The sequence below is a fragment of the Sphingobium indicum BiD32 genome (assembly GCF_000382885.1).
Lineage (GTDB): Bacteria > Pseudomonadota > Alphaproteobacteria > Sphingomonadales > Sphingomonadaceae > Sphingobium > Sphingobium japonicum_C.
Window position 1 is genome coordinate 1 of the sequence record NZ_CAVK010000146.1, and the last position, 48,107, is coordinate 48,107.

Below are 48,107 nucleotides of genomic sequence, written 5' to 3' on the forward strand. Positions count from 1 at the left end.
GTCGAGAAACGTCTCGCGCGCAGGTTTCTCGACTTCGCTCGAAACGAACGGAGGTGGGGCGTTAGACCTAGCGTTCGCGCGGGCGGTTGAGGTGGGAGAGGACGCCGCGCAGCGTCCGCACCTCCAGATGGTTCCAGCCCGGCTTGGTCAGCAGGTTGCGCAGCGTCAGCTTGGTTGCGGGCGCGCGGTCGGGCGGGAAGAAATAGCCCACCTTTTCCAATAATGTGGTGAACTGGTCGATCATCCCCTCCAACTCCTCCTGCGGCGCGGGTACGCCCAGGTCGGTGATGGTCGGTTGTTTCAGATCGGCCTGTTTCGACCATTCATAGGCGCACAGGATCACGGCCTGCGCGAGGTTCAGGGAGCCGAATTCGGGGTTGATCGGCACCGTCAGGATCTTGCGGGCGAGTGCGACATCCTCTGTCTCCAGCCCGGAGCGTTCCGGCCCGAATATATAGGCGCAGCGGCCCTGCGCCGCGTGGATTTCGCGGGCTGCTTCTTCCGGCGTCACGACCGGTTTGGTGACGCCCCGCTTGCGCACGGTGGTGGCGTAGACATGGGCGCAGTCGGACACGGCTTCGGCGAGGGTTTCGTAAACCTGCGCCTGATCCAGAATGAAGTCCGCGCCTGCGGCCGAAGGGCCGGCATCGGGGTTGGGCCAGCCGTCGCGGGGGGAGACCAGCCGCATTTCGGTCAGCCCGAAATTGAGCATGGCGCGCGCGGCCTTGCCGATATTCTCGCCGAGTTGCGGGCGGACGAGGACGATGACGGGGTGCGGGGGCATTTGGGTTTCCGATTGGTCAGCAGGATCAGTCTCATCCTCCGTTTGCCCTGAGCGAAGTCGAAGGGCATCACTGAGCGAAGGCGAAGTGTGTGAAACGGAAGCCTTTTTCAGCTTGTCCCAATTTTCAGCGATCAACGCTTCCTTCTTCTTGCGTGACCAGCCCTTGATTTGCAGTTCGCTGGCAAGCGCCTCTGCGCGCGTTCCAAACTCGGCAGACCAGACAAGCTCGACAGGGCGACGGTCGAATGTGTACCCTTTGACGACGCCTGACTGATGTTGGGCGATCCGCGTTTCAAAACTGTCCGTATGGCCGGTATAATAAGAGCCGTCCGAACAGCGCAGCATGTAAGCGTGGAAGGTCATTGCCGATCAGGACCTCGCTGCGCTCGGTCGAGCCCTTCGACTTCGCTCAGGGCGAACGGAGGTGGTGATTTGTCTCACCCGCCCACTTCCTTCACCGTGCTCGCAAATTCCTCGAAATCCTTGGCGTCTGTGAAGTCCTTATAGACGCTGGCGAAGCGGATATAGGCGACGCTGTCGAGGCGTTTGAGGCCTTCCATCACCATTTCGCCGATCGCGCGGGCGGGGACTTCGGTGTCGCCGCTGGTTTCGAGCTGGCGCTGGATGCCGGAGATGAGCTTTTCGATGCGGCTGGGGTCGATCGGGCGCTTGCGGCAGGCGATGCCGATCGAGCGAGCCAGCTTGTCGCGTTCAAAGGCTTCCTTGCGGCCCTCGCTCTTCACCACCCAGATGTCGCGCAACTGGATGCGTTCAAAGGTGGTGAAGCGCGCGGCGCAGGCTTCGCACTGGCGGCGGCGGCGGATGGCGTTGCCATCCTCCGTCGGCCGACTGTCCTTCACCTGGCTGTCCTCATGGGCGCAGAAGGGGCAGCGCATGATCAGTTAGTCTCCGTTCGCCCTGAGCGAAGTCGAAGGGCCAGGCTGAGCGTAGCGAAGCCCTCACTTTGTTCGGGCGAAGGCTTCGACTTCGCTCAGCCCGAACGGCTTTACTAAATTCAATAAATCGGGAAGCGGCTCGTGAGGGCCAGCACCTTTTCGCGGACATGGGCTTCGACCTGGCCGTCGCCTTCGTCGCCATTGCGCTTGAGGCCTTCCACGACTTGCGCGATCAACTGGCCGATCTCGCGGAATTCCGCTTCGCCGAACCCGCGGGTGGTGCCGGCGGGGGTGCCAAGGCGCACGCCCGATGTCACGAACGGGCTGGCGGTGTCGAACGGCACGTTATTCTTGTTGCAGGTGATGAAGGCGCGATCGAGCGCCTTTTCCGCCGCCTTGCCCGTCGTGTTCTTGGCGCGCAGATCGACCAGCATCAGGTGATTGTCGGTGCCGCCCGACACGATCGACAGGCCCGCGTCGGCCAGCGTAGCGCTCAGCGCACGGGCGTTGGCGACGATCTGATGGGCATAGGCCTTGAATTCAGGGCTGAGCGCTTCCTTGAAGGCCACTGCCTTGGCCGCGATGATGTGCATCAGCGGGCCGCCCTGCATACCGGGGAAGATGGCGCTGTTGATCTTCTTGGCGATCGCTTCGTCATTGCACAGGACGATGCCGGACCGCGGGCCACGCAGCGACTTGTGGGTGGTGGTGGTGGTGACATGGGCGTAAGGGACGGGCGAGGGATGCGCGCCGCCCGCGACCAGGCCGGAGAAATGCGACATGTCGGCGAGGAGGTAGGCGCCCACTTCATCGGCAATTTCGCGGAAGCGGGGGAAATCCCAGACACGCGAATAAGCGGTGCCGCCGCAGATGATGAGCTTGGGCTTGCACTCGCGGGCGATGCGGGCGACTTCGTCCATGTCGATCAGATGATCGTCGGCGCGCACGCCATAAGCGACGGGGTTGAACCATTTGCCGCTCATGTTGACCGGCGACCCGTGGGTCAGATGGCCGCCCGACGACAGGTCGAGACCCATGAAGGTGTCGCCCGGCTGGAGCAAGGCGAGGAACACCGCCTGGTTCATCTGGCTGCCGCTATTGGGCTGCACATTGGCAAAGTTGGCACCGAACAATTGCTTGGCGCGCTCGATCGCCAGCGTTTCCACGACGTCGGCATATTCGCAGCCGCCATAGTAACGCTTGCCCGGATAACCCTCGGCATATTTGTTGGTGAAGATGGAGCCTGCGGCTTCCAGCACCGCTTTCGACACGATATTTTCGGACGCGATCAATTCGATCTTGTCCTGCTGACGCTTCAGTTCGTTACCAATCGCGCCGAAGATTTCCGGGTCCGCGCTGGCGAGATTTTCGCTGAAGAAGCCGTCCTGGCGGATGGCGGGGGCGAGGGTGTCGGTGCTCATCGAAACTTCCTTTCAGAGCGCGGGCTGGGATAGTTTTTCGACGCGGCCAGTGTGTCGGCCTCCGCCAAAATCGGTGGTGAGGAAGGCGGTGACGCAGGCCTTGGCCATGTCCACGCCAGTGAGGCGCGCGCCCATGGCCAGGACATTGGCATCATTATGTTCGCGCGACAGGGCCGCCGACAATGGTTCGCCGACCAGCGCGCAGCGGCAGGCCGGGTTGCGATTGACGGCGATGGAGATGCCGATGCCCGAACCGCACAGCGCAATGCCGCGTTCCGCTGCACCGGACGCTATGGCTGTCGCCAGCTTGTAACCATAATCGGGATAATCGACCCTGTCGGTCGTCGCCGGGCCAAGGTCTGCTACCTCATGTCCTTCGTCGCGCAGCCATTGGGCCAGTTCCGCCTTCAGGTCGATGGCGGCATGATCGGATGCGAGTGCGATTTTCATATGGAATGCGTCCCTTCACCACGGGGGTGATTCGTTCCCGCGCCTCATAGGGGGTGAGGGCGGCAATTGCCACCGTGCACCGCCGCCCTTATGGGAAGGGGCATGACAGGCACGATTTTATCTATCCTTATGCTCGCCGGGCTGCTGCTGACTGGCGGCGGGCTGTATGTCCTTATCAAGCTGCGCGACCGGAAACGGGGCGCATTGATGATCGTCGCGGGGCTGGTGATGTTCGGCAATGTCGCGATCACGGCAATTCCGGGGCCGGATCTGCCGGGGCTGGAGCAGCGCTGACCCGTAGCGCCAACGCAGCCAGCAGATCGGTCTGGGTGACCAGTCCCTGTAACCGATAATCGGAATCAACAACCACGGCCTCATGCCGGACGCCGCTGCTCAACGGGCCGATCAGGCGCGCGATCGGCGTGTCGGGATGGACGAATAAAGCGCGGCCGGCAACGTCCCCTGCCTGTGCGCCATCGCGCGACAGGTCCAGCGCGCCGATCAATCCCTGGACCCGCCCCGCATCGTCCAGCACGGGTAGCGACAAAAGGCGGCGTGCCTGCATCAACGTCCGGACATGATCAACCGGCTGGTCCATGGTGACGTGCAGCACGTCGCGCGACATGATATCGCCACAGCGGATCGTCCCATGCGTGCGTTCGGCGGCACGCAATTGTGCATCCACCAGCAATTGCCGCAGATCGGCTTCGTCCACATCAAGCATGTCGCCATAGCCATGGAGCGCATCGGCCACATCCCGATCGGTCGGCGCGGATCGCAGCAGCGGTGCCGGATCGGTCGTGCCGTGTGGCGCTGGTGCCTTGGGCGGAACATGGGGATAGCTGTGCCCGGCGAGGCGATGGAACAGGATGGCGACGACGAGCAGCAGCAATGTGTTCAGACCGACCGGAACAAGCGCAAACATATAGTCGCCTGCCGGTCCGCCAGCCCCCAGCACGGCGGACAGGGCAACCGCGCCACCGGGCGGATGGAGGCAGCGGAGCAGCGACATGATGGCGATGGCCGCGCCAACGGCCAGTGCCGCCGCGATCGTGGGATTGGGCATGATATGGCTGACCGCGATGCCGACCAGCGCTGAAATGACGTTACCGCCCAGGACCGGCCATGGTTGCGCCAACGGGCTGGCAGGAACAGCGAACAGCAGCACAGCGGACGCACCCATGGGGGCAACGAGCAGGGGATGGGCCAGGCCGTTGCCCAGCATCAGCCCGCACAGCAGCCCGGTGATGGCAATGCCGCCAATTGCGCCGCTGGCTGCCTTCATCCGATCGAGGAAGCCGGGGCCGGGCGGGGCGGGGACGAAGGCGCTGTAATAGCGGCTCCAGATCAGGCGGGGTTTAGGCTCTGGCGATTGCGACATGGCGGCGGGCGTATCGCCCGGCTACCGATGGGCCAAGCGTGAAAAAGCTGGGATCGGAGAAGAAGGGATTGGGGCGGGCTGCCACCGCGCATCAAAGACGATCATGCCCCTTGCAAACCCGGCACCAAAATCCTCCCCTTGGGGAGGGGGAGGACATAGGTTTTGTTGGACGTGCCAATAATTGCATCATCGCCACACAAAAGGGGCCGCCTTGCGGCAGCCCCTCTTTCCTTTGCGCGACCATGATCCTCAGCGGATCGGCGAGTCCGGGGACAGGCGCATGTCGAGATAATTGTCGACCGACTTCATCAGCTGGTCGAGTTCATGCTCGAAGAAATGGTTGGCGCCACGAATTTCGTCGTGGTGGATGGTGATGCCCTTTTGCGTGCGCAGCTTGTCGACCAGTTTCTGCACGGCGCTGGCGGTCACGACTTCATCGCCGGTGCCCTGCACGATGATGCCCGACGAGGGGCAGGGCGCGAGGAAGGAGAAGTCGTACATGTTGGCGGGCGGCGCGACCGAGATGAAGCCGCGAATTTCCGGGCGGCGCATCAACAGTTGCATCCCGATCCATGCGCCGAAGGAGAAGCCCGCGATCCAGGTGGTCTGCGCTTCGGGGTGGAAGCTCTGTACCCAGTCGAGCGCCGCTGCGGCGTCGGACAATTCGCCGATGCCATTGTCGAACGTGCCCTGGCTGCGGCCGACACCCCGGAAGTTGAAGCGGAGCACGGCAAAACCGCGCTTCACGAAGGTCTTGTAAAGCGCCTGGGTGATGCGGTCGTTCATCGTGCCGCCGCCCTGGGGGTGCGGATGCAGGATCATGGCGACCGGCGCACGCGGGCGGGGCGGGGGGCTGAAGCGACCTTCGAGGCGACCTTCGGGTCCGGTAAAGATTACGTCGGGCATGGCACCTGTTATCGTTATGGCCACCGAACAGCTGAGTCAGGTCGGCGGGCGGTGGCAAAAGGACGCGCGCCGCGCCAGAAGCTGGCGCTGCGCGGCAGACCGCCTATATAGAAGCCGCCGCCATTTCCGCAATCAATGAGTAGCATCGCATCGTGGCTGCCGAACGCCTTTACCTGGACCATGCCGCAACCACGCCGATGCTGCCCGCAGCCAAGGCGGCGATGATCGATGCGCTGGACCGCTGGGCCAACCCGTCCAGCCCCCATGCCGATGGGCGCGCGGCGCGTGCGACGCTGGAGCGCGCGCGGGCGCGGATTGCAGAGGCGCTGGGGTGGCGGGGGCATGTGATCTTCACGTCGGGGGCGAGCGAGGCGATTGCGATTGGCCTTATGCGCGCGAAGGCGGCGCGGGTTGTTACGTCTCCGGTCGAGCATGATTCGGTGTTGCGGGTGACGCCGGGGGCGGAGCGGCTGGCGGTCGATGGGGATGGGATCATCTCCGTCCGTCATTCCCGCGCAGGCGGGGATGACGGTGTTATGTTTGCCATCCAGCATGTGAATAATGAGACCGGGGTGATCCAGCCGCTTGATGTGCTGGAGCGCGACGGCGCGTTGCTGTTCGCCGATTGCGCGCAGAGTGCGGGGAAGTTGGCGCTGCCCGACGCCGACATGATCGCGATCAGCGCACATAAATTTGGCGGGCCGCCGGGGATTGGTGCTTTGCTGGTGCGGGATTTGGGGCTGCTGCACGCCGGGGGCGGGCAGGAACAGGGTTATCGGGCGGGGACGGAGAATTTGCCCGCCATATTGGCCATGGCGGCAGCGCTGGAGGCGCGCGCGGATTGGTTGCCCAATGCGGCGAGGCTAAGGGCGCGGCTGGATGCGGGGGTCGAGGCGGCGGGGGGCCAGGTGGTTGCGCGAGATGCGCCGCGGATCCCGGCCATCGCCAGCTACCGGATGCCCGGCCTGTCGGCGCGGGCGCAGCTCATCCAGTTCGATCTGGCGGGGATTTCGGTGTCGGCGGGCAGCGCCTGTTCGTCGGGATCACTCAAGACCAGCCATGTGCTGCACGCGATGGGATGGGACGAGGCGGCGGCGAATAAAGTCGTGCGAGTGAGTTTCGGGCCGCAGACGGGCGCGGCAGATGTCGAGCGCTTTCTGGGGCAATGGACTGCCATGGCGACGCGGACATCCGTGCGATGATCTATCTCGATTATCAGGCGACCACGCCGCTGGCACCAGAGGCGTTCGATGCGATGGTGCCGTTGTTGCGCGACCAGTTCGCCAATCCGCACAGCGCGCACCGTCTGGGGCGGGCCGCCGCTGCGCAGGTCGAGGTGGCGCGGGAGGAGATAGGTCGGTTGCTGCCGGGCGGTGGGCGGCTATTGTTCACGTCCGGGGCGACCGAGGCGATCAATATCGCGATACAGGGCGCGTCGTCGGGCGACATTGTGACGATCGCGACCGAACATGCCGCCGTGCTCGATACGGTCGAGGCGTTGCGCCGGGCGGGGCGTAGCGTCACCATCCTGCCGGTCGGGGCCGACGGTCTGGTGGACATGGATGCCGCCGCGCAGGCGATCCGTCCCGGCGTAGCGCTGGTGGTGGCTATGCTGGTCAATAATGAGATTGGCGTGGTCCAGCCGGTCGCCACGCTGGCGGAACTGGCGCATGAGGCCAGTGCCTTGTTCCTGTGCGACGCGGTGCAGGGCTATGGCCGGGTGCCGATCCCCGACAGCTGCGACATGGTGGCGATCAGCGCCCACAAGATTCATGGCCCCAAGGGCGTGGGCGCGCTCTGGTTGCGCGACGGGGTTAAGCCTGCGCCGCTGATCCATGGCGGGGGGCAGGAGGGCGGCCTGCGTTCGGGTACGTTGTCGCCTGCCCTGTGTGCCGGATTCGGCGTGGCAGCGCGATTGATGCGCGAGCGGGCCGACGATGATCGCGCGCATGTCGAAAGGCTGTCGATGCTGGCACGCGACCTGTTTGCCGACTGGACGCTGAATGGCAGCGCAGAGGCGCGCTATCCCGGCAATCTGAACCTGCGGCGCGAAGGAATCGACGGCGCGCAATTATTATCATATTGCCGCAATATTGCTTTTTCGTTGGGAAGCGCTTGCGCAAGCGGGTCCGGGCGGCCTAGCCATGTGCTGCGCGCACTGGGCCTGACAGACGCACAGGCGCGTGGATCGGTGCGGATCGGCTTTGGCCGCTACACGACACCGGCCGAACTGGAGAGCGCTGCGGAGGTAATGAACAGGGCGGCAGCCGCACAAGCGGCGCCGTAGCAGGGAGCGTCGCGTCAATGACCAGGATCATATTCATCAGCGCCGATGGCGAGCGACGGCAGGAAGTCGACGCGCCGGTGGGATCGGTCCTGCTGGACGTGGCGCAGGCGGCGGGCCTGCCGCTGGAGGGAACCTGCGAAGGGCAAATGGCCTGTTCCACCTGCCACGTCATCATCGACGCGGCCGATTTTCCGCGCCTTGGCCGTGCGAGCGAGGATGAGGAGGATATGCTGGATCTGGCCGCTGCCGCCACCCGCACCAGCCGCCTGTCCTGCCAGATCATACTGACCGAAGCGCTGGAGAGCCTGACCGTCCGCATCCCGGCCGAATCCTATAATATGCAGGGCATGTGAGCATCATCATGAGTCCAACCCTTCGCGCCGTAACGCTGGCGGCTATCCTGTGCATCGCTGCGCCGACGCTGGCGGCGCCGAAGAAGGCGAAGGAGCCGGTGCCGACCGGGCGACTCGATTCGCTGCTGCCGCCACCGCCGCGCTATCTGGTGCCGCAATCGGCGCTGACGTCCGTGCGCAATCCCAAGACGATCGAGGAGGAAACCGGCGGGCGGCTGGGCGTCGCGCTGGTGGACAGCAAGGGCGCGCTGATACTGGGCTTTAACCGGGACGAGCGATTTGCGCTCTGTTCGACCTTCAAGGCGCCGCTGGCTGCCGCCGTGCTGATTGGCGCGGAGGGTGGCAAATTCGGGCTGGAGGGGGAAATCCCGTTCGGCAAGGACGATATTCTCGATTACGCGCCGGTGGTGAAAAAGAACAGGAAGCGCGGCCGGATGAGCATGGCCGAACTGGCGCAGGCGGCGGTCGAGGTGAGCGATAATAGCGCGGCCAACCTGCTGCTGCCGATGCTGGGCGGGCCGCAGGGGCTGACGGCGTTCATGCGGGCGCACGGCGACAGTGTCACCCGGCTGGATCGCAACGAACCGACGCTGAACGAGAATGCGCCGGGCGATCCGCGCGACACGACGACGCCAGCGGCGATGGCCGGGCTGATGGGGCGGCTGCTGTTCCGTGACATGCAGGGCGCGAGCGCTGATCAACTGCGCGCCTGGCTCAACGCCAGCAGCACCGGCGACAAAAGGATCAAGGCGGGCCTGCCCGAAGGCTGGACGTCGGGCAGCAAGACCGGAACGTGCGGCACCGCCTATAATGATGTCGCGCTGGTGAAGGCGCCGTCGGGCGAGGAATATATATTGGCGATCTATCTCGATCGGCCCGCGGTGGACGCCAAGGCGGCCGAAGCAGCGATTGCGCAGGCGGCGCAGGCGGCGCTCGATTTTCTGGCGAAGGCGCAGAAGAGCGGGTTGGAATAATCCAAAGTCCGTTCGCTTCGAGCGAAGTCGAGAAGCCGTTGCGCTACTTCGCTCGACACGGACGGGCTAGTGGACTACCCCTTGCCATCCCCATCCTTCTTCGCCATATGCCGCGCCGGGAGTCGGGCGGACGAGGTCGTCGCCAACCTGGTCAGGTCCTGACGGAAGCAGCCACAGTGATTTTGCCACGGGTCGTTCCGGCTCCCACCTTCCAGCCATCATCCCGCTTCGACAATAGCCATCTGAACGGCTAGACAAAGCCCATGTCCGATTCCCCCCAGCCCTATCGCGTCCTTGCGCGCAAATACCGGCCGCGCAATTTCCGCGAACTGATCGGCCAGGACGCGATGGTCCAGACGCTGGGCAATGCGATCAAGCGGGGGCGGCTGGCCCATGCCTTTCTGATGACCGGGGTGCGCGGGGTCGGCAAGACGTCGACCGCGCGGCTGATCGCCAAGGCGCTGAACTGCATTGGCGAGGACGGGCATGGCGGGCCGACGATCGACCCGTGCGGCGTGTGCGAGCCGTGCCGCGCGATTGCCGAGGGGCGGCATATTGACGTGGTCGAGATGGACGCGGCCAGCCATACCGGTGTCGATGATGTGCGCGAGATTATCGAGGCGGTGCGCTATGCCGCCGTGTCGGCGCGCTACAAGATCTACATCATCGACGAAGTGCATATGCTCTCCAAAAATGCGTTCAACGCGCTGTTGAAAACGCTGGAGGAGCCGCCCGCCCATGTGAAATTCCTGTTTGCGACGACCGAGGTGAACAAGGTGCCGGTGACGGTGCTGTCGCGCTGCCAGCGATTCGATCTGCGCCGGATTCCTGCCGAATTGCTGGCGGGGCATTTTGCCCATGTCGTGGAGGCGGAGGGCGTCGGGGCGGAGGCGGATGCGCTGTCGCTGATCGCGCAGGCGGCCGAAGGGTCGGCGCGCGACGGGCTGTCGATACTGGATCAGGCCATTGCCCATGCCGAAATGGGTGAAGGCGAACCGATGGTCACCGCCACCCAGGTACGCGACATGCTGGGCCTGTCGGATCGCGGATCGGTGCGCCGGTTGCTGGGGCTGCTGCTGGAGGGCGATACCGCTGCGTTGCTGAGCGGAGTGCGCGATCAATATGCGCTGGGGGTGGAGCCGCTGGCGCTGATGCGTGGACTGCTGGAACTGGTTCATGCGGTGACGCTGGTGAAGGCGGGGCGCGACGTTGTCAGCCCCGGCCAGTCGGCCGAGGAGCGCGAGGCGCTGGCCGACTGGGCGTCGCATCTCGGCTTCGCGCCATTGCATCGGTTGTGGCAATTGCTGCTGAAAGGGCATGACGAGGTGGCGGGGGCGATCCTGCCGATCGAAAGCTGCGAAATGGCGCTGTTGCGGATAATGCATGCGGCGACCATGCCCGATCCGGGCGAACTGGCGCGGTTGTTGCGCGAGGGCGGTCCTGCCGCCGCTGCGACGCCGGGGGCGGTTGCCGCTGCTCCATCGGCTGGCCCGGCGGCGAACCTGCCTGCCACGTTCGAGGATCTGATCGAAGCGCTGTGGCAAAAGGGCAAGGGGCAGCTGGCGCAGGAACTGCATGATTGTGTCGGGCTGGTGCGCTATGCGCCGCCCGAACTGGAGTATCGCGCGACGCCGCAACTGCCGTCCGATTTCGCGACGCGCCTGACACAGACATTGCGCGAGATGACGGGCAGCGGATGGCGCGTGACGGCAAGCGATGCGGCGGCCCAGCCGACCTTGCTGGAGCGGGAAGAAGCGGCAAAGGCCGAAGCCCGCGCCGACATATTGGAAATCCCGGTGGTCAAGGCGGCGATGGCCGCTTTCCCCGATGCTGCGCTGGTCGAGACCGACCAGCCGGAACAATGGAGTGCATGAGGCATGAAAGATCTGAACGAAATATTGGGCATGGCGACCCGCGTGCAGGAGGAACTGCAACGCGCGCAGGATAATCTGGACAAGCTGGAAGTCGAAGGCGCGGCTGGCGGTGGGCTGGTAAAGGTGCGCGCGTCGGCCAAGGGGCGGATCATCGGCGTATCGATCGACGACACGCTGCTCGCGCCGTCCGAAAAGCAGATATTGGAGGATCTGGTCACCGCCGCCTTCAACGATGCGCGCAAGAAGGCCGATGAGGTTAGCAATGCGGAAATGGGCAAGATGACATCCGGCCTGCAACTGCCGCCCGGCTTCAAGCTGCCATTCTGATGGGTGTAGGACCATTCCTGGCCCACCAAAACCTGATAACCCCCGGTTCATCGTTGCGGCATTATGACAAGTGACGATTGATTGGTGCGACGGGCATCCCCATAAAGGCGATGAACCGTAGGACAGGGCCGCGTCTTTTGGCCCCGGAGAGTGAATGACTGTGCAATATCCCCTTCTGCCGCTGCGTGACATTGTCGTCTTTCCGCAGATGATCGTCCCGCTCTTCGTTGGCCGTGACAAGAGCGTTGCCGCGCTGGAAGCGGCGATGGAAGGTTCCAAGGAAATCTTCCTCGTGTCGCAGCTTGATCCGGCCGAGGATGATCCGGGCCGTGATTCGCTTTACGACACGGGCGTCGTCGCCATCGTGTTGCAGCTGCTCAAGCTGCCCGATGGCACCGTGCGGGTGCTGGTGGAGGGCAAGCATCGCGCGCGTTTGCAGACTATGGACAGCAAGGATGGCTATCTGGTTTCGGACGTCGAGACCGTAGAGGATATTGTCGCCGAAGGCCCGGAAGCCGCCGCGCTGATGCGGTCGGTGGCGGAACAGTTTGAAAATTACGCCAAGCTCAACAAGAAGCTGCCCGCCGAAACCCCGGTGCAGCTGCGCGAGATTGAGGATGCCGGGCGGCTGGCCGACGCGGTGTCGGCCAATATCAACGTCAAGGTATCCGACAAGCAGTCGCTGCTGGTCGAGGCCGATCCGGTCAAGCGGCTGGAGATGGTGTTCGCCTTCATGGAGGGTGAACTGGGTGTGCTCCAGGTCGAAAAGAAGATCCGTGGTCGCGTGAAGCGCCAGATGGAAAAGACCCAGCGCGAATATTATCTCAACGAGCAGTTGAAGGCGATCCAGCGCGAACTGGGCAATGGCGAGGGTGAGGAAGGCGACGAGCTTGCCGAACTGACCGAGAAAATCGCCAAGACCAAGCTGAGCAAGGAAGCGCGCGCCAAGGCGACCGCCGAGTTGAAGAAGCTCAAGGGCATGCAGCCCATGTCGGCCGAAGCGACGGTGGTGCGCAACTATCTCGACGTGCTGCTGGGTCTGCCCTGGGGCAAGAAAGGCAAGGTCAAGAATGACCTGAAGCGCGCGCAGGATGTGCTGGACGAGGATCATTTCGCGCTCGACAAGGTCAAGGACCGGATCATCGAATATCTGGCTGTGCAGGCGCGCACCAACAAGCTGAAAGGTCCGATCCTGTGCCTCGTCGGCCCGCCGGGCGTGGGTAAGACGTCGCTGGGCCGCTCGATCGCCAAGGCGACCGGGCGCGAATTTGTGCGCCAGTCGCTGGGCGGCGTGCGTGATGAGGCGGAGATTCGCGGTCACAGGCGGACCTATATCGGGTCGCTGCCAGGCAAGATCGTGACCAACCTGAAAAAGGCGGGGACGATGAATCCGTTGTTCCTGCTCGACGAGATCGACAAGCTCGGCCAGGATTTCCGTGGCGATCCGGCGTCGGCTTTGCTGGAAGTGCTGGACCCGGAACAGAATAACAAGTTTCAGGACCATTATCTGGAGATCGACGTCGATCTGTCAGACATCATGTTCGTGACGACCGCCAACTCGCTGAATTTGCCGCAAGCCCTGCTCGACCGGATGGAGATCATCCGGCTGGAGGGCTATACCGAGGACGAGAAGGTCGAGATCGCCCAGCGCCATCTGATCGCCAAGCAGATCGACGCCCATGGCCTGAAGGACGGCGAATTCGTGGTGACGGAGGAGGCCGTTCGCGACCTCATTCGTTACTATACCCGCGAAGCGGGTGTCCGCACGCTGGAGCGCGAGATTGCGCGCCTCGCCCGCAAGGCGCTGCGCAAGATACTGGAAGGCGCCTATGACAAGGTCGTCATCACGCCTGACAATCTGGCCGACTATGCGGGGGTACGTAAATTCCGCCATGGCGTGGGTGAGGATGAGCATCAGATCGGCGCGGTTACGGGTCTGGCCTGGACCGAGGTTGGCGGCGAACTGCTGACGATCGAGGCCGTGACGGTGCCCGGCAAGGGCATGATCAAGACCACCGGCAAGCTCGGTGAGGTGATGAACGAATCGATTCAGGCGGCATTTTCCTACGTCCGCGCGCGCTCGCCCGGCTATGGTATCAAGCCCAGCCTGTTCAACCGGAAGGACATCCATATCCATCTGCCCGAAGGGGCGGTGCCCAAGGATGGTCCGTCGGCGGGTATCGGGATGGTCACCTGCATCGTGTCCACCCTGACCGGCATCCCGGTCCACAAGGATGTGGCGATGACCGGCGAAGTGACTTTGCGTGGCCGGGTACTGCCGATCGGCGGTCTGAAGGAGAAGCTGCTGGCGGCGCTGCGCGGGGGCATCAAGACGGTGCTGATTCCGCAGGAAAATGAGAAAGACCTAGCGGAAATTCCGGCCAACATCCGCGACGGGCTGGAAATCGTGCCGGTGTCGCATGTCGACGAAGTGCTGGCGCGCGCACTGGTGTCACTGCCCGAAGCGATCGCCTGGACCGAGGAAGATGACCTCGCCGCGCAGCCCAGCACCGGGTCGTCACGCGACGGGGATGCTGCACTGCGGCATTGATCGAACGGGAAAGCGACCGATATCCGCCGGTTTCAGGGCGTTTTGCACATGATGACGCAAAATTGCATCGAAGCTGGTGACTTCGTCGCTTTCCCTTTGACAGGCGCTGGAAGCTGCGCCTTATTGCGCCGCCTACGCCGCGATTCCTACACAACCAAATAGCACAAGGGGGTTCCCAAGGCATGAACAAGCAGGATCTTATCAGCGCTGTCGCCGACAGCAGCGGTCTCAGCAAAAGCGACGCCAGCAAGGCCGTCGAAGGTGTATTCGACGCCATCACCGGTGCGTTGAAGAAGGGCGACGAAGTGCGCCTGGTTGGTTTTGGTACTTTTTCCGTTTCGCAGCGCAAGGCATCAACCGGTCGCAACCCGCGCACCGGCGAGACGATGACGATCAAGGCTTCGGCTCAACCCAAGTTCAAGGCAGGCAAGGGCCTGAAGGATTCGGTCAACTGACGGTCGGAGCGTTTGCCATTTGGTGAGCGCTCACGTCTGACCACTACCGGTGTCGCGGCCGGAAAGCATTTAGGAGAGTAGCGTTGCCACAGGGGGCACCCCCAAGCGCGCATGTATGTCTGGGCAAGGGGGTGAAGGCTGATGCAGCCTTCACCCCTTTTCTTTTGGTAGGATGATGTGGAGAGTTGGGGGTGGCATGACGGGTAGAACGGGTGCCGCCAGTGTGCTGGGGCTGGCACTGGCTCTGTCGGCCTGTGCCGGGGGCGATTATCGCCCGGTGCGCGATGTGCCGGTCAGGATCGGGCCACCCTATGTGGTGCGCGGGGTCACCTATGTGCCGGCTGCCGATCCGGGCTATGACATGCTGGGCTATGCCAGCTGGTATGGATCGGAATCGGGCAATCGCACCGCCAATGGTGAGCGGTTCCGACCCGGCTGGGTGACGGCGGCGCATACCAGCCTGCCGCTGCCCAGCTATGTCGAGGTGACGGCGCTGGACAGTGGGCGTACCATCGTCGTGCGGGTCAATGATCGCGGGCCGTTTGCGGGCAAGGGGCGGGTGATCGACCTGTCGCGCGGGGCGGCCGAGCAATTGGGGATGCGCGCGCAGGGGCAGGTTGCGGTGCGGGTGCGCGTCGTCAATCCGCCGGAGAAGGTGCGCGAGCGGCTGCGCAAGGGCAAGGCGGCGGGGGAGCGGCCGAGGGTGCCGGAGCGGACACTGGTAAAGCTGCGCGCGCAGATGAAGGCGGCGGGGCTGTAACCCCGGCGAAAGATGGCATGGGTGCAATTGCCTGCTTGACGCCCGGTTATCCGCCGCATATGTGCCCACTTCTCGCGGGGCCAAGTGCCCCAAGGTAATGCTGTGGCGATCGTAGCTCAGTTGGTTAGAGCGCCGGTTTGTGGTACCGGAGGTCGGGGGTTCAAGACCCCTCGATCGCCCCATTTTTACTTTTCCTGGCCTGTCCCCGGCATAATTGCCGGGCAGGCGGGAAGGGGCTTCGCAGCATCGCGATTGCGCTCTATAGCCCCGGCATGACCGATGCACGCGACACGGGGCTGACCCTTAATCCCAAATATGACGCCCATGGGCTGATCACCGCTGTGGTCACTGATGTGGCCAGCGGCGACGTGCTGATGGTGGCGCATATGAATGCGCAGGCGCTGGCGCTGACGGTCGAAACGGGCCTTGCCCATTTCTGGTCGCGTAGTCGCCAGTCGCTGTGGAAGAAGGGCGAGACGTCCGGCCATATGCTGGAGGTCCGCGACCTGCGCATTGATTGCGATCAGGATGCGGTCTGGGTGAAGGCGGTGCCGGCCGGGCCGACATGCCACACCGGCGCTCGATCCTGTTTTTTCCGCCGGGTCGGGGCGGACGGACTCATGGCGGTCGATGCGGCGGACTAGCGCTGTCCTGTTGTTACTGCTGGCGGGGTGCCAGCGTGAACCTGCCCCCGATACGGGATCGGTGACGGGCAGCGTTACGGCGTCCGGGCTGGAGCAGGCGGCGATTGCCAGCGGGGCGATTGCGGACGCGGCGACGATTTCCCCCATCGGCCAATTCCAGCGTGACCATGAAGCCGGGCGCGATGCGCTGTGCGTCATCCCCGGCAAAAGTGGCGCGCTGCGGTTCGGGCTGGAGGCCAATTTCGGCGAGGAGCAACGCTGCCGCGGACAGGGGCAGGCGCGCCGGGCGGGCGACAAGCTGATCCTGAGCTTTTCCGGCGGCGATCGCTGCATCGTCGTGGCGCAATATGATGGCGATCAGGTGGCGCTGCCCGGCGTGGTCGACATGGCCTGCGCTGACCTGTGCGAAGGGCGCGGCACGCTGGAGGGGGTCAGCTTCCCGCGTATCGCCAATGATGCGGCCAGCGCGTTGCGCGCGCGTGACCGCGACGGTGACGCGCTGTGCGAGGCTCAATAGCCGATATAGCGTCCCGGCCGGTGATTGACGATCAGCACCGCGTTGATCGCGGCGGCTGACAGGATCGACAGGGCGAAACGGTCTGCGTTGAGCAAGGGGAGCGAGACGAGGAGGATGAGCGCATCGCCCAGCATCTGCGTTCGCCCCGCATTCCAACCGCGCCGTTTCTGGAGCAGCAGGGCGATGACGCCCAGACCGCCAACCCCCGCGCCATGGCGGGCGATGGCAAGGATGCCAAAGCCGATGATCGACCCGCCGAACAGCGCGGCGAAGAGCGGGCTGACCTGTGCCAGATGCAGCGCCGATGGCATCATCAGCCCCATCGCCATGATCGCCAGATTGGCGAACAGCGTCTTGAGCCCGAAGGCGATCCCCATCGCCCGCCCGGCAAAGAGGAAGAAGGGGATGTTGATGAGCAGGAACAAGGTCGCGGGCGGATAAGGCACAAGATAGGAGAGCAGCAGCGCGATCCCCGCCATGCCGCCGGTCACCAGATTGGCGGCCTTGAGCAGCATCAGCCCCATGGCGATGAAGGCGCAGCCAATAGCGATGGCATAGCCGTCTTCGGCCAGATTGTGCGGGCGGGGCGCGGGGGGCGCAGAGGCAGGGGGCATGGCATGTCCGTCACGGGTTATGCCCCGGTCATCCTCTCCCTCTTGCGCCGGTGATAGCCGTGCCGGAGCGTACTGCAAAGCCCCGGCTTTGTCCCATGACTTCCTTTGGCCCGTTGGTGGATAAGCTAAACCTATCTGGCTCTAACCGCCCGTGTCGATCTGGGCCGGGCCGAACAGGTCGATCGCCTGGAACAGCCGGGTCAATGCTTCACGTTCTTCGGGGTGGATTTCCGGGCGCCAGATTTCAAACAGCAGGACGATGCGGGTCTCGATGCCCCGATTCCAGGCTTCATGTTCGACACTGTCGTCGAAAATCAGCATTTCACCCTGACGCCACGCGCGCGTTTCCGCGCCGACGCGCAAGGCGCAGCCATCGGGCGTCAGGATCGGCAGATGGCATATCAGGCGGGTGTTGAGCAGGCCGTGGTGCGGCTGGATATGGGTGCCGGGCTTGAGCAGTGACCAGAGCGCCATCGGGGAGCGGCCGGTGATGACCGGCATGGGGGCGAGGGCCAGTGCGGCCATGACGGCGGGGCAGCGGGCGGCATGATCTGCGACGGGGGCGCCGCCCTGCCAGAAATAATAGGCGCCCCAACTGGGATCGTCGCGCAGCGGGTTGTTGGGGGCGGGGCCGTTGGACGGGGTTTCGACATAGGGGGCAAAGTCGGGCGCCCCCGCGCGCACCGCATCCAGTTCCGCGACGATATCGCCCGTCATAGCCTCTATCGGTGCGATCCAGTCGAATTCGGCGCGCTCGTAAAAGGCGCGCTGGGGCAGGCCGGGGAAATAGAACATGCTGGGTTGCTGGAGGAAGAGCTGGCTCTTGCCCAGCAGCAGGTCGGTCGCCTGAGTGATACGGGGCAGGGCGGGCAGGTCGCTGATGGCGGCGCTCAGATGATCCTCGAACCGGGCGCTGGCGTTCGCCATGACGGCCTGCGCCTGGAGCAGCATGGGCTGGAGCTGGGGCGGTGCGCCGGTGGCGGCGGCCTGCGCCACGGCGGCGCGGCACCAGCGGGTTGCCTCCCGCTCATCGCCGCGTCGCAGGGCGTTCTGTCCCATCGCCAGCAAAGCGGGCAGATCGCGGGGATGTTCGCGCAATATGTGCTGGAGCGCGGCGGCTTCGCCATCCCAGTCGCTGGTGCGGTTGCATGCCTGCGCCAGCAGCATCGGCGGCGGGGCGACCATGTCCTGCAACGCTGCGCGGGCGACTGCCGCTTCCCCGCGCCGCAACGCTGCGATGGCCGCCTCTTGCAGCGCGCTTTCTCTTGCCTGATCGGTCATGCCCCTGCCTTAAACGGCGGCGGGGCAGGGCGAAAGCGGCTTATTCGCAGGGGATGGCGACAAGGCGGGTTGAGCGTCGTTCCAGCCCGACCGACAGCAGGAAGATGCCAAGACCACCCAGCGACAGCGCAGCGCCAATCCAGCCGGTCGAGGTGAGGCCATAGCCCGCCGCGATCGACAGGCCGCCGAGCCATGGGCCAAGCGCATTGGCGATGTTGAAGGCGCTGTGGTGGAGCGCCGCCGCCAGGGTCTGGGCATCACCCGACACGTCCATCAAGCGCGCCTGTAATGGCGTGCCAAGACCACCGCCCGCGCCGATCAGGAAGATGCTGAGGCAGAGCGTCCAGATATTGCCCGCCATGAAGGGGAAGAGCGCCAGCGCGACGGCGCTCCACAGGGTGACGCCGATGACGGTGCGGTTGAGCGAGCGGTCAGCCAGCCAGGCCGAGACGAGATTGCCGATCGTCAGGCCAATGCCGAAAATGGCCAGCACCACCGGCACCCAGGCGGGGGAAACATGGGTCACTTCCATCATGGTCGACGCGACGAAGGTATAGACCGCAAACAGGCCGCCAAAGCCGATCGCGCCGGTCAGCAGCGTCAGCCACACCTGTGGTTTGGCCAGAGCGCCCAGTTCGCGTGCGGGACTTGCCCTGGGATCGCCCGCGTCGCGTGGCGCGTAGAGGGCCACCAGCGTCATTGTCGTGATGGTGAGCGCGGTTACCACGAAGAAGCCGGAGCGCCAGCCCATCGCCTGTCCCATCCAGTTGGCGACCGGCACGCCGATGACGGTGGCGATGGTCAGGCCCGACATGACCCGTGCGATCGCCTGCGCGCGCCTTTCGATCGGCACCAGACTGGCGGCAACCAGCGCGGCGACCCCGAAATAGGCGCCGTGCGGCACACCGCTGAGGAAGCGGAAGGCAAGCATCCAGCCATAGCTGGGGGATAGGGCGGACAGGCCGTTACCCACCGCGAACATCGCCATCAGGCCGATGAGCAAGGTGCGGCGCGGCAGGCGCGCGCCAAAGGCGGCGATGACCGGTGCGCCTGCTACGACGCCCAGTGCATAGGCACTGATCGCGTGGCCAGCGGTTGGCGCGTCTATGCCCAGATCGCGGGCGAAGAAGGGCAGCAGGCTCATCGCCGCAAATTCTGTCGTCCCGATGGCAAAAGCACCGACCGACAGCGCGAAAAGGACGAGGGCGGGGTGCGCCTGATGGGGGCGTGTGCCCATGGCCTGGCTCCATGCTGCAATGCAATAAAGAGTGAGCGTGGCAAATGGTCCCCATGACAGTGCTGGTCAAGGGTTAGGGCAGGTGAGTTTATTGCAAGTGCGGCGTCTTGGCGCGCAATGGAGGCAATTTCGGCATCCTCCCCTGCAAGGGGAGGATTTTTAACGCAGGTTCACGCGCCGACTTGTGCCTTGCTGACGTCCAGCATCTTGCCGTTGGTGATGACGACCAGATCGCCCGGCTTTGTGACGCCGAACAGTTTTTGGGCAAATTCTTTCGGAACGCCGATGCAGCCATGGGTGCCGCGGCCCCATTGCACGTCGCTGCCGTGGATGAACACGCCATCGTTGGTCAGGCGCTGGGCAAAGGGCATGGGCGCATTGTCATAGGTGCGCGAATAATAATCGGCATGTTTCGCCATGATCGGGAAGGCACCCAGCGGGCTGGGTTTGTCGGTCGCGCCATAGAGGATAACGGCTGCGCCAATCTCGTAGCCTGCGCGGAACACGGACAGGGTTTGCGCGCGCAGATCGACGGTGATGATGACCGGGCCGGTCGCGGGCGCGCCATTTTCGTCCCAGGCATAGTCGCCATGACGGAACGGTCCGTCAATCTTCAGCACCCGCCTGACCCGCAGCGCGGCAGGATCGACCGCTATGCCCTGATCGCTGCTGCGTTCGACCGGTTTGGCGGGCGCAGGGACAGGCGCGGCGGTGGCTTGTGCCGCAGGGGCCGTGTCCTCGGCGGCGGGCCGGTCGATCCAGTTGGTCACCAGCAGGCCGACGCCCGCCAGCCCTGCGCCGATCGCCAGCTTGGGTCCGGCGCTTTTCGCCAGCGCCTTGAACAATCCCGCCATGTCCGTCCTCGCTTATGTCCAGTCGGCGCGACCGTAGCGCCAAAAGGTTAAGCTCAGCCTTCGCGCGCGACTTCCGCCGCCGCGATGGCGGTGAGGTTCAGGATGCCGCGCGACGTGACGCCGGGGGTCAGCACATGGATCGGCTGTTTCAGGCCCATCAGCATCGGCCCGACCGTGGGTGAGCTGGAGGAAGCGGAAAGCGCCGTCAGGGTGATATTGGCAGCGTCGAGATTGGGCATGACCAGCAGATTGGCCGGGCCTTCAAAGCGCGAATCGGGAATGAGGCGCTCCCTCAGGGACTGGCTGAGCGCGGCGTCGGCGTGCATTTCGCCATCGACCATCAGTTCGGGCGCAGCTTCGCGCACCAGTTTGAGCGCCGATCGCATCTTGCGCGCGCTGTTGCTGTGCGACGCGCCGAAGTTGGAGTGGGACAGCAGGGCAGCGCGCGGGGTCAGGCCGAAATTGAGCAATTCGGTTGCCGCCAGCAATGTCATTTCGGCAATCTGTTCGGGTGTCGGATCGGGCACCATATGGGTGTCGGTGATGAACAGTGCGCCTGCGTCCAGGATCAGGCCCGACAGCGCATAGACTCGGCTCTGCCCCGGCACCCGGTCGATGATGCGCATCACATGCTCGACCTGGCCCCAATATTCGCTGTTGCCCCCGACCAGCGCAGCATCGACCCGGCCGGTACGCAGCAGCAAGGCGGCAGTCACGGTGGGGCGGCGATAGACATGGCGCACGACTTCAGCGGCAGGCACGCCCCGGCGCGAGGCGACGGCGCGATAGGCTTCGACCAGTTCGCCCATGACCAGATGATCGGTTTCCGGGTCGATCACCTCGACATCGCGGTCCAGTTGGAAACGCAGGCCCAGGTCCGGTAGCTTCTGGTTGAGGATGCGGCGGCGCGCGACGATGACAGGGCGGACGATGCCTTCGTCCAGTGCATCCTGAATGGCGCGCAGTACGCGCTCATCCTCGCCTTCCCCATATGCGATACGACGGCCGCCGCCACGGGCTGCCTCGAACACCGGCATCATCAGCTGGCCCGACCGGGCGCTCTGGCGCGAAAGGCTGCGCTTATAGTCGTCCAGGTCGATCGGACGGCGGGCAACGCCGCTGTCCATCGCCGCCTTCGCCACGGCAGGGGCGATCTCCCCGATCAGGCGCGGGTCGAACGGGGTGGGGATGATATAGTCCGGGCCGAACACCAGCTTCTGGCCGCCATAAGCCTGCGCCACGCTGTCATGCGCGGGCAGGCGGGCGAGGCCGGCAATGGCTTCGGCGGCGGCGGCCTTCATCGCTTCGTTGATCTGGGTCGCGCCCACGTCCAGAGCGCCCCGGAAGATATAGGGGAAGCACAGGACGTTATTGACCTGATTGGGATAGTCAGAGCGGCCGGTGGCGATGATCGCGTCTGGGCGAACCTCCCGCGCAGCTTCGGGGCGGATTTCGGGTTCCGGGTTGGCGAGCGCGAAGATCAGCGGATTGGGGGCCATCAGCGGCAGCCATTCGGGCTTCAGCACGCCGGGGGCGGAGAGGCCCAGGAACAGGTTGGCGCCGGGCAGCACGTCGGGCAGGGTGCGGGCGTTGGTGACGCGGGCGTAGCGCGCCATGTTGGGCAACATGCCTTCGCGGCCCGAATGGATGACGCCATCCTTGTCGGTCATCGTCACATTGTCGACCGGCAGGCCCATCGACACGAGCAGATCGACGCAGGCGAGGGCTGCCGCGCCCGCGCCCGATGTCACCAGCTTGGCATCGGCCAGCGTTTTGCCCTGCAACACCAGCGCGTTGCGAACGGCGGCGGCGACGACGATGGCGGTGCCATGCTGATCGTCATGAAAGACCGGGATGTTCATCCGTTCCTTCAGCCGCGCCTCGATCGCGAAACATTCGGGCGCCTTGATATCCTCAAGGTTGATGCCGCCGAAGGTCGGCTCCATCAGCGCGACGGCTTCGACGAACTTGTCCGCGTCGGTCGTGTCGATCTCGATATCGAACACGTCGATGTCAGCGAATTTCTTGAAGAGGACGGCCTTGCCCTCCATCACCGGTTTGGACGCCAGTGCGCCGATCGCGCCCAGGCCCAGCACGGCGGTGCCGTTGGTGATGACCGCGACCAGATTGCCACGCGCGGTATAATCGAGCGCCTTGTCGGGATCGGCAGCGATCTCCATGCAGGGCGCGGCGACACCGGGCGAATAGGCCAGCGCCAGATCGCGCTGGTTGACCATTCGCTTGGTCGGTTCGATGCGGAGCTTTCCCGGCCGGGGGAAGCGGTGATAGTCGAGCGCGGCGCGGCGGGTATTATCGTCCATGGGGTGCCCTTAGAGAGGCTGCGCGCCGGGGGCAATGGCCGAGCGCTCCCAGGGCGGGGTCGGCACATAGAGTTGGACAAGAAAATCGACAAAGGCGGTGATGGCGAGCGGCGGATTATGCTGCGGCAATTGCACCGCGAACAGGCCGACGTCGGCTGACCCCTCAAAATCCGGCAAAATCTGCCGAACTTCGCCGCGCGCCAGAGCGTCGCTAATGTCCCAGAGCGAGCGCAGCGCGATGCCGCCGCCTGCCAGCGCGATTTCGCGGACGACTTCGCTGCTGTTGGTGCGGACATGGCTGCGGCCTTCGACCATGATCTGCCCCTTTGGCCCGACCAGCCGCCAGGGCATCTGGCCGTCGGCGGCGAGCAGGCGGTGGGCTTTGAGGTTAGCGATGCGGCGGGGCGTGCCGAACCGATCGAGATAGGCGGGCGCGGCGCACAGGATACGACGGTTGGTGGCGAGGCGGCGGGCGGTGAGCGTCGGGCCGGGATCGGCAGTGATGCGGATGGCGAGGTCCGCGCGCGCCTCGATCAGGTCGGCGAAATCGTCGGACAGGTTGAGCGTCAGGTCGACGCGGGGGTGATCGTCGAGGAAGCGCGGGAGCCAGGGCGCGAGGTGGAGGCGGCCAAAGGAGGTGGGCGCGGTGACGCGCAGCGGCCCGGCGGCGATGGCGGACACGCCCGACACGCGCCGTTCGGCTTCGTCAAGCGCGGCCAATATGGTGCGCAGGTCGGCATGGAGCCGTTCGCCAGCCGGGGTCAGCGCGAGGCGACGGGTGGTGCGATGAATCAACCGCGCGCCCAGCCGCTCTTCCAGCCGGGCAAGACGCTTGGACATCATGGCCGGCGAAATATGCAGGCGGCGGCCCGCGGCGGCGAGGCCGCCATCGTCCACTATGGCCGTGAACAGCTCATGGTCGGGGTCCATCATATTCATTCACCATGAGAAAGACTGTGTTCGTATAATAGTGAATATACGACATAATGGGAAAAGTCTATGATTGTCGGCAATCAAGGAGTGGAATGATGACCGAACGCATGATCGAAGCCATGATCGACAAGGCCGGCCTTCAGGTCGCAGCATCGCTCGCCGATTTTATCGACAGTCAGGCGCTGCCCGGCACCGGGATTGCACCCGACGCTTTCTGGGCCGGGACGGCGGATATTTTCGCGCGTTTCACGCCCCATAATATCGCGTTGCTGCGCAAGCGCGACACGATGCAGGCGCAGATCGACAGCTGGCACGAACAGCGCGCCGGGCAGCCGCATGATGGCGCCGCCTATGAGGCGTTTTTGCGCGATATTGGCTATCTGGTCGCCGAACCTGCCCCCTTCACGATCGGCAGCGAGAATGTCGATGACGAGGTCGCGCGGCTGGCGGGGCCGCAGCTGGTCGTCCCTATTTTGAATGCCCGCTTCCTGCTGAACGCGGCCAATGCGCGCTGGGGGAGCCTCTATGATGCGCTCTATGGCACCGATGCCATTCCCGGCACTGCTGCGGGTAAGGGCTATGACGCCGCGCGCGGGGCGCAGGTCATCGGCTGGGCCAAGGCGTTTCTGGACGATGCCATTCCGCTGGCCAAGGGCAGTTGGACTGACTTGGCGGGTGACGAGATCATACTGGCCGATCCCGCGCAATATTTGGGGCGGAGCGCCAGGGGGCGTCTGTTCCGCCATAATGGCCTGCATATCGAGGTTGTTTTCGATAGTGCGCATCCGATCGGCGCGACCGATCCGGCGGGCATAGCCGACGTCATCCTGGAATCGGCACTGACCGCGATATGCGATCTGGAGGATTCGGTTGCGGCGGTCGATGCGGAGGACAAGGTTGCGGCCTATGCCAACTGGCTGGGGCTGATGAAGGGCGACCTGACCGAGACGTTCGAGAAGGGCGGGGCCATGATGACCCGCGCGCTCAATCCTGATCGTGCCTATACCGCGCCGGACGGTGACGGCTTCACCCTGCCGGGGCGCAGCCTGTTGTTCGTCCGCAATGTCGGCCATCTGATGACGACGCCCGCGATATTGCTGGCGGACGGCAGCGAAGCGCCCGAAGGCATATTGGACGGCATCGTCACCAGCCTGATCGCGATGCATGATTTGCAGCGTGAAGGCGGCAATAGCCGCGCGGGCAGCGTCTATATCGTCAAGCCCAAGATGCACGGGCCGGAGGAGGCGGCGTTCACCAACAGCCTGTTCGACGCCATCGAGGACGTGCTGGGGATGACGCGCCACACATTGAAAGTCGGCGTGATGGACGAGGAACGGCGGACGTCGGCCAATCTGGCCGCCTGTATCCATGCCGTTCGCGACCGGATCGTTTTCATCAACACCGGCTTCCTCGACCGTACCGGGGACGAGATGCACACGTCGATGCAGGCCGGGCCGATGATCCGCAAGGGCGAGATGAAGAGCAGCGACTGGATTGCGGCCTATGAGGATCGCAATGTCCAGATCGGCCTTGCCTGCGGATTGTCGGGCCGGGCGCAGATCGGCAAGGGGATGTGGGCCGCGCCCGATCGCATGGCCGACATGCTGGAGCAGAAGGCCGGGCATCCCAGGACGGGGGCGAACACGGCATGGGTGCCTTCGCCCACCGCCGCGACGCTGCACGCGACCCATTATCACCGGATCGACGTTTTCGCGCGGCAGGAAGAGCGCAAGGCCGAGGGGATTGCCTCGCTCGACCGGCTGCTGGCCATCCCGGTCGCGACCGGGCGCAACTGGTCCGAGGAGGAGATTGCCGAGGAACTGGACAATAATGCACAGGGCATATTGGGTTATGTCGTTCGCTGGATCGACCAGGGGGTTGGCTGTTCCAAGGTTCTCGACATTCACGACATCGGCCTGATGGAGGATCGTGCGACGTTGCGGATTTCATCGCAGCATATGGCCAACTGGCTGCTGCATGGCGTTTGCACAGCGGCCCAGGTCGATGCGGCGCTGACGCGGATGGCGGCCAAGGTCGATGCGCAAAATGCGGGCGATCCGCTCTATCAGCCGATGAGCGGGCGGGAGGCCGACAGCCTGGCATTCCAGGCGGCGCGGGCGCTGGTGTTTGAAGGGGTTGCGCAGCCCAATGGCTATACCGAGCCGCTGCTCCACGCCTGGCGTGCGCGGGCCAAGGCGCATGCGGCGCTTGAACTGGCATAAACAGGACGAAGCAGCTTTTTGATGGGTCGGGGCGTTACGCTTTCTATCTGATGGAGAGCGTGCCTTGAAACAATCCGTGCTGCTGATCGCCCTGTTCTGTTCTGCCTGCAACGTGTCGGTGACCGATGCGAATGAAAGCCAGCCTGCCACGCCGGAACAGAAATCCGGTGCGCAAAGTGCCGCCGATCCCTATGCCTTTGTCGTGCAGCCAGAACCGGCTGGAGCGCCAGCGCGGGTGGATTCTATCCTGCAAGCGCAGGTTGCGCTTGATCGGGCGGGTTTTTCGCCCGGCGTGCTGGATGGCAGGGAAGGCATGTCCTTTACCAAGGCGCTCACCGGCTTCCAGCAGGCGCGCGGGCTGACGCCCAATGGACAATATGATGAGGCGACGGCCAAGGCATTATTGGGCGATGCGCCGCCGCCCGCGACCTGGATTGTGCAAGTGCCGGAGGGCTTTGCGCGCGGGCCGTTTGCGGTCTTGCCCAAAGGGCTGAACGAACAGGCGAAGCTGCCCGCTCTGTCCTATCGCAACCTGCTGGAGAAGCTGGCGGAGCGGTTTCATACGACGCCTGAAGTGCTGGTCGCGCTGAACCCGCCGGGCACCAAAGTGGGAGCGGGAACGAGCATCCGCGTGCCCGCCATCGCCAACCAGCCGGTCGCCACGATCGAGGGCGATGAGCGCGGCTGGGGCGAGACGCTGGCCGGTCTGGCGGTGGCGAAGGACCAGCCCAGGGCCGATCATATCGTCGTCGACAAGTCCGAAGGGCTACTCAAAGTCTATGACGCCAACGACGAGATGATCGCGCAATTTCCCGCGACGACCGGGTCGCAGCATGATCCGCTGCCGATCGGCAACTGGACCGTGAAGGGCGTCAGCCGCAATCCCGACTTCCACTATAATCCCGACCTGTTCTGGGACGCGGCGGCCAAGGATGAGAAGGCGGTGCTCAAGCCGGGTCCCAACGGCCCGGTGGGTGTGGTGTGGATCGACCTGTCGAAGGATCATTATGGCATCCACGGCACGCCGGAGCCGCAAAATATCGGCCGGACGCAGAGCCATGGCTGCATCCGCCTGACCAATTGGGACGCGGCGCGGCTGGCGCAGATGGTGCAGGGCAGCATGAAAGCGCTGTTCCAACCGTGAGGTTGAGTGCGCGCGGGTGGGGCGGGGCGGCGCTGGCCTTGCTGGCCTGCGTTGCTTTCGCGCATTTTTGCGTGCGGATCGTGCCTGCCGATGCGCCTGTGTCGACGAGCGAGATTGTGGACGGAGGCGGCGCGCTGGCGATCCCGGTTGAGGGCGTCCCGTCCAGCGCATTGGCCGACACGTTCAGGCAGGCACGCGAGGGCGGTGCGCGGCCCCACGACGCGATCGACATCATGGCACCGCGTGGCAGTCCGGTAATCGCGGCGGGGGACGGGCGGATCGAAAAACTGTTCTGGAGCGAGGCGGGCGGGCGGACGCTCTATCTGCGTTCGCCCGACCGGCGCGCCCTCTATTATTATGCGCATCTGGATGGCTACGCACCTGGCGTGCGCGAAGGGCTTGTCGTCCGGCGCGGGCAACGGATCGCGCGTGTGGGGAGTAGTGGCAATGCCAATCCCGCAGGGCCGCATCTTCATTTCGCGGTCCACGCCATCGCGCCGGGCGAGCCATGGCATGGCGGGCGGGCGGTCAACCCTTATCCCCTGCTGATGCCGCCGCGTTGACGGCCCTCTTGCCCTGCGGCCCGTCTGTCTGTATTGGCCCGCCCAGCCTTTTTAACGAAGGCGCGGCTCTTTTCACCACAGACATACAGGCAGGCTCTTCCCATGAAGATCAGCGGCGTGGACATTCGTCCCGGCAACAATATCGAATATGAGGGCGGCCTGTGGCGCGCTGTCAAGATTCAGCACACCCAGCCCGGCAAGGGCGGCGCCTATATGCAGGTGGAGCTGAAAAACCTGATCGACGGCCGCAAGAATAATGTCCGCTTCCGCTCCGCCGAGAGCGTCGAGCGCATCCGGCTGGATACCAAGGATTTCCAATATCTCTATGCCGAAGGCGACATGCTCGTTTTCATGGACAATGAGACGTACGAACAGATCAACCTGCCGATCGAATTGCTGGGCGATGCCGCCGACTTCCTGCAGGACGGCATGGAAGTGACGCTGGAAATGTATGAAGAACGGCCGATTTCGGTGCAGCTGCCCGACACGATCGAAGCGACCGTGGTGGAAGCCGACGCCGTGGTGAAGGGGCAGACCGCCTCTGCCAGCTACAAGCCCGCGATCCTCGACAATGGCGTGCGCGTCATGGTGCCGCCGCACATCGTCAGCGGCACGCGCATCGTCGTGGACGTGTACGCCCGCGAATATGTGAAGCGCGCGGACTGACGCGGCCTTAAAGTCCCCCTCCCGCGTGCGGGAGGGGTTAGGGGAGGGCGTGTCGCGCCGTCTCCGTCACATGCCCTCCCCCGACCCCTCCCGCCAGCGGGAGGGGAGAAAGACAGTAATATGGCATCCCACTCAGGCCTTCTCACCGTCATGGAACGCGCCGCGCGTAAAGCCGGCTCCAAGCTGCGTCGCGATTTTGGCGAGGTCGAGCATCTTCAGGTGTCGCGCAAGGGGCCAGCCGATTTCGTGTCCAAGGCCGACCAGCAGTCGGAAAAGACGCTGGTGGAGGAATTGCAGAAGGCGCGGCCCGACTGGGGTTTCCTACTGGAAGAGGGCGGGGTGATCGAGGGAGATCCGACCAAGCCGCGCTGGATCATCGATCCGCTCGATGGCACCACCAATTTCCTGCACGGCATCCCGCATTTCGCCATCTCGATCGCGGTCGAAGAGCCGCTTTATGGTGGCAAGCGCGAGATCACGACGGGTCTGGTCTATCAGCCCTTTTCCGACGAAAGCTATTGGGCCGAAAAGAGCCGTGGCGCATGGCGGCATGACCAGCGGTTGCGCGTGTCGGCGCGCCGCGACATGGGCGAATGTCTGATTGCGACTGGCATACCCTTCATGGGCCATGGCGATTTTGCGCAATGGACCCGCATTTTCGGCGCTGTCGCGCCATCGGTCGCGGGGATTCGCCGTTTTGGCGCGGCCTCGCTCGATCTCGCCCATGTGGCGTCGGGTCGTTACGATGGTTTCTGGGAAAGCGGCCTCCAGCCCTGGGACGTGGCCGCCGGCATGTTGCTGGTGCGCGAGGCGGGCGGTTTTGTGTCCGACTTCCGCGGCGGCGATCAGGCGATCGAGCGCAAGGAAGTGATTGCGGGCAATGACGCAATCCACAGCAAATTGCACAAGCTGGTCGCCAACGCCCTGCGCTAAAGTGCATCTAGGCCAAGCGGTTCAACCACTTGGCCTTTTTGCGATTCATTCTCAGCCTTCTGGCCCCTTGCTTCGCATATGCAGCGCGCCTAAAGCGCCCCCACAACCTTTTCGCCCAGGGGATAACGTTGGTCGATCTTGCCCAATATCTGCCGATCCTGATCTTTCTCGGGGTCGCGCTGCTGCTCTCCAGCGCTTTCGTCTTTCTGCCGATGCTGGTGGGTCGCCTGACCGGCGCGCACAAGCCGGACCCGGCCAAGCTCAGCGAATATGAATGCGGCTTTCCCGCGTTCGAGGAGCCGCGCAGCCAGTTCGACGTCCGCTTCTATCTGGTGGCGATCCTCTTCATCATCTTCGATCTTGAAGCGGCGTTCCTGTTTCCCTGGGCGGTGAGCCTCGACCAGATCGGCTGGGCCGGTTGGGCGACGATGATGATTTTCATAGCGGAGCTGGTGCTCGGCCTCGTCTATGCGTGGAAGAAGGGAGCACTCGATTGGGAGTAGAACTCTATAACCCGGCGCCCGGCACATTGCCGCCCGTCGGGACGCAGCCCGATCAGGATTTCTTCAACTCGCTCAACAGCGAAGTGAATGACAAGGGTTTCCTGGTCACGTCGACCGAGGATCTGTTCACCTGGGCGCGCACCGGTTCGCTGTGGTGGATGACCTTTGGCCTCGCCTGCTGCGCGGTCGAGATGATCCACGTCAACATGCCGCGTTACGACATGGAGCGTTTCGGCGTCGCGCCACGCGCATCCCCGCGCCAGAGTGACGTGATGATCGTCGCGGGCACGCTGTGCAACAAGATGGCTCCCGCGTTGCGCAAGGTTTACGACCAGATGTCGGAACCGAAATATGTGATTTCCATGGGGTCGTGCGCAAACGGTGGTGGCTATTATCACTATAGTTATTCGGTAGTGCGGGGCTGCGACCGGATCGTGCCGGTCGATATCTATGTGCCGGGTTGCCCGCCGACGGCTGAAGCGCTGTTGTACGGCGTGATGCAGTTGCAGCGGAAGATTCGCCGGATCGGGACGATTGAACGTTAAAATGGGCCATTCCGCACCGAAAATCGCGACCATCGACGGGATCGTGCAGGAAATCGAGGCGATCCTCGGTTCAATGCTGGTCGAGACGGTGGATCATGTTGATGAGCTGAGCTTCACCGTGCTGCGCGACGCATTGCCGCAGGCGATGACGGCGCTGCGCGACCGCGCGCAGTATCAGCAGTTGATGGAGATTGCAGGGGTCGATTATCCCGACCGTCCCGAACGGTTCGAGGTCGCCTATCATCTGCTGAGCGTCACACGGAATCACCGCATCCGCGTGAAGGTATCCACCGACGAGGATCTGCCGGTGCCGACCGTCACGCACATCTGGCCCGTTGCGGGCTGGCTGGAGCGCGAAGTGTTCGACATGTATGGCGTGGTGTTCGAGGGTAATACCGACCTGCGCCGCATCCTGACCGACTATGGCTTCAAGGGCCATCCGCAGCGCAAGGACTTCCCGCTGACCGGCTATGTCGAGCTGCGCTATTCCGAAGAGGATAAGCGCGTCGTCTATGAGCCGGTGAAGCTGGCGCAGGACTTCCGCAGCTTCGACTTCATGTCGCCATGGGAAGGCGCGGAATATATCTTGCCGGGTGATGAGAAGGCGCCACAGGCACCCGGCGCGCCGTCGCCAGCCGCTGCTCCGCCGCCGCCGCCAGCGACGCCCAAAGGCGAGCCTGCCGCACCGACGCCCAAGACCACCGAGAAGAAGGCCGACACCGGCGCTGGCGAAGCGGCGAACAAGGCGTCTCAGGTCAAGTCGGCGGACGCGCCCGTCAAGCCTGCTGCCGCGACCGACGAAGGCAAGGGCGCCGCCAAGCCGGAGGACAAGGCATAATGTCCGATTATCTCGAAAAGCTGGATCACCGCACCGACGCCGCCGACCCGACCTATGGCGACACGGAAATCCAGAATTACACGATCAACTTCGGCCCGCAGCATCCTGCGGCGCACGGCGTGTTGCGCCTCGTCATGGAGCTGGAAGGCGAAATCGTCGAGCGCTGCGACCCGCATGTCGGGCTGCTGCATCGCGGCACCGAGAAGCTGATCGAGTATAAGACCTATTTGCAGGCTTTGCCCTATTTTGACCGGCTCGATTATTGCTCGCCGCTCGGCATGGAGCATAGCTATGTGCTGGCGATCGAGAAGCTGCTGAACCTGGAAGTGCCGCTGCGCGCGCAATATCTGCGCGTGTTCTTCGCGGAACTGACCCGCATCTGCAATCATATGCTCAACCTGGGTTCGCACGTCATGGACGTGGGCGCGATGACGCCCAACCTGTGGCTGTTCGAGATTCGCGAGGATTGCCTCAATTTCTTCGAGCGCGCGTCGGGCGCGCGGATGCACAGCGCCTATTTCCGCCCCGGCGGCGTGCATCAGGACGTGCCGCTTAAGCTGCTCACCGACATTGCCGACTGGCTCGACAGCCGTTTGCCGCGCCTGTTCGAGGATGCGATCAGCCTGGTCGCGGACAACCGCATCTTCAAGCAGCGCAATGTCGATATCGCGATCGTGTCCAAGGAAGATGCGCTGAAATGGGGCTTTTCCGGCCCGATGCTGCGCGGGTCGGGCATTGCGTGGGACATTCGCAAGGCGCAGCCCTACGACGTCTATGACCGGGTCGATTTCGACGTACCGGTCGGCACGCAATATGACTGCTATGATCGCTTCATGGTGCGCGTGGAGGAGGTCCGCCAATCGGCGCGGATCATGAAACAGTGCCTGAACGACATGCCCGAAGGGCCGATTGCCAGCTTCGACCGCAAGGTGGTGCCGCCCAAGCGTGGCGAGATGAAGCGGTCGATGGAAGCGCTGATCCATCATTTCAAACTCTACACCGAGGGCTTTCATGTGCCCGCCGGCGAAGTCTATGTCGCGACCGAAAGCCCCAAGGGCGAATTCGGCGTCTATCTGGTCGCGGATGGCAGCAACAAACCCTATCGCTGCAAGATCCGCCCGACCGCGTTCAGCCATTTGCAGGCGATGGACTTCATGATGAAGGGCCATATGCTGGCCGACGTCACCGCGGTGCTAGGCTCGATGGACATCGTGTTCGGGGAGTGTGACCGGTGACATCCAATCGCGCGCTTCTGTTGGGCATCGGTGTTGCTCTAGTTTTAATAATCGGAGGCAATTTCTTGCGCTCTGCTGTTCAAGATCAACCCGTTGATACAATCAAAATCGTAATTTCGAGCTTAGCTGTTTCGATCGGGCTTGTGGTTGTTCATTTCTGGCGGAAGCGGAAGGCGGCAAACAATGGCTGACGCACCCCATATCCCCGATGAAGCCAAAACCCGCGCGCGCTGGGGCAATTTCGCGTGGACGGCGGAGAATGCCGAACAGGTGAAAACCATCATCGCCCGCTATCCCGCCGGTCGCCAGCAGTCTGCGGTCATGCCGCTGCTCGATCTGGCCCAGCGGCAGGTGGGGGCGGAGACGCAGACGCAGGGCTGGCTGCCTGTGCCGGTGATGGAATATATCGGCGATCAGCTCGATATGCCGTACATGCGCGTCTATGAGGTCGCGACCTTCTACACCATGTATAATCTGGCGCCGGTTGGCCGCTATCATGTGCAGGTGTGCGGCACGACGCCCTGCATGTTGCGTGGTTCCGACGATGTGTTCGCGGCGTGCAAGAACAAGGGGCTGGTGAAGGGCGCGACGACTCCCGACGGCCTGTTCACGCTCACCGAAGTCGAGTGTTTGGGCGCCTGCGCCAATGCGCCGATGGTCCAGATCAACGATGATAATTTCGAGGATCTGACCTATGACAGCATGAGCGCGGTGCTGGAAACGCTGGCCGCCGGTGGGCAGCCCAAGATCGGGCCGCAGATCGAGCGGCAGACGAGCTGCCCGGAGGGTGGCCCGACGACGCTCAAAGAGATGGTCGAGGGCAATCATGATTATCGGGGGGCGTGGGCGTGAAGCGTTCGGCTTTTCCCCAACGTCCGTTCGCTTCGAGCGTAGTCGAGAAGCGGTTAGCGTTGCGCGGGCGTGTCTCGACTACGCTCGACACGAACGGATGTTGTGTATCGGGGGCCGCCGCATGAGCGCCCTGATGGCCATCATCATCGGCCTAATCGTGTTCGTGATCGCGCTCAAGATAATCGGTGCGGTGCTGGGTCTGGTCATCGGGCTGGGACTGGCCGTCATTGTCTATTTCGTGGCTGAAAAACTGATCGGAAAGGGCCGCTGATGGCCGACGACACCGCCCCTGTTGCTCCGCCGCCGTTCGTCGGCCCGCTGGAGGACAAGGATCGCATCTTCACCAACGTCCATGGCTTTCAGGACTGGGGAATCGACGCCGCGATCATGCGTGGCGACTGGGATAATACCAAGGCGCTGCTGGCGCTGGGCCAGGACGCGATCATCGACATCATGAAGGCGTCGAACCTGCGTGGCCGTGGCGGTGCGGGCTTCCCGACCGGCATGAAGTGGAGCTTCATGCCCAAGGAAAGCAAGGACGGCCGTCCGAGCTTTCTGGTGATCAACGCCGACGAATCCGAGCCGGGTTCGTGCAAGGACCGTGAGATTATCCGCCACGATCCGCACAAGCTGATCGAGGGCGCGCTGGTCGCGGGCTTCGCGATGCGGGCGCGCGCGGCCTATATCTATATTCGTGGCGAGTTCATCTACGAAGCCAAGGTGCTGTTCGCGGCGGTCGAGCAGGCCTATGCCAAGGGCTTCCTGGGCAAAAATGCCTGCGGGTCTGGCTATGATTTCGATGTGTTCGTCCATCGCGGCGCGGGCGCCTATATCTGCGGCGAGGAAACCGCGCAGATCGAAAGCCTGGAAGGCAAGAAGGGCCAGCCCCGCCTGAAGCCGCCTTTCCCGGCGGGCGCGGGGCTTTATGGTTGCCCCACCACGGTCAACAATGTCGAGAGTATCGCGGTGTCCCCGACGATCCTGCGGCGCGGCGCGGCCTGGTTCAACCGCTTCGGGCGCGAGGGCAATCGCGGCACCAAGCTGTTCCAGATCAGCGGCCATGTGAACAAGCCCTGCGTCGTCGAGGAATCGATGTCGATCCCGTTCCGCGAACTGATCGATCGCCATTGCGGCGGTATCCGTGGCGGCTGGGACAATCTGCTGGCGGTGATCCCCGGCGGATCGTCGGTGCCATTGGTCCCCGCGCGCGAAATCATGGACGCGCCGATGGACTTTGACGGGTTGAAGGCCGTCGGCTCCGGCCTTGGCACTGCCGCCGTCATCGTCATGGACAAGTCCACCGACATCGTCCGCGCCATTTCGCGGCTGTCCTATTTCTACAAGCATGAAAGCTGCGGCCAGTGCACGCCATGCCGCGAAGGCACTGGCTGGATGTGGCGGGTGATGGAACGGCTGCGCACCGGCGACGCCGACCTGTCCGAAATCGACATGCTGCATCAGGTGACCAAACAGGTCGAAGGCCACACCATCTGCGCGCTGGGCGACGCGGCGGCCTGGCCGATCCAGGGGCTAATCAGGCATTTCCGGCCTGAAATCGAGCGGCGGATCAATGACAATAAGGGCGGCGCGCCGATGATGGAGGCTGCGGAGTAATCATGCCTAAGGTCAAAGTTGATGGCGTAGAACTGGACGTTCCGGCGGGTGCCACCGTCCTGCAGGCGTGCGAGCTGGCGGGGAAGGAAATTCCGCGCTTCTGCTATCATGAGCGGCTGTCCATTGCGGGCAATTGCCGCATGTGCCTGGTCGAGGTGAAGCCCGGACCGCCCAAGCCGCAGGCAAGCTGTGCGCTGCCCGCCGCCGAGGGGCAGGAGATCCGCACCGACAGCGAAATGGTCAAGAAGGCGCGCGAAGGGGTGATGGAGTTTCTCCTCATCAACCATCCGCTCGATTGCCCGATTTGCGATCAGGGCGGCGAATGCGATTTGCAGGACCAGTCGGTCGCCTATGGTCGCGGCGCGTCGCGCTATGACGAGAATAAGCGCGCGGTGACTGAGAAGAATATGGGGCCGATCGTCAAGACGGTCATGACCCGCTGCATCCAGTGCACCCGCTGCGTGCGCTTTGCCGAGGAAGTGGCGGGCGTGCCGGAAATCGGCGCCATCTATCGCGGCGAAAATATGCAGATCACCACCTATCTGGAACATGCCGCCAAGAGCGAGCTGTCGGGCAATGTGGTCGATCTGTGCCCGGTCGGCGCGCTGACTGCCAAGCCCTATGCGTTCGAGGCGCGGCCGTGGGAGCTGAAAAAGACCCATGCGATCGACGTGATGGATGCGGTGGGCACCAACATCCGCCTCGACAGCCGGGGCCGTCAGGTGCTGCGCGCGGTGCCGCGCATCAATGATGACGTGAACGAGGAATGGGCGAGCGACAAGACTCGGCATAATGTCGATGGTCTGGTCCGCAAGCGGCTCGACAAGCCCTATGTGCGGCGGGACGGCAAGCTGGTGCCTGCGACCTGGGCGGAGGCGTTCGCCGCCGTCGCTGCTGTCCAGCATGGCGGCAGCGTTGCGGGACTCGCGGGCGATCTGCTCGATTGCGAGACGATGTTTGCAGGGCGCGCACTGGTCGAGAAACTGGGCGGGACGATGCTCGAAGGGCGTCAGACCGGCCTGTCCTATGACGTGTCGAGCCTGTCGTCGGTGGTTTTCAACACGCCGCTGGCTGATCTGGAAACGGCGGACGTCATTCTGCTGGTCGGCACCAATCTGCGCTGGGAAGCACCGCTGGTGAACACGCGGCTGCGCAAGGCGATCAAGAAGGGTGCCAAGGTATTTGGCGTCGGGCCTGAGTTTGACCTGACTTACAAGGTCGAGTGGCTGGGCAATGATGCGTCGCTGCTGGCCAAGCTACCTGAAGCGGTGGTCGAGGCGTTCGGCAAGGCGGCGCGGCCCGCGATGATCGTGGGCGGCGGCGTGCTGGCCAAGGATGGCGCGCATGGCGACACGCTTGCGCTGGTCGAGACGCTGGGCCTCGTGAAAGAGAGCTGGAACGGTTACAATGTGCTGCATTTCGCGGCGGCGCGGATGGGTGGGCTGATGCTCGGCTATGCGACGGATGGCGGGATCAAGGCGGTGGCTGCGGCCAAGCCGAAGCTGCTCTTCTCGCTGGGCGCGGACGAGGTGGATTATGCCGCCTTCCTCGACAGCTTCAAAGTCTATGTCGGTCATCATGGCGACAAGGGCGCGCACGCGGCGGACGTGATCCTGCCGGGCGCAAGCTATGCCGAAAAGGCGGGCACCTATGTCAATCTGGAAGGCCGCGTACAGCGGGGCGAAAAGGCCGTGTTCGCGCCGGGTGACGCCCGTGAGGACTGGTCGATCCTGCGCGCTCTGTCCGAAGTCATGGGTGCGACGCTGCCGTTCGACAGCTTCGAGCAACTGCGCGCCGAGATGGTCAAGGCGGTGCCTGCGCTGGGTGTCGAGGGGCTGGCCGATTATGGCTGGTCCGTGCCTTCGCTGCCCACCGGCGCGACCGGTGAACTGGCGTCGCCGATCAAGGATTTCTACCTGACCAACGCCATCTGCCGCGCCAGCCCGACGATGCAGCAATGCTCGGCCGAACTGGTCCATGGGGTTGAATTTGCGGAGGCCGCAGAGTGACCGCGCTTTTCGTTTCATGGGGCGCGCCTTTCGGTGTTGCCTGGTTCCTCTCGACCATCATCGGCATCCTCGTGATTGCCCTGCCGGTGATGCTGGCCGTCGCGATGCTCATCTATGCCGATCGCAAGATCTGGGCGGCGATGGCGCTGCGGCGCGGACCGAACGTGGTTGGTCCCTTCGGCCTGCTCCAGTCCTTTGCGGACGGAGCCAAGGTTTTCCTCCAGGAAACCATCATCCCGTCGGCCGCGAACAAGGCGCTGTTCATCATCGCGCCGATCATCACTTTCACGGTGGCGCTGCTGGCCTGGGCGGTGGTGCCGTTCGATGTCGGCGTAGTGCTGGCGGACATCAATGTCGGCCTGCTCTACATTCTCGCGATTTCGTCGCTGGGCGTTTATGGCGTAGTGCTCGCGGGCTGGGCGTCCAACTCCAAATATCCCTTCTATTCCGCGATCCGCGCGTCCGCGCAGATGATCAGCTATGAAGTCTCGATCGGCTTCATCCTGATCTGCGTCGTGCTGTGGGCGGGCAGTTTCAACCTGACCGCGATCGTGGAAAGCCAGAAGGGCTATTATGGCTTCCTGAACGGGAACGGCTTCAACCCGCTGCTCTTCCCGATGGCGATCATGTTCCTGATTTCCGCCATGGCCGAAACCGCGCGCGCACCCTTCGACCTGACCGAAGCGGAAAGCGAGCTGGTCGCGGGCTATCAGACCGAATATTCGTCCATGGCCTTCGCGCTCTACTGGCTGGGCGAATATGCCAACGTCATCCTGATGTGCGCGCTGAACGCCATCCTGTTCTGGGGCGGTTATCTGCCCCCGGTGGACTGGGCGCCGCTCTATTATGTGCCGGGCATCCTGTGGTTGTTCGCCAAAATCCTGTTCTTCTTCTTCGTCTTCTCCTGGGTGAGGGCGACGGTGCCCCGCTACCGCTATGACCAGTTGATGCGGCTGGGCTGGAAAATCTTCCTGCCGACCTCGCTCTTCTTCGTCTTTCTGGTGTCGGGCTTCCTCATGCTGACGCGCTATGGAGGCGCACAATGAGCCTCGGATATTACGTCAAGTCGTTCACCCTCTGGGAGTTTGTGAAGGCGCACTGGCTGACCTTGAAATATTTTTTCAAGCCCAAGGCGACGATCAACTATCCCTATGAGAAGAACCCGATTTCGCCGCGGTTCCGCGGTGAACATGCGCTGCGTCGCTATCCCAACGGGGAAGAACGCTGCATCGCGTGCAAGCTGTGCGAGGCGGTGTGTCCGGCGCAGGCGATCACCATCGAGGCGCAGCCGCGCGAGGATGGCAGCCGCCGCACGACGCGCTACGACATCGACATGACCAAGTGCATCTATTGCGGTTTCTGTCAGGAAGCCTGCCCGGTGGATGCGGTCGTGGAAGGGCCGAACTTCGAGTTCGCGACCGAAAGCCGCGAGGAGCTGATCTATGACAAGGCCAAGCTCCTTGAAAATGGTGACAAGTGGGAACGCGCGATCGCCGCGAACCTTGCCGCCGATGCTCCGTACCGTTAAGCCGCGCGCGTCCAAGGGGAATATGATCCTGTGATCCACGTCTTAGCCTTTTACCTGTTCGCGATCCTGGTGGTGTCGAGCGGCGCGCTGACGATCCTGTCGCGCAACCCGGTCCATTCGGTGCTGTGGCTGATCCTGGCCTTCTTCAACGCGGCGGGTCTGATGATCCTGCTGGGCGCCGAATTCATCGCTATGCTGCTCGTCATCGTCTATGTCGGCGCGGTCGCGGTGCTGTTCCTGTTCGTGGTCATGATGCTGGACATCGACTTTGCCGAACTGCGCGCCGGTTTCGTCAGCTATCTGCCCTTCGGCCTGCTGATTGCGCTGGTGCTGCTGGCGGAAATCGTGCTGGGCATCGGCCTGTGGAGCGCTGGTCCGATAGAATTGGCGCAGCGCGCCGCGCCGACCGCGCCGGACGTGTCGAACATCAAGGCGATCGGGACATTGCTCTACACGCGCTACATCTTCCTGTTCGAGGCGGCGGGCATCGTCCTGCTGGTCGCGATGATCGGCGCGATCGTCCTGACCCATCGGGCGCGCGGCGGCGTGAAGGGCCAGAATATCGCCAAACAGAATCGTCGCCGTCCGCAGGATGCGGTCCGCAATATCAATCAGCCCATTGGGCAGGGGGTGGAGCTGTGATCGCGACCCTTTCCGTCATGCCAGCGGATGCTGGCATCTCATGCCTTGGCGCGCTATCGCCTGAGACCCCAGCCTGCGCTGGGGTGACGGCCTCCTTTGAAGGGACGCCGTCATGATCGGCCTTCAACATTATATGGTGGTCAGCGCCATCCTGTTCGTGATGGGGGTGCTGGGCATCTTCATCAATCGCAAGAATGTGATCATCATCCTGATGGCGATCGAGCTGATCCTTTTGAGCGTGAACATCAACCTTGTCGCCTTCAGCGCCTTTCTGGGCGATCTGGTGGGGCAGGTGTTCAGCATGTTCGTGCTGACCGTCGCGGCGGGTGAGGCGGCCATCGGGCTTGCCATCCTCGTCATCTATTTCCGTGGTCGCGGCACCATCGCCGTCGACGATGTCAACCGGATGAAGGGCTGAGCCTGAACTCATGATCCAGCTTATCGTTCTTCTTCCGCTGCTGGCCGCCGCCATTGCAGGTCTTGGCAACAAGGCGCTGGGCAAGCTGCCCGCCAAGATCCTCACCACCGGCGCGCTGTTCATTTCCTGCGCGCTGAGCTGGCCGATTTTCATCAGCTTCCTGACCGGCGAGGCGCAAGCCCATGTCACGCCGCTGTTCACCTGGATTCAGTCGGGCAGCTTTGACGCGCAATGGGCGCTGCGGGTCGATGCGATGACGGCGGTGATGCTGGTGGTGATCACCAGCGTGTCCAGCCTCGTCCACCTCTATAGCTGGGGCTATATGGACGAGGAGCCGGATCAGCCGCGTTTCTTCGCCTATCTCTCGCTCTTCACCTTCGCGATGCTGATGCTCGTGACCGCGAACAATCTGTTGCAGATGTTCTTCGGTTGGGAAGGGGTGGGCCTCGCCTCCTACCTGCTCATCGGTTTCTGGTTCCGCAAGCCATCGGCCAATGCTGCCGCGATCAAGGCGTTTGTCGTCAATCGCGTGGGCGACCTTGGCTTCATGATGGGGATTTTTGGCACCTATCTTGTGTTCAACACCATCTCCATTCCCGAAATATTGGAAATGGCCCCGTCGATGGCGGGTTCGACCATCGGTTTCCTTGGGGCTCGTTTCGACACGATGACGGTGCTGTGCCTGCTGCTGTTTATCGGCGCGATGGGCAAGTCGGCGCAGCTCGGCCTGCACACCTGGTTGCCGGACGCGATGGAAGGCCCGACCCCTGTGTCCGCGCTGATCCACGCAGCGACCATGGTGACAGCGGGCGTGTTCATGGTGTGTCGCCTGTCGCCGATGTTCGAGACATCCGCGACGGCGCTGACCGTCGTAACCTATGTGGGCGCAGCAACCTGCCTGTTCGCGGCGACCGTGGGCACGGTGCAGACCGACATCAAGCGCGTTATCGCCTATTCGACTTGTTCGCAGCTGGGCTATATGTTCTTTGCGGCGGGCGTCGGTGCCTATGGCGCGGCGATGTTCCACCTGTTCACCCACGCATTCTTCAAGGCGCTGCTGTTCCTGGGGGCCGGTTCGGTCATCCATGCGATGCACCATGAACAGGACATGCGCTATTATGGCGGGCTGCGTAAGAGCATCCCGGTCACCTTCTGGACGATGACGCTGGGCACGCTGGCGATCACCGGCGTGGGTCTGCCGCTGGTCGGCATCGGCTTTGCGGGCTTCTATTCCAAGGATGGTATCCTCGAAGCGGCCTATGCTGCTGGCGGGGCCGGGACCGGGGCGTTCATCGTCGGCGTGTTCGCCGCGCTGCTGACAAGCTTCTATTCATGGCGTCTGGTGTTCCTCACCTTCTTCGGCAAGCCGCGCTGGACCCAGTCCGAGCATATCCAGCATGCGCTGCATGACGCGCACGGCCATGGTCATGACGATCATGCGCACGACGCGCATGGCCATGATGATCATCATGGCGCGGACGCAGGCGACGGCACGGGCGGCTATCACCCGCATGAAAGCCCGTGGGTCATGCTGGTGCCGCTGATCGTGCTGAGCCTGGGCGCGGTGTTTGCCGGCTTCCTATTCCACGACCAGTTTATCGGGTCTGAAGGTGGCATAGCCTTCTGGAACGGCGCAATCGCGTTCGACAGCCATTTGATGCACGCCGCGCATGAGGTGCCCACATGGGTCAAATTCGCGCCGTTCACGGTGATGCTGACCGGGTTGCTGGTCGCCTGGCTGAGCTATATCAGGAATACCGACTGGCCGCGCCGCTTCGTCGCGACCTTCAGCGGTCTCTATAGCTTCCTGCTGAACAAGTGGTATTTCGACGAGTTGTATCACTTCCTGTTCGTCAAGCCCGCCTTCGCCATCGGCCGCTTCTTCTGGAAGTTCGGTGACATTGGCTTCATCGACCGCTTCGGACCCAATGGTCTGGCCGCTCTGGTCGTGCAGGGCAATAAAGTGACCCGTCGGCTGCAGTCCGGCTACCTCTACACCTACGCGCTGGTGATGCTGATTGGCCTCGCCGCTGCCGCAACCTGGGCGATGACACGATAATGGACGGCTTCCCCATCCTTTCCCTGATGATGGCAGTGCCGATGGCGGGGGCCATCGCCTGTCTGTTCGTGGGCGCGAACAGCGCGCGCTGGATCGCATTGATCGCCACTTTGGTCGATTTCGTGCTGGGCATGGCCCTGTGGGCGAATTTTGACCAGTCCGGCAGCGGCGCGCAGTGGCAGTTTCAGGAATATGCGCCGATCTTCGGCAAATTCGCCTGGGCGCTGGGTATTGACGGCATTGCGCTGATGCTGATCGCGCTGACCGTGTTCATGATGCCGATCTGCATTGGTGCCAGCTGGAACGCGATCAACAAGCGGGTCGGCGAATATATGGCGGCCTTCCTGTTCATGGAGGTGCTGATGATCGGCGTCTTTACGGCGCAGGATCTCTACCTTTTCTACATCATGTTCGAGGCCGGCCTGATCCCGATGTATCTGATCATCGGCATCTGGGGCGGCGCGGACCGGATTTACGCCAGCTATAAATTCTTCCTCTACACGCTGCTCGGCTCGGTCCTGATGCTGATCGCGATGATGTGGATGGTGCATGAGGCGGGGACGACGGAAATCCCCGTGCTGATGGCCTATAATTTCGACCCTCATGTCCAGACATGGCTGTTCCTGGCCTTCTTCGCCAGTTTCGCGGTCAAGATGCCGATGTGGCCGGTCCACACCTGGTTGCCCGATGCCCACGTTCAGGCACCGACGGCCGGTTCGGTCATTCTGGCAGGCGTGCTGCTGAAAATGGGTGGCTATGGCTTCATCCGCTTTTCGCTGCCGATGTTCCCCGAAGCCTCGGCTAGCCTAGCGCCTTTGGTCTGGGGTCTGTCGATGGTTGCGGTGGTTTACACCTCGCTGGTCGCGCTCGTGCAGTCGGACATGAAGAAGCTGATCGCCTATAGCTCGGTCGCGCATATGGCGATCGTGACGGTCGGCCTGTTTGCCTTCAATCAGGCGGGTATCGAAGGCGCGATGATGGTGATGCTGGGCCATGGTCTGGTCGCGGGCGCGCTGTTCCTGTGCGTGGGCGTGATCTATGATCGCCTGCATACCCGCGAGATTGCGCGCTATGGTGGCCTGTCGATCAATATGCCGCGTTATGCCGTGCTGTTCCTGTTCTTCACCATGGCGTCGGTGGGCCTGCCCGGTACGTCCAACTTCGTCGGCGAATTTCTGGCGCTGATGGGGATTTATCAGGCATCGACCTGGGTCGCACTGGTCTGCACCACGGGCATCATCCTAGGCGCTGCCTATATGCTCTATCTCTATCGTCGCATCTGCTATGGCGAGCAGGTCAATGCCGATGCCGCCGCGATGCCCGACCTGTCGGGCCGCGAAATCTGGTTGTTGGCACCGATTGCGGCGGTCGTGCTGTGGATGGGCGTTTATCCCGAAAGCTTCCTTAAGCCCATGCGTCCCGACATTCGCGCACTCGAAGCCCGCCTCGCGCCTGCCGCTCCGGAGGGTGATTCCAAGATCAAGATGGGTGCCCCCAAGCCTGCGGGCGAGGCACATCATGAAGAAGTTTCGGCGCCCTCTCATTCAGCGTCGGGGGAGGCGCACTGATGATCGACTCCGCTTCCCTTCTGGCCGTTCTGCCGGAACTCATCCTGACGGCCGGTGGCCTGATCCTGATGCTGGTCGCGGCCTTTGGCGGCGATGGCACGGCACGGCTGGTCAATACGCTGTCGGTGTTGACGCTGATCGTCGCGGCTGTGGCCCTGTCCTGTTCGCTGGCGCACGGGCCTGATGCGTTCGATGGCCTGGTCCGCGCTGACGCTTTCTCCGTCTATGCCAAGGCGTTGATCTATGCAGCGGCGGCGGCGGCGATCCTGCTCGCGCCGCGCTTCTTTTCGACCGACAGTGCGCTGCGGCCCGAATATCCGATCCTGATCCTCTTCGCCGCCATCGGCATGGGCATGATGGTGTCGGCGGGCGATATGCTGACGCTCTATGTCGGCCTCGAAATGAACAGCCTGGCTTCCTATGTTCTCGCGAGCTTCATGCGGCAGGACGGGCGCTCGTCCGAGGCGGGCCTCAAATATTTCGTGCTGGGTTCGCTGGCCAGTGGCATCCTGCTCTACGGCATCTCGCTGCTTTACGGTTTCACGGGCAGCACGGCGTTTGACGGCATTGCCGTTGCGCTGGGCGACGGCGTGGGCAAGGGCGAATTGTTCGGGCTGGTGTTCGTGTTGGCGGGGCTTGCCTTCAAGATCAGCGCCGTGCCGTTCCATATGTGGACGCCCGACGTCTATGAAGGCGCGCCCACCCCGGTCACCACCTTCTTCGCCAGCGCGCCCAAGGTCGCAGCGATGGGCCTGACCGTCCGCGTCGCGATCGAGGCGCTGGGTCCGGCGGGTCTGGACTGGCAGCAGATCGTGATCTTCGTTGCGCTCGCCTCTATCCTGTTCGGTGCCGTCGCGGCGATCGGCCAGACCAATATCAAGCGGCTTATGGCCTATTCGTCGATCAACAATGTCGGCTTTGCGCTGATTGGTCTCGCCGCAGGCACGCCTGCCGGTGTCGCCGCGACGATGAGCTATATGGCGATCTATGTCGTCATGACGATCGGCGCTTTCGCCTGCATCCTCCAGATGCGCGATGCCGATGGCCAGCCGGTCGAAACGATCGCCAGCCTGGCGGGGCTGTCGCAATCGCGTAAAGGTCTGGCCGCTGCCTTCGCGATCTTCATGTTCTCGATGGCCGGTATCCCGCCGCTATTCGGTTTCTGGGCCAAGTTCCTGGTGTTCGATGCCGCTGTCGCGTCCGGCCTGACCGCGCTGGCGGCGTTCGGCATCGCGGCGTCGGTGATTGGCGCTTTCTATTATCTCAAGATCATCAAGACGATCTATTTCGATGAGCCGACCGGTGCCTATGAGGCAAAGGGCGGGGCGGTCGAGAATGTCATCCTGACCGCCTGCGCCGTCGTCATCGTGCTGGGCTATCTGCTTAACCCCGTGCTGGATCAGGCGAGCGCCGCCGCTGCGGCGTCCTTGTTCTGACCATCCGCTTCGTCGAGGAAACCGGATCCACCAATGCCGATATGCTGGCATTGGCGGATCAGGGCGCGCCCGACGGCAGCTGGTTGCGCGCCGGGCGACAGACCGGGGGCAGGGGGCGTCTGGGCCGCAACTGGGAAAGCCCGGTCGGCAATCTCCATTGCTCCACGCTGATCCGGTTGCGGGCGGGCGATCCCTTGCCGCACACGCTGGCGCTGGTCGCGGCCAATGCGGTTCATGCGCTGGTCGCGCCACTGTGCGCCGGGCAGGCGCGGATCAAATGGCCCAATGACGTTCTGGTCGATGGCGCGAAGATTGCGGGCATCTTGCTGGAGCGGGCTGGCGATGCGATCGTCGTGGGCATCGGTATCAACGTTGCTGACTATCCCCGTGACCTCGATCGTCCGGTGACCAGTTTGGCGGCGCAGGGTGCGACGGACGCAGAAGCAGGCGCGTTGCTGGAACGACTGGCGCAGCTTTTCGCCCACTGGCTATCCATCTGGCGGGCGCAGGGGCTGGAGCCGGTTCGGACCCACTGGCTACTCAACGCCCACCCGACCGGCACGCCGATGCGCGTGGCGCAACCCGATGGCGAGACGGTCGAGGGTGCATTCGATACGCTCGACCGGCAGGGTATGTTGATCCTGCGCTTGGCGAACGGGCAGAGCCGTGCCATTCACGCCGGTGACATATTTCTCATCTGAACCAAGGATCGGCCATGCTTCTCGCGATCGACGCGGGCAACACCAATGTGGTTTTCGCGCTTCTCGAAGGGCGCGCCATCCGCGCGCGCTGGCGGATCGCGACCGATCCGCGCCGCACGGCGGACGAATATGCGGTGTGGCTCAACCAGTTGCTGATGCTCGAAGGCTATAAGATCGCCGACGTTGATGCCGTCATCATCGCGACGGTGGTGCCGCGTGCGCTGCATAATCTGCAGGTCTTGGCCGAAAAATATTTCAGAACAACGGCCTTGATCGCCGGGCAGGCGCCGGTTGACTGGGGCATCGAACTGGACGTAGCCGAGCCGGGATCGGTGGGGGCTGACCGGGTTGTAAACGCCATAGCCGCGCACCATCTTTATGCAGGTGATCTGATTGTCATTGATTTTGGCACCGCGACGACCTTCGATGTGGTCGACTATAGCGGCGTCTATAAGGGCGGGATCATCGCGCCGGGTATCAACCTGTCGCTCGATGCGCTGGTCGCGGCAGCAGCGAAGCTGCCCAAGATCGCCATCGCCCCGCCGGAAAATCGATCGGTCATTGGCCGGACAACAGAAGCACAGATGCATATTGGCGTCTTTTGGGGCTATGTAGCCATGATGGAGGGGCTGGTCGCCCGGATGAGGGCCGAGATTGGCCGTCCGACCAGAGTGATTTCGACGGGGGGCTTAGCGGTCCTCTTCAATGATAACAGCGATATTTTCGATGCGATCGCGCCGGACCTGACGGTTCAGGGCCTCGCGCTGATGCACGAACGGAGTTTACAAGCGTAATGAAACCCAAGGATGAGCTGCTCTTCCTGGCCCTAGGCGGGTCGGGCGAGATTGGCATGAACGTCAATCTTTACGGTTGCCAGGGCAAATGGGTGATGGTCGATCTCGGCATGACCTTTGGCGATCCAAATTATCCGGGCATCGAACTGGTGCTGCCCGACCTCAGCTTCATCGAGGAACGGCGCAAGGATCTGCTCGGCATCGTGCTGACCCACGGGCATGAGGATCATATCGGCGCGATACCCTATCTCGCCGCCGATCTGGGCGTCCCGCTCTATGCCACGCCCTTTACCGCTGGGCTGATCCGCCTGAAACTGGAGGAGGAGGGGCTGACCAAGGAGGTCAAGCTCCATGTCATTCCCAACGAAGGCAGTTTTGAACTCGGCCCGTTCGGCTTTCGCTACATGCCGCTGGCGCATTCGATCCCCGAAGGCAATGCGCTGGTGATCGATACGCCCCATGGCCGGATTTTCCACACCGGCGACTGGAAACTGGACGATCAGCCGCTGCTGGGCGTGCCATCGACCCCGGCGGAACTGACCGCTGTAGGCGATCAGGGCGTGCTGGCGCTGGTGTGCGACAGCACCAATGTGTTCAACGACAAGGCCAGCGGGTCCGAAGGCGATGTCCGCGAAGGGCTGATGCAGACGATCGAGGGGGCCAAGGGGCGGGTGCTGGTCACTACCTTCGCGTCCAACGCGGCGCGCGTCCAGACGCTGGGCGAAGTGGCGACCGCGATGGGGCGCAAGGTCTGCGTCGCGGGCCGGTCGCTCGATCGGATCATCGGCATGGCCAAAGCCAGTGGCTATCTTAAAGGCTTTCCGCCCACGGTCGATTGGGACGACGCAATGGCGCTGCCCCGGGACGAGGTGATGATCATCGCCACCGGCGGTCAGGGCGAAGCGCGCGCGGCTTTGGCGCGCATTGCGTTTGACAGCCACCCGATCAAGCTGGCCGAAGGCGATCTGGTCGTCTTTTCGTCCAAGCAGATTCCCGGCAATGAAATCGCCATCGGCCGTATCCAGAATGCGCTGGCCGCGAAGAATGTCGTGATGGTCACTGACCGGCAGGCCGAAGTGCATGTGTCCGGCCATCCGGGGCGTCCCGAACTGGAAGCCATGTATCGCTGGATACGACCGGAGATATTGCTGCCCGTCCATGGCGAACGGCGGCATATGGCTGAACAGGCGCGATTGGGCCTGGCGACGGGCATCCCCAATGCGGTGGTGCAGTCCAATGGCGATCTGCTGCGGCTGGCACCGGGCAAGCCGACCATTATCGGCCGAGAAGAAGTCGGGCGGCTGGTGCTGGATGGCGACGTGATCCTGCCTGCTGAGGGCGCAACGATGAACGAACGGCGCAAGTTGGGCCTGCATGGCCAGATCAGCGTGGCCGTGGCGCTCGATGCCAAGGGGCGGCTGCTGGGCCGTCCGACGCTGCGGACGCAGGGCGTGCCGGTGGAGGAGGACAAGGCGTCTTTCCTGGCCGAAGCGGCCGATGATGCGGCAGCGGTCATCCCCAAGGGATCGCATGAAGAAGAGGCGGTGCGCGAACGTATTCGCCTGGCCGTGCGGCGCGCCGCGACCCGGTGGACCGGCAAGAAACCGATCGTGGACGTGCTGCTCATTCGAGCCTAACATTATGCAGCCGTGTTCCCGCCTGCGCGGGAACATTTCAATCTGTTGACCATAGAGACGAGCGAAGATCCAAGGCCATGAACCTTTATGCCATTTTCGCCATCTATATACTGTTCTGGGTAATCAGCGCGTTTATCACGCTTCCCTTCGGCATCCGCACGCCCGATGAAACGGGCGAGCGGCTGGTGAAGGGGCAGGCAGACAGCGCGCCGAGCAATTTCCGGCCTGGCGTGGTGGCGCTCCGCGCAACACTGCTGTCAGGGCTGCTGTTCGGCCTCTATTATGCCAATTATGTGCAGGGCTGGGTCACGCTGGACATGCTGCCGGGCTATTCGCGCTAAGGTGGGATCAATTCACCTCGACCCGTTCGTTTCGAGCGA

The 48,107-nt window shown here is 63.4% G+C and carries 48 protein-coding genes, 1 tRNA gene and 1 other RNA gene; 38 read left to right on the plus strand and 12 right to left on the minus strand.

The annotated features are described in order from the left end of the window. Positions 1–67: 67 nt before the first annotated feature. From EBBID32_RS14610 to rpiB, 4 genes are all read right to left on the minus strand, one after another. Complete coding sequence (locus EBBID32_RS14610; protein ID WP_006959637.1) at positions 68–1,147, minus strand: TrmJ/YjtD family RNA methyltransferase; 1,080 nt, start codon at positions 1,145–1,147, stop codon at positions 68–70. 74 nt (positions 1,148–1,221) lie between these two features. After that, complete coding sequence (gene nrdR, locus EBBID32_RS14615) at positions 1,222–1,680, minus strand: transcriptional regulator NrdR (protein ID WP_006959639.1); 459 nt, start codon at positions 1,678–1,680, stop codon at positions 1,222–1,224. A 119-nt stretch (positions 1,681–1,799) separates the two neighbouring features. Then, positions 1,800–3,101, minus strand: a complete 1,302-nt coding sequence (gene glyA / locus EBBID32_RS14620; protein WP_006959641.1) for a serine hydroxymethyltransferase — start codon at positions 3,099–3,101, stop codon at positions 1,800–1,802. Between the two features lie 12 nt (positions 3,102–3,113). Further along, a complete protein-coding gene (gene rpiB / locus EBBID32_RS14625) occupies positions 3,114–3,551 on the minus strand; it encodes a ribose 5-phosphate isomerase B (protein ID WP_006959643.1) in 438 nt (145 codons plus the stop codon). A 102-nt stretch (positions 3,552–3,653) separates the two neighbouring features. On the opposite strand from rpiB, the gene EBBID32_RS14630 reads away from it, so the two are divergent. Then, entirely contained in the window at positions 3,654–3,845 is a 192-nt protein-coding gene (locus tag EBBID32_RS14630) for a hypothetical protein (protein ID WP_006959645.1), read from the plus strand. On the opposite strand, the gene EBBID32_RS14635 is transcribed toward EBBID32_RS14630, so the two are convergent. Together EBBID32_RS14635 and EBBID32_RS14640 are read right to left on the minus strand one after the other, a co-directional pair. Next, positions 3,799–4,932 (minus strand): HPP family protein, encoded by a 1,134-nt coding sequence (locus EBBID32_RS14635; RefSeq protein WP_006959647.1) that lies wholly within the window; start codon positions 4,930–4,932, stop codon positions 3,799–3,801. The genes EBBID32_RS14630 and EBBID32_RS14635 overlap by 47 nt on opposite strands. Positions 4,933–5,181: 249 nt before the next feature. Continuing rightward, a complete protein-coding gene (locus tag EBBID32_RS14640) occupies positions 5,182–5,838 on the minus strand; it encodes an alpha/beta hydrolase (protein WP_006959649.1) in 657 nt (218 codons plus the stop codon). 152 nt (positions 5,839–5,990) lie between these two features. Between EBBID32_RS14640 and EBBID32_RS14645 the strand changes: the two genes are divergently transcribed. From EBBID32_RS14645 to EBBID32_RS14700, 13 genes are all read left to right on the plus strand, one after another. Continuing rightward, positions 5,991–7,040 (plus strand): cysteine desulfurase family protein, encoded by a 1,050-nt coding sequence (locus tag EBBID32_RS14645; protein WP_006959653.1) that lies wholly within the window; start codon positions 5,991–5,993, stop codon positions 7,038–7,040. Beyond that, on the plus strand, positions 7,004–8,125 hold the full coding sequence (locus EBBID32_RS14650) for a cysteine desulfurase family protein (RefSeq protein WP_037490924.1): 1,122 nt from the start codon (positions 7,004–7,006) through the stop codon (positions 8,123–8,125). Before EBBID32_RS14645 ends, EBBID32_RS14650 begins: the two co-directional genes overlap by 37 nt. Before the next feature lie 17 nt (positions 8,126–8,142). Continuing rightward, positions 8,143–8,478, plus strand: coding sequence for a 2Fe-2S iron-sulfur cluster-binding protein (locus EBBID32_RS14655; RefSeq protein WP_006959657.1), 336 nt, complete (start codon positions 8,143–8,145; stop codon positions 8,476–8,478). An 8-nt stretch (positions 8,479–8,486) separates the two neighbouring features. Then, positions 8,487–9,452 carry an SGM family class A beta-lactamase gene (blaSGM, locus tag EBBID32_RS14660; RefSeq protein ID WP_081628104.1) on the plus strand — a complete coding sequence of 322 codons (966 nt, stop codon included), beginning with the start codon at positions 8,487–8,489 and terminating at the stop codon, positions 9,450–9,452. 114 nt (positions 9,453–9,566) lie between these two features. Next, positions 9,567–9,664, plus strand: an RNA gene (ffs, locus tag EBBID32_RS23675) — signal recognition particle sRNA small type. A gap of 51 nt (positions 9,665–9,715) precedes the next feature. Further along, positions 9,716–11,326, plus strand: a complete 1,611-nt coding sequence (locus EBBID32_RS14665) for a DNA polymerase III subunit gamma/tau (RefSeq protein WP_006959661.1) — start codon at positions 9,716–9,718, stop codon at positions 11,324–11,326. Between the two features lie 3 nt (positions 11,327–11,329). Continuing rightward, the gene (locus EBBID32_RS14670; protein ID WP_006959664.1) at positions 11,330–11,653 is read left to right on the plus strand and encodes a YbaB/EbfC family nucleoid-associated protein; all 324 of its coding nucleotides are present in this window, start codon (positions 11,330–11,332) and stop codon (positions 11,651–11,653) included. Positions 11,654–11,807: 154 nt separating this feature from the next. Further along, the gene (lon, locus tag EBBID32_RS14675) at positions 11,808–14,204 is read left to right on the plus strand and encodes an endopeptidase La (RefSeq protein WP_006959666.1); all 2,397 of its coding nucleotides are present in this window, start codon (positions 11,808–11,810) and stop codon (positions 14,202–14,204) included. 182 nt (positions 14,205–14,386) lie between these two features. Beyond that, the gene (locus EBBID32_RS14680; RefSeq protein ID WP_006959670.1) at positions 14,387–14,659 is read left to right on the plus strand and encodes an HU family DNA-binding protein; all 273 of its coding nucleotides are present in this window, start codon (positions 14,387–14,389) and stop codon (positions 14,657–14,659) included. 196 nt (positions 14,660–14,855) lie between these two features. After that, on the plus strand, positions 14,856–15,419 hold the full coding sequence (locus tag EBBID32_RS14685) for a septal ring lytic transglycosylase RlpA family protein (protein ID WP_006959672.1): 564 nt from the start codon (positions 14,856–14,858) through the stop codon (positions 15,417–15,419). 105 nt (positions 15,420–15,524) lie between these two features. Further along, positions 15,525–15,601: transfer RNA gene (locus EBBID32_RS14690), tRNA-His, on the plus strand. Positions 15,602–15,691: 90 nt separating this feature from the next. Beyond that, positions 15,692–16,063 (plus strand): phosphoribosyl-AMP cyclohydrolase, encoded by a 372-nt coding sequence (gene hisI / locus EBBID32_RS14695; protein WP_006959674.1) that lies wholly within the window; start codon positions 15,692–15,694, stop codon positions 16,061–16,063. Further along, the gene (locus EBBID32_RS14700; protein WP_037490932.1) at positions 16,050–16,580 is read left to right on the plus strand and encodes a hypothetical protein; all 531 of its coding nucleotides are present in this window, start codon (positions 16,050–16,052) and stop codon (positions 16,578–16,580) included. The genes hisI and EBBID32_RS14700 overlap by 14 nt, the downstream gene beginning before the upstream one ends. Here the strand turns inward: EBBID32_RS14700 and EBBID32_RS14705 are convergent. The 6 genes from EBBID32_RS14705 to EBBID32_RS14730 form a co-directional block, all read right to left on the minus strand. Then, the gene (locus EBBID32_RS14705; protein ID WP_006959679.1) at positions 16,574–17,194 is read right to left on the minus strand and encodes a YitT family protein; all 621 of its coding nucleotides are present in this window, start codon (positions 17,192–17,194) and stop codon (positions 16,574–16,576) included. The genes EBBID32_RS14700 and EBBID32_RS14705 overlap by 7 nt on opposite strands. 141 nt (positions 17,195–17,335) lie before the next feature. Next, positions 17,336–18,475 (minus strand): aspartyl/asparaginyl beta-hydroxylase domain-containing protein, encoded by a 1,140-nt coding sequence (locus tag EBBID32_RS14710; protein WP_006959680.1) that lies wholly within the window; start codon positions 18,473–18,475, stop codon positions 17,336–17,338. A 40-nt stretch (positions 18,476–18,515) separates the two neighbouring features. Beyond that, positions 18,516–19,712, minus strand: a complete 1,197-nt coding sequence (locus tag EBBID32_RS14715) for an MFS transporter (RefSeq protein WP_006959682.1) — start codon at positions 19,710–19,712, stop codon at positions 18,516–18,518. A 170-nt stretch (positions 19,713–19,882) separates the two neighbouring features. Beyond that, complete coding sequence (locus tag EBBID32_RS14720) at positions 19,883–20,566, minus strand: L,D-transpeptidase family protein (RefSeq protein ID WP_006959685.1); 684 nt, start codon at positions 20,564–20,566, stop codon at positions 19,883–19,885. A 53-nt stretch (positions 20,567–20,619) separates the two neighbouring features. After that, positions 20,620–22,887: an NADP-dependent malic enzyme gene (locus EBBID32_RS14725; protein WP_006959687.1), complete on the minus strand. Its 2,268-nt coding sequence runs from the start codon at positions 22,885–22,887 to the stop codon at positions 20,620–20,622. Positions 22,888–22,896: 9 nt separating this feature from the next. Further along, positions 22,897–23,820: a LysR family transcriptional regulator gene (locus EBBID32_RS14730; protein ID WP_037490939.1), complete on the minus strand. Its 924-nt coding sequence runs from the start codon at positions 23,818–23,820 to the stop codon at positions 22,897–22,899. Between the two features lie 92 nt (positions 23,821–23,912). Between EBBID32_RS14730 and EBBID32_RS14735 the strand changes: the two genes are divergently transcribed. The 24 genes from EBBID32_RS14735 to EBBID32_RS14845 all read left to right on the plus strand — a co-directional run bounded on the left by EBBID32_RS14735 (position 23,913) and on the right by EBBID32_RS14845 (position 48,068). Beyond that, entirely contained in the window at positions 23,913–26,042 is a 2,130-nt protein-coding gene (locus tag EBBID32_RS14735) for a malate synthase G (RefSeq protein WP_006959691.1), read from the plus strand. A gap of 64 nt (positions 26,043–26,106) precedes the next feature. Beyond that, complete coding sequence (locus EBBID32_RS14740; protein ID WP_006959693.1) at positions 26,107–27,186, plus strand: L,D-transpeptidase family protein; 1,080 nt, start codon at positions 26,107–26,109, stop codon at positions 27,184–27,186. A gap of 2 nt (positions 27,187–27,188) precedes the next feature. Next, the gene (locus EBBID32_RS14745; protein WP_006959695.1) at positions 27,189–27,749 is read left to right on the plus strand and encodes a M23 family metallopeptidase; all 561 of its coding nucleotides are present in this window, start codon (positions 27,189–27,191) and stop codon (positions 27,747–27,749) included. Positions 27,750–27,851: 102 nt separating this feature from the next. Further along, complete coding sequence (gene efp, locus EBBID32_RS14750) at positions 27,852–28,415, plus strand: elongation factor P (RefSeq protein ID WP_006959697.1); 564 nt, start codon at positions 27,852–27,854, stop codon at positions 28,413–28,415. A 120-nt stretch (positions 28,416–28,535) separates the two neighbouring features. Further along, positions 28,536–29,348: an inositol monophosphatase family protein gene (locus EBBID32_RS14755; RefSeq protein ID WP_037490947.1), complete on the plus strand. Its 813-nt coding sequence runs from the start codon at positions 28,536–28,538 to the stop codon at positions 29,346–29,348. A 128-nt stretch (positions 29,349–29,476) separates the two neighbouring features. Then, positions 29,477–29,851 (plus strand): NADH-quinone oxidoreductase subunit A, encoded by a 375-nt coding sequence (locus EBBID32_RS14760; protein ID WP_006959701.1) that lies wholly within the window; start codon positions 29,477–29,479, stop codon positions 29,849–29,851. Then, entirely contained in the window at positions 29,842–30,396 is a 555-nt protein-coding gene (locus EBBID32_RS14765; RefSeq protein ID WP_006959703.1) for a NuoB/complex I 20 kDa subunit family protein, read from the plus strand. The genes EBBID32_RS14760 and EBBID32_RS14765 overlap by 10 nt, the downstream gene beginning before the upstream one ends. A gap of 1 nt (position 30,397) precedes the next feature. Continuing rightward, positions 30,398–31,234 carry an NADH-quinone oxidoreductase subunit C gene (locus tag EBBID32_RS14770; protein WP_006959705.1) on the plus strand — a complete coding sequence of 279 codons (837 nt, stop codon included), beginning with the start codon at positions 30,398–30,400 and terminating at the stop codon, positions 31,232–31,234. Further along, a complete protein-coding gene (locus EBBID32_RS14775; protein ID WP_006959707.1) occupies positions 31,234–32,469 on the plus strand; it encodes an NADH-quinone oxidoreductase subunit D in 1,236 nt (411 codons plus the stop codon). The genes EBBID32_RS14770 and EBBID32_RS14775 overlap by 1 nt, the downstream gene beginning before the upstream one ends. A gap of 183 nt (positions 32,470–32,652) precedes the next feature. Next, positions 32,653–33,321: a complex I 24 kDa subunit family protein gene (locus EBBID32_RS14780; RefSeq protein WP_006959709.1), complete on the plus strand. Its 669-nt coding sequence runs from the start codon at positions 32,653–32,655 to the stop codon at positions 33,319–33,321. A gap of 133 nt (positions 33,322–33,454) precedes the next feature. Then, positions 33,455–33,592, plus strand: coding sequence for a hypothetical protein (locus tag EBBID32_RS24595; protein WP_006959711.1), 138 nt, complete (start codon positions 33,455–33,457; stop codon positions 33,590–33,592). Continuing rightward, positions 33,592–34,935: an NADH-quinone oxidoreductase subunit NuoF gene (gene nuoF / locus EBBID32_RS14785; protein WP_006959713.1), complete on the plus strand. Its 1,344-nt coding sequence runs from the start codon at positions 33,592–33,594 to the stop codon at positions 34,933–34,935. The genes EBBID32_RS24595 and nuoF overlap by 1 nt, the downstream gene beginning before the upstream one ends. 2 nt (positions 34,936–34,937) lie before the next feature. Next, positions 34,938–36,944, plus strand: a complete 2,007-nt coding sequence (gene nuoG / locus EBBID32_RS14790; protein WP_006959716.1) for an NADH-quinone oxidoreductase subunit NuoG — start codon at positions 34,938–34,940, stop codon at positions 36,942–36,944. Beyond that, a complete protein-coding gene (gene nuoH / locus EBBID32_RS14795; protein WP_006959718.1) occupies positions 36,941–37,990 on the plus strand; it encodes an NADH-quinone oxidoreductase subunit NuoH in 1,050 nt (349 codons plus the stop codon). Before nuoG ends, nuoH begins: the two co-directional genes overlap by 4 nt. After that, positions 37,987–38,472 carry an NADH-quinone oxidoreductase subunit NuoI gene (gene nuoI / locus EBBID32_RS14800; protein WP_006959720.1) on the plus strand — a complete coding sequence of 162 codons (486 nt, stop codon included), beginning with the start codon at positions 37,987–37,989 and terminating at the stop codon, positions 38,470–38,472. The genes nuoH and nuoI overlap by 4 nt, the downstream gene beginning before the upstream one ends. 30 nt (positions 38,473–38,502) lie before the next feature. Beyond that, a complete protein-coding gene (locus EBBID32_RS14805; RefSeq protein ID WP_006959723.1) occupies positions 38,503–39,114 on the plus strand; it encodes an NADH-quinone oxidoreductase subunit J in 612 nt (203 codons plus the stop codon). 112 nt (positions 39,115–39,226) lie between these two features. Next, on the plus strand, positions 39,227–39,532 hold the full coding sequence (gene nuoK / locus EBBID32_RS14810) for an NADH-quinone oxidoreductase subunit NuoK (protein WP_004211745.1): 306 nt from the start codon (positions 39,227–39,229) through the stop codon (positions 39,530–39,532). Between the two features lie 10 nt (positions 39,533–39,542). Then, on the plus strand, positions 39,543–41,591 hold the full coding sequence (gene nuoL, locus EBBID32_RS14815; protein WP_006959736.1) for an NADH-quinone oxidoreductase subunit L: 2,049 nt from the start codon (positions 39,543–39,545) through the stop codon (positions 41,589–41,591). Next, entirely contained in the window at positions 41,591–43,159 is a 1,569-nt protein-coding gene (locus EBBID32_RS14820; protein ID WP_006959738.1) for an NADH-quinone oxidoreductase subunit M, read from the plus strand. Before nuoL ends, EBBID32_RS14820 begins: the two co-directional genes overlap by 1 nt. Next, positions 43,159–44,595: an NADH-quinone oxidoreductase subunit NuoN gene (nuoN, locus tag EBBID32_RS14825; protein WP_006959740.1), complete on the plus strand. Its 1,437-nt coding sequence runs from the start codon at positions 43,159–43,161 to the stop codon at positions 44,593–44,595. The genes EBBID32_RS14820 and nuoN overlap by 1 nt, the downstream gene beginning before the upstream one ends. Further along, positions 44,592–45,296, plus strand: a complete 705-nt coding sequence (locus EBBID32_RS14830) for a biotin--[acetyl-CoA-carboxylase] ligase (RefSeq protein ID WP_081628103.1) — start codon at positions 44,592–44,594, stop codon at positions 45,294–45,296. Before nuoN ends, EBBID32_RS14830 begins: the two co-directional genes overlap by 4 nt. Positions 45,297–45,310: 14 nt before the next feature. Continuing rightward, complete coding sequence (locus tag EBBID32_RS14835; RefSeq protein WP_006959744.1) at positions 45,311–46,090, plus strand: type III pantothenate kinase; 780 nt, start codon at positions 45,311–45,313, stop codon at positions 46,088–46,090. After that, entirely contained in the window at positions 46,090–47,727 is a 1,638-nt protein-coding gene (locus EBBID32_RS14840; RefSeq protein ID WP_006959746.1) for a ribonuclease J, read from the plus strand. The genes EBBID32_RS14835 and EBBID32_RS14840 overlap by 1 nt, the downstream gene beginning before the upstream one ends. A gap of 77 nt (positions 47,728–47,804) precedes the next feature. Further along, a complete protein-coding gene (locus EBBID32_RS14845) occupies positions 47,805–48,068 on the plus strand; it encodes a DUF1467 family protein (RefSeq protein WP_006959749.1) in 264 nt (87 codons plus the stop codon). The last annotated feature ends 39 nt before the right edge of the window (positions 48,069–48,107 follow it).

Excerpts from the sequence above, each read along its gene's own strand:
- EBBID32_RS14775 (WP_006959707.1), top strand. The coding sequence starts at position 31,234 with ATGTCCGATTATCTCGAAAAGCTGGATCACCGCACCGACGCCGCCGAC.
- efp (WP_006959697.1), top strand. The coding sequence starts at position 27,852 with ATGAAGATCAGCGGCGTGGACATTCGTCCCGGCAACAATATCGAATAT.
- EBBID32_RS14635 (WP_006959647.1), bottom strand. The coding sequence starts at position 4,932 with ATGTCGCAATCGCCAGAGCCTAAACCCCGCCTGATCTGGAGCCGCTAT.
- EBBID32_RS14630 (WP_006959645.1), top strand. The coding sequence starts at position 3,654 with ATGACAGGCACGATTTTATCTATCCTTATGCTCGCCGGGCTGCTGCTG.
- EBBID32_RS14670 (WP_006959664.1), top strand. The coding sequence starts at position 11,330 with ATGAAAGATCTGAACGAAATATTGGGCATGGCGACCCGCGTGCAGGAG.
- EBBID32_RS14755 (WP_037490947.1), top strand. The coding sequence starts at position 28,536 with ATGGCATCCCACTCAGGCCTTCTCACCGTCATGGAACGCGCCGCGCGT.
- nuoI (WP_006959720.1), top strand. The coding sequence starts at position 37,987 with ATGAGCCTCGGATATTACGTCAAGTCGTTCACCCTCTGGGAGTTTGTG.
- EBBID32_RS14700 (WP_037490932.1), top strand. The coding sequence starts at position 16,050 with ATGCGGCGGACTAGCGCTGTCCTGTTGTTACTGCTGGCGGGGTGCCAG.
- EBBID32_RS14730 (WP_037490939.1), bottom strand. The coding sequence starts at position 23,820 with ATGATGGACCCCGACCATGAGCTGTTCACGGCCATAGTGGACGATGGC.
- hisI (WP_006959674.1), top strand. The coding sequence starts at position 15,692 with ATGACCGATGCACGCGACACGGGGCTGACCCTTAATCCCAAATATGAC.
- nuoG (WP_006959716.1), top strand. The coding sequence starts at position 34,938 with ATGCCTAAGGTCAAAGTTGATGGCGTAGAACTGGACGTTCCGGCGGGT.
- EBBID32_RS14725 (WP_006959687.1), bottom strand. The coding sequence starts at position 22,887 with ATGGACGATAATACCCGCCGCGCCGCGCTCGACTATCACCGCTTCCCC.
- EBBID32_RS14610 (WP_006959637.1), bottom strand. The coding sequence starts at position 1,147 with ATGACCTTCCACGCTTACATGCTGCGCTGTTCGGACGGCTCTTATTAT.
- EBBID32_RS14710 (WP_006959680.1), bottom strand. The coding sequence starts at position 18,475 with ATGACCGATCAGGCAAGAGAAAGCGCGCTGCAAGAGGCGGCCATCGCA.
- nuoL (WP_006959736.1), top strand. The coding sequence starts at position 39,543 with ATGATCCAGCTTATCGTTCTTCTTCCGCTGCTGGCCGCCGCCATTGCA.
- EBBID32_RS14820 (WP_006959738.1), top strand. The coding sequence starts at position 41,591 with ATGGACGGCTTCCCCATCCTTTCCCTGATGATGGCAGTGCCGATGGCG.
- EBBID32_RS24595 (WP_006959711.1), top strand. The coding sequence starts at position 33,455 with ATGGCCATCATCATCGGCCTAATCGTGTTCGTGATCGCGCTCAAGATA.
- rpiB (WP_006959643.1), bottom strand. The coding sequence starts at position 3,551 with ATGAAAATCGCACTCGCATCCGATCATGCCGCCATCGACCTGAAGGCG.
- EBBID32_RS14650 (WP_037490924.1), top strand. The coding sequence starts at position 7,004 with ATGGACTGCCATGGCGACGCGGACATCCGTGCGATGATCTATCTCGAT.
- nuoK (WP_004211745.1), top strand. The coding sequence starts at position 39,227 with ATGATCGGCCTTCAACATTATATGGTGGTCAGCGCCATCCTGTTCGTG.
- EBBID32_RS14640 (WP_006959649.1), bottom strand. The coding sequence starts at position 5,838 with ATGCCCGACGTAATCTTTACCGGACCCGAAGGTCGCCTCGAAGGTCGC.
- EBBID32_RS14780 (WP_006959709.1), top strand. The coding sequence starts at position 32,653 with ATGGCTGACGCACCCCATATCCCCGATGAAGCCAAAACCCGCGCGCGC.
- EBBID32_RS14845 (WP_006959749.1), top strand. The coding sequence starts at position 47,805 with ATGAACCTTTATGCCATTTTCGCCATCTATATACTGTTCTGGGTAATC.
- lon (WP_006959666.1), top strand. The coding sequence starts at position 11,808 with ATGACTGTGCAATATCCCCTTCTGCCGCTGCGTGACATTGTCGTCTTT.
- EBBID32_RS14840 (WP_006959746.1), top strand. The coding sequence starts at position 46,090 with ATGAAACCCAAGGATGAGCTGCTCTTCCTGGCCCTAGGCGGGTCGGGC.
- nuoF (WP_006959713.1), top strand. The coding sequence starts at position 33,592 with ATGGCCGACGACACCGCCCCTGTTGCTCCGCCGCCGTTCGTCGGCCCG.
- EBBID32_RS14705 (WP_006959679.1), bottom strand. The coding sequence starts at position 17,194 with ATGCCCCCTGCCTCTGCGCCCCCCGCGCCCCGCCCGCACAATCTGGCC.
- EBBID32_RS14715 (WP_006959682.1), bottom strand. The coding sequence starts at position 19,712 with ATGGGCACACGCCCCCATCAGGCGCACCCCGCCCTCGTCCTTTTCGCG.
- blaSGM (WP_081628104.1), top strand. The coding sequence starts at position 8,487 with ATGAGTCCAACCCTTCGCGCCGTAACGCTGGCGGCTATCCTGTGCATC.
- EBBID32_RS14735 (WP_006959691.1), top strand. The coding sequence starts at position 23,913 with ATGATGACCGAACGCATGATCGAAGCCATGATCGACAAGGCCGGCCTT.
- EBBID32_RS14685 (WP_006959672.1), top strand. The coding sequence starts at position 14,856 with ATGACGGGTAGAACGGGTGCCGCCAGTGTGCTGGGGCTGGCACTGGCT.
- glyA (WP_006959641.1), bottom strand. The coding sequence starts at position 3,101 with ATGAGCACCGACACCCTCGCCCCCGCCATCCGCCAGGACGGCTTCTTC.
- EBBID32_RS14720 (WP_006959685.1), bottom strand. The coding sequence starts at position 20,566 with ATGGCGGGATTGTTCAAGGCGCTGGCGAAAAGCGCCGGACCCAAGCTG.
- nrdR (WP_006959639.1), bottom strand. The coding sequence starts at position 1,680 with ATGCGCTGCCCCTTCTGCGCCCATGAGGACAGCCAGGTGAAGGACAGT.
- EBBID32_RS14655 (WP_006959657.1), top strand. The coding sequence starts at position 8,143 with ATGACCAGGATCATATTCATCAGCGCCGATGGCGAGCGACGGCAGGAA.
- nuoN (WP_006959740.1), top strand. The coding sequence starts at position 43,159 with ATGATCGACTCCGCTTCCCTTCTGGCCGTTCTGCCGGAACTCATCCTG.
- EBBID32_RS14680 (WP_006959670.1), top strand. The coding sequence starts at position 14,387 with ATGAACAAGCAGGATCTTATCAGCGCTGTCGCCGACAGCAGCGGTCTC.
- EBBID32_RS14665 (WP_006959661.1), top strand. The coding sequence starts at position 9,716 with ATGTCCGATTCCCCCCAGCCCTATCGCGTCCTTGCGCGCAAATACCGG.
- EBBID32_RS14770 (WP_006959705.1), top strand. The coding sequence starts at position 30,398 with ATGGGCCATTCCGCACCGAAAATCGCGACCATCGACGGGATCGTGCAG.
- EBBID32_RS14835 (WP_006959744.1), top strand. The coding sequence starts at position 45,311 with ATGCTTCTCGCGATCGACGCGGGCAACACCAATGTGGTTTTCGCGCTT.